This is a genomic window from Escherichia sp. E2562 (assembly GCF_005781075.1).
Lineage (GTDB): Bacteria > Pseudomonadota > Gammaproteobacteria > Enterobacterales > Enterobacteriaceae > Escherichia.
Map to the genome: position 1 here is coordinate 228,638 of NZ_VATM01000006.1, position 56,638 is coordinate 285,275.

57 protein-coding genes (1 of these 57 only partly in view) are annotated in these 56,638 nt (G+C 50.3%); 32 read left to right on the plus strand and 25 right to left on the minus strand.

The window, feature by feature from the left end:
* Positions 1 to 59: 59 nt before the first annotated feature.
* Positions 60 to 914: an aldo/keto reductase gene (locus FEK43_RS12730; protein WP_130259882.1), complete on the plus strand. Its 855-nt coding sequence runs from the start codon at positions 60 to 62 to the stop codon at positions 912 to 914.
* A gap of 48 nt (positions 915 to 962) precedes the next feature.
* Here the strand turns inward: FEK43_RS12730 and FEK43_RS12735 are convergent, their stop codons facing one another.
* Together FEK43_RS12735 and gapA are read right to left on the minus strand one after the other, a co-directional pair.
* Entirely contained in the window at positions 963 to 1,847 is an 885-nt protein-coding gene (locus tag FEK43_RS12735) for a D-hexose-6-phosphate mutarotase (protein WP_135407016.1), read from the minus strand.
* A gap of 83 nt (positions 1,848 to 1,930) precedes the next feature.
* Positions 1,931 to 2,926, minus strand: a complete 996-nt coding sequence (gene gapA, locus FEK43_RS12740; protein WP_000153502.1) for a glyceraldehyde-3-phosphate dehydrogenase — start codon at positions 2,924 to 2,926, stop codon at positions 1,931 to 1,933.
* A gap of 341 nt (positions 2,927 to 3,267) precedes the next feature.
* Here gapA and msrB point away from each other — a divergent pair, with 341 nt between their 5' ends.
* The 10 genes from msrB to FEK43_RS12790 all read left to right on the plus strand — a co-directional run bounded on the left by msrB (position 3,268) and on the right by FEK43_RS12790 (position 13,071).
* Positions 3,268 to 3,681, plus strand: a complete 414-nt coding sequence (gene msrB, locus FEK43_RS12745; protein ID WP_131161147.1) for a peptide-methionine (R)-S-oxide reductase MsrB — start codon at positions 3,268 to 3,270, stop codon at positions 3,679 to 3,681.
* Positions 3,682 to 3,722: 41 nt separating this feature from the next.
* The gene (locus FEK43_RS12750) at positions 3,723 to 3,995 is read left to right on the plus strand and encodes a YeaC family protein (protein WP_130208380.1); all 273 of its coding nucleotides are present in this window, start codon (positions 3,723 to 3,725) and stop codon (positions 3,993 to 3,995) included.
* A 361-nt stretch (positions 3,996 to 4,356) separates the two neighbouring features.
* On the plus strand, positions 4,357 to 5,433 hold the full coding sequence (locus FEK43_RS12755) for a zinc-binding dehydrogenase (protein WP_131161148.1): 1,077 nt from the start codon (positions 4,357 to 4,359) through the stop codon (positions 5,431 to 5,433).
* A 26-nt stretch (positions 5,434 to 5,459) separates the two neighbouring features.
* Entirely contained in the window at positions 5,460 to 6,839 is a 1,380-nt protein-coding gene (locus FEK43_RS12760) for an MFS transporter (RefSeq protein WP_135407014.1), read from the plus strand.
* 16 nt (positions 6,840 to 6,855) lie between these two features.
* Entirely contained in the window at positions 6,856 to 7,899 is a 1,044-nt protein-coding gene (locus tag FEK43_RS12765; protein ID WP_135407011.1) for an NAD(P)-dependent alcohol dehydrogenase, read from the plus strand.
* A gap of 20 nt (positions 7,900 to 7,919) precedes the next feature.
* Positions 7,920 to 8,756, plus strand: coding sequence for a ketose-bisphosphate aldolase (locus FEK43_RS12770; RefSeq protein WP_135407009.1), 837 nt, complete (start codon positions 7,920 to 7,922; stop codon positions 8,754 to 8,756).
* A 4-nt stretch (positions 8,757 to 8,760) separates the two neighbouring features.
* The gene (locus FEK43_RS12775; RefSeq protein WP_130208370.1) at positions 8,761 to 9,708 is read left to right on the plus strand and encodes a sugar kinase; all 948 of its coding nucleotides are present in this window, start codon (positions 8,761 to 8,763) and stop codon (positions 9,706 to 9,708) included.
* Positions 9,709 to 9,717: 9 nt separating this feature from the next.
* The gene (gene ydjG / locus FEK43_RS12780) at positions 9,718 to 10,698 is read left to right on the plus strand and encodes an NADH-dependent methylglyoxal reductase (RefSeq protein ID WP_135407006.1); all 981 of its coding nucleotides are present in this window, start codon (positions 9,718 to 9,720) and stop codon (positions 10,696 to 10,698) included.
* A 136-nt stretch (positions 10,699 to 10,834) separates the two neighbouring features.
* Positions 10,835 to 11,593 carry a DeoR/GlpR family DNA-binding transcription regulator gene (locus tag FEK43_RS12785; RefSeq protein WP_130257697.1) on the plus strand — a complete coding sequence of 253 codons (759 nt, stop codon included), beginning with the start codon at positions 10,835 to 10,837 and terminating at the stop codon, positions 11,591 to 11,593.
* 119 nt (positions 11,594 to 11,712) lie between these two features.
* Positions 11,713 to 13,071, plus strand: coding sequence for an MFS transporter (locus FEK43_RS12790; RefSeq protein WP_130259874.1), 1,359 nt, complete (start codon positions 11,713 to 11,715; stop codon positions 13,069 to 13,071).
* 101 nt (positions 13,072 to 13,172) lie between these two features.
* Here the strand turns inward: FEK43_RS12790 and pncA are convergent, their stop codons facing one another.
* From pncA to sppA, 4 genes are all read right to left on the minus strand, one after another.
* Entirely contained in the window at positions 13,173 to 13,814 is a 642-nt protein-coding gene (pncA, locus tag FEK43_RS12795; RefSeq protein ID WP_135407001.1) for a bifunctional nicotinamidase/pyrazinamidase, read from the minus strand.
* Positions 13,815 to 13,824: 10 nt separating this feature from the next.
* The gene (gene ansA, locus FEK43_RS12800) at positions 13,825 to 14,841 is read right to left on the minus strand and encodes an asparaginase (protein ID WP_130208360.1); all 1,017 of its coding nucleotides are present in this window, start codon (positions 14,839 to 14,841) and stop codon (positions 13,825 to 13,827) included.
* A gap of 131 nt (positions 14,842 to 14,972) precedes the next feature.
* Positions 14,973 to 15,683 carry an SIMPL domain-containing protein gene (locus FEK43_RS12805; protein WP_130208358.1) on the minus strand — a complete coding sequence of 237 codons (711 nt, stop codon included), beginning with the start codon at positions 15,681 to 15,683 and terminating at the stop codon, positions 14,973 to 14,975.
* Positions 15,684 to 15,798: 115 nt separating this feature from the next.
* Positions 15,799 to 17,655, minus strand: a complete 1,857-nt coding sequence (sppA, locus tag FEK43_RS12810; protein WP_135406997.1) for a signal peptide peptidase SppA — start codon at positions 17,653 to 17,655, stop codon at positions 15,799 to 15,801.
* A 161-nt stretch (positions 17,656 to 17,816) separates the two neighbouring features.
* Here sppA and FEK43_RS12815 point away from each other — a divergent pair, with 161 nt between their 5' ends.
* From FEK43_RS12815 to topB, 3 genes are all read left to right on the plus strand, one after another.
* Positions 17,817 to 18,368, plus strand: a complete 552-nt coding sequence (locus tag FEK43_RS12815) for an NAD(P)H nitroreductase (protein ID WP_130218825.1) — start codon at positions 17,817 to 17,819, stop codon at positions 18,366 to 18,368.
* A 116-nt stretch (positions 18,369 to 18,484) separates the two neighbouring features.
* Entirely contained in the window at positions 18,485 to 19,528 is a 1,044-nt protein-coding gene (gene selD / locus FEK43_RS12820; protein ID WP_135406994.1) for a selenide, water dikinase SelD, read from the plus strand.
* A 4-nt stretch (positions 19,529 to 19,532) separates the two neighbouring features.
* Positions 19,533 to 21,494: a DNA topoisomerase III gene (topB, locus tag FEK43_RS12825; protein WP_138158576.1), complete on the plus strand. Its 1,962-nt coding sequence runs from the start codon at positions 19,533 to 19,535 to the stop codon at positions 21,492 to 21,494.
* A 102-nt stretch (positions 21,495 to 21,596) separates the two neighbouring features.
* On the opposite strand, the gene gdhA is transcribed toward topB, so the two are convergent.
* Positions 21,597 to 22,940: an NADP-specific glutamate dehydrogenase gene (gene gdhA, locus FEK43_RS12830; RefSeq protein WP_135406988.1), complete on the minus strand. Its 1,344-nt coding sequence runs from the start codon at positions 22,938 to 22,940 to the stop codon at positions 21,597 to 21,599.
* Between the two features lie 296 nt (positions 22,941 to 23,236).
* On the opposite strand from gdhA, the gene FEK43_RS12835 reads away from it, so the two are divergent.
* Positions 23,237 to 23,509 (plus strand): YnjH family protein, encoded by a 273-nt coding sequence (locus FEK43_RS12835; protein WP_135406983.1) that lies wholly within the window; start codon positions 23,237 to 23,239, stop codon positions 23,507 to 23,509.
* On the opposite strand, the gene FEK43_RS12840 is transcribed toward FEK43_RS12835, so the two are convergent.
* Positions 23,475 to 23,882 (minus strand): pyrimidine (deoxy)nucleoside triphosphate diphosphatase, encoded by a 408-nt coding sequence (locus FEK43_RS12840; RefSeq protein WP_135406979.1) that lies wholly within the window; start codon positions 23,880 to 23,882, stop codon positions 23,475 to 23,477. The two genes, FEK43_RS12835 and FEK43_RS12840, sit on opposite strands and share 35 nt — an antisense overlap.
* An 87-nt stretch (positions 23,883 to 23,969) precedes the next feature.
* Between FEK43_RS12840 and FEK43_RS12845 the strand changes: the two genes are divergently transcribed.
* Entirely contained in the window at positions 23,970 to 24,590 is a 621-nt protein-coding gene (locus FEK43_RS12845; RefSeq protein ID WP_135406977.1) for a CDP-alcohol phosphatidyltransferase family protein, read from the plus strand.
* Positions 24,591 to 24,598: 8 nt separating this feature from the next.
* Here the strand turns inward: FEK43_RS12845 and ynjE are convergent, their stop codons facing one another.
* The 9 genes from ynjE to xthA all read right to left on the minus strand — a co-directional run bounded on the left by ynjE (position 24,599) and on the right by xthA (position 32,946).
* The gene (gene ynjE, locus FEK43_RS12850) at positions 24,599 to 25,906 is read right to left on the minus strand and encodes a thiosulfate sulfurtransferase YnjE (RefSeq protein ID WP_131161158.1); all 1,308 of its coding nucleotides are present in this window, start codon (positions 25,904 to 25,906) and stop codon (positions 24,599 to 24,601) included.
* A 66-nt stretch (positions 25,907 to 25,972) separates the two neighbouring features.
* Positions 25,973 to 26,626, minus strand: coding sequence for an ATP-binding cassette domain-containing protein (locus FEK43_RS12855; RefSeq protein ID WP_130259865.1), 654 nt, complete (start codon positions 26,624 to 26,626; stop codon positions 25,973 to 25,975).
* Positions 26,626 to 28,161, minus strand: coding sequence for an ABC transporter permease subunit (locus tag FEK43_RS12860; RefSeq protein WP_135406974.1), 1,536 nt, complete (start codon positions 28,159 to 28,161; stop codon positions 26,626 to 26,628). Before FEK43_RS12860 ends, FEK43_RS12855 begins: the two co-directional genes overlap by 1 nt.
* Positions 28,134 to 29,300, minus strand: a complete 1,167-nt coding sequence (locus FEK43_RS12865; protein ID WP_135407263.1) for an ABC transporter substrate-binding protein — start codon at positions 29,298 to 29,300, stop codon at positions 28,134 to 28,136. The genes FEK43_RS12860 and FEK43_RS12865 overlap by 28 nt, the downstream gene beginning before the upstream one ends.
* Before the next feature lie 9 nt (positions 29,301 to 29,309).
* Positions 29,310 to 29,858 (minus strand): carboxymuconolactone decarboxylase family protein, encoded by a 549-nt coding sequence (locus FEK43_RS12870; RefSeq protein ID WP_135406970.1) that lies wholly within the window; start codon positions 29,856 to 29,858, stop codon positions 29,310 to 29,312.
* Positions 29,858 to 30,565 (minus strand): TVP38/TMEM64 family protein, encoded by a 708-nt coding sequence (locus tag FEK43_RS12875; RefSeq protein WP_135406967.1) that lies wholly within the window; start codon positions 30,563 to 30,565, stop codon positions 29,858 to 29,860. Before FEK43_RS12875 ends, FEK43_RS12870 begins: the two co-directional genes overlap by 1 nt.
* 14 nt (positions 30,566 to 30,579) lie before the next feature.
* Positions 30,580 to 31,257, minus strand: a complete 678-nt coding sequence (gene ydjY, locus FEK43_RS12880) for a lipoprotein YdjY (RefSeq protein WP_135406964.1) — start codon at positions 31,255 to 31,257, stop codon at positions 30,580 to 30,582.
* Between the two features lie 4 nt (positions 31,258 to 31,261).
* On the minus strand, positions 31,262 to 31,972 hold the full coding sequence (locus tag FEK43_RS12885; RefSeq protein ID WP_131161163.1) for a TVP38/TMEM64 family protein: 711 nt from the start codon (positions 31,970 to 31,972) through the stop codon (positions 31,262 to 31,264).
* Positions 31,973 to 32,139: 167 nt separating this feature from the next.
* Positions 32,140 to 32,946 (minus strand): exodeoxyribonuclease III, encoded by an 807-nt coding sequence (gene xthA / locus FEK43_RS12890; protein WP_135406960.1) that lies wholly within the window; start codon positions 32,944 to 32,946, stop codon positions 32,140 to 32,142.
* 445 nt (positions 32,947 to 33,391) lie between these two features.
* Between xthA and astC the strand changes: the two genes are divergently transcribed.
* The 7 genes from astC (at position 33,392) to ves (ending at position 41,006) form a co-directional block, all read left to right on the plus strand.
* Positions 33,392 to 34,612 carry a succinylornithine/acetylornithine transaminase gene (astC, locus tag FEK43_RS12895; RefSeq protein WP_135406957.1) on the plus strand — a complete coding sequence of 407 codons (1,221 nt, stop codon included), beginning with the start codon at positions 33,392 to 33,394 and terminating at the stop codon, positions 34,610 to 34,612.
* The gene (gene astA / locus FEK43_RS12900) at positions 34,609 to 35,643 is read left to right on the plus strand and encodes an arginine N-succinyltransferase (protein WP_130208322.1); all 1,035 of its coding nucleotides are present in this window, start codon (positions 34,609 to 34,611) and stop codon (positions 35,641 to 35,643) included. The genes astC and astA overlap by 4 nt, the downstream gene beginning before the upstream one ends.
* Positions 35,640 to 37,118 (plus strand): succinylglutamate-semialdehyde dehydrogenase, encoded by a 1,479-nt coding sequence (gene astD, locus FEK43_RS12905; protein WP_135406954.1) that lies wholly within the window; start codon positions 35,640 to 35,642, stop codon positions 37,116 to 37,118. Before astA ends, astD begins: the two co-directional genes overlap by 4 nt.
* Positions 37,115 to 38,458, plus strand: coding sequence for an N-succinylarginine dihydrolase (astB, locus tag FEK43_RS12910; protein WP_135406950.1), 1,344 nt, complete (start codon positions 37,115 to 37,117; stop codon positions 38,456 to 38,458). Before astD ends, astB begins: the two co-directional genes overlap by 4 nt.
* Positions 38,451 to 39,419, plus strand: coding sequence for a succinylglutamate desuccinylase (gene astE, locus FEK43_RS12915; protein WP_135406946.1), 969 nt, complete (start codon positions 38,451 to 38,453; stop codon positions 39,417 to 39,419). The genes astB and astE overlap by 8 nt, the downstream gene beginning before the upstream one ends.
* 328 nt (positions 39,420 to 39,747) lie before the next feature.
* Entirely contained in the window at positions 39,748 to 40,233 is a 486-nt protein-coding gene (gene spy / locus FEK43_RS12920) for an ATP-independent periplasmic protein-refolding chaperone Spy (RefSeq protein ID WP_130208314.1), read from the plus strand.
* A gap of 197 nt (positions 40,234 to 40,430) precedes the next feature.
* Positions 40,431 to 41,006 (plus strand): environmental stress-induced protein Ves, encoded by a 576-nt coding sequence (ves, locus tag FEK43_RS12925; protein ID WP_131161167.1) that lies wholly within the window; start codon positions 40,431 to 40,433, stop codon positions 41,004 to 41,006.
* Here the strand turns inward: ves and cho are convergent.
* Together cho and nadE are read right to left on the minus strand one after the other, a co-directional pair.
* Positions 40,966 to 41,853: an excinuclease Cho gene (gene cho, locus FEK43_RS12930; RefSeq protein ID WP_135406943.1), complete on the minus strand. Its 888-nt coding sequence runs from the start codon at positions 41,851 to 41,853 to the stop codon at positions 40,966 to 40,968. The genes ves and cho overlap by 41 nt on opposite strands.
* A gap of 235 nt (positions 41,854 to 42,088) precedes the next feature.
* Complete coding sequence (gene nadE / locus FEK43_RS12935) at positions 42,089 to 42,916, minus strand: ammonia-dependent NAD(+) synthetase (RefSeq protein ID WP_064529168.1); 828 nt, start codon at positions 42,914 to 42,916, stop codon at positions 42,089 to 42,091.
* 200 nt (positions 42,917 to 43,116) lie between these two features.
* On the opposite strand from nadE, the gene osmE reads away from it, so the two are divergent.
* The 7 genes from osmE to chbG all read left to right on the plus strand — a co-directional run bounded on the left by osmE (position 43,117) and on the right by chbG (position 49,012).
* Positions 43,117 to 43,455, plus strand: coding sequence for an osmotically-inducible lipoprotein OsmE (gene osmE / locus FEK43_RS12940; protein WP_064529167.1), 339 nt, complete (start codon positions 43,117 to 43,119; stop codon positions 43,453 to 43,455).
* Between the two features lie 299 nt (positions 43,456 to 43,754).
* On the plus strand, positions 43,755 to 44,075 hold the full coding sequence (gene chbB, locus FEK43_RS12945; RefSeq protein ID WP_000412160.1) for a PTS N,N'-diacetylchitobiose transporter subunit IIB: 321 nt from the start codon (positions 43,755 to 43,757) through the stop codon (positions 44,073 to 44,075).
* An 81-nt stretch (positions 44,076 to 44,156) separates the two neighbouring features.
* Positions 44,157 to 45,515 carry a PTS N,N'-diacetylchitobiose transporter subunit IIC gene (gene chbC, locus FEK43_RS12950; RefSeq protein WP_130208308.1) on the plus strand — a complete coding sequence of 453 codons (1,359 nt, stop codon included), beginning with the start codon at positions 44,157 to 44,159 and terminating at the stop codon, positions 45,513 to 45,515.
* A 53-nt stretch (positions 45,516 to 45,568) separates the two neighbouring features.
* Positions 45,569 to 45,919 carry a PTS N,N'-diacetylchitobiose transporter subunit IIA gene (gene chbA, locus FEK43_RS12955; protein WP_064529165.1) on the plus strand — a complete coding sequence of 117 codons (351 nt, stop codon included), beginning with the start codon at positions 45,569 to 45,571 and terminating at the stop codon, positions 45,917 to 45,919.
* Positions 45,920 to 45,926: 7 nt separating this feature from the next.
* A complete protein-coding gene (gene chbR, locus FEK43_RS12960; protein ID WP_171020817.1) occupies positions 45,927 to 46,769 on the plus strand; it encodes a transcriptional regulator ChbR in 843 nt (280 codons plus the stop codon).
* 119 nt (positions 46,770 to 46,888) lie between these two features.
* A complete protein-coding gene (gene celF, locus FEK43_RS12965) occupies positions 46,889 to 48,241 on the plus strand; it encodes a 6-phospho-beta-glucosidase (protein ID WP_135406939.1) in 1,353 nt (450 codons plus the stop codon).
* A 12-nt stretch (positions 48,242 to 48,253) separates the two neighbouring features.
* Complete coding sequence (chbG, locus tag FEK43_RS12970) at positions 48,254 to 49,012, plus strand: chitin disaccharide deacetylase (protein WP_135406936.1); 759 nt, start codon at positions 48,254 to 48,256, stop codon at positions 49,010 to 49,012.
* Positions 49,013 to 49,151: 139 nt separating this feature from the next.
* Here the strand turns inward: chbG and katE are convergent, their stop codons facing one another.
* On the minus strand, positions 49,152 to 51,413 hold the full coding sequence (gene katE, locus FEK43_RS12975) for a catalase HPII (RefSeq protein WP_135406932.1): 2,262 nt from the start codon (positions 51,411 to 51,413) through the stop codon (positions 49,152 to 49,154).
* A gap of 182 nt (positions 51,414 to 51,595) precedes the next feature.
* Here katE and cedA point away from each other — a divergent pair, with 182 nt between their 5' ends.
* Positions 51,596 to 51,859: a cell division activator CedA gene (gene cedA / locus FEK43_RS12980; protein ID WP_130208300.1), complete on the plus strand. Its 264-nt coding sequence runs from the start codon at positions 51,596 to 51,598 to the stop codon at positions 51,857 to 51,859.
* A gap of 46 nt (positions 51,860 to 51,905) precedes the next feature.
* On the opposite strand, the gene tcyP is transcribed toward cedA, so the two are convergent.
* The 3 genes from tcyP to hxpB all read right to left on the minus strand — a co-directional run bounded on the left by tcyP (position 51,906) and on the right by hxpB (position 54,850).
* On the minus strand, positions 51,906 to 53,297 hold the full coding sequence (tcyP, locus tag FEK43_RS12985; protein WP_064529160.1) for a cystine/sulfocysteine:cation symporter: 1,392 nt from the start codon (positions 53,295 to 53,297) through the stop codon (positions 51,906 to 51,908).
* A 132-nt stretch (positions 53,298 to 53,429) separates the two neighbouring features.
* Positions 53,430 to 54,020 (minus strand): metal-dependent hydrolase, encoded by a 591-nt coding sequence (locus tag FEK43_RS12990; protein ID WP_064529159.1) that lies wholly within the window; start codon positions 54,018 to 54,020, stop codon positions 53,430 to 53,432.
* Positions 54,021 to 54,181: 161 nt separating this feature from the next.
* Complete coding sequence (gene hxpB / locus FEK43_RS12995) at positions 54,182 to 54,850, minus strand: hexitol phosphatase HxpB (RefSeq protein WP_135406929.1); 669 nt, start codon at positions 54,848 to 54,850, stop codon at positions 54,182 to 54,184.
* 146 nt (positions 54,851 to 54,996) lie between these two features.
* Between hxpB and FEK43_RS13000 the strand changes: the two genes are divergently transcribed.
* Positions 54,997 to 55,533: a YniB family protein gene (locus tag FEK43_RS13000; protein ID WP_130208294.1), complete on the plus strand. Its 537-nt coding sequence runs from the start codon at positions 54,997 to 54,999 to the stop codon at positions 55,531 to 55,533.
* Between the two features lie 40 nt (positions 55,534 to 55,573).
* Here FEK43_RS13000 and FEK43_RS13005 read toward each other — a convergent pair whose 3' ends face one another.
* Positions 55,574 to 56,434, minus strand: coding sequence for a fructosamine kinase family protein (locus FEK43_RS13005; RefSeq protein ID WP_130257723.1), 861 nt, complete (start codon positions 56,432 to 56,434; stop codon positions 55,574 to 55,576).
* 104 nt (positions 56,435 to 56,538) lie between these two features.
* A protein-coding gene (gene ghoS, locus FEK43_RS13010) for a type V toxin-antitoxin system endoribonuclease antitoxin GhoS (RefSeq protein WP_130218889.1) crosses the window boundary here: on the minus strand, positions 56,539 to 56,638 show its 3' end. Its footprint extends 188 nt past the window's final position; only the last 100 of its 288 coding nucleotides appear in the window; its start codon lies beyond the right edge, outside the window — the gene reads right to left on this strand; the stop codon is at positions 56,539 to 56,541.

Below are 56,638 nucleotides of genomic sequence, written 5' to 3' on the forward strand. Positions count from 1 at the left end.
AAAAACAGGGCGTAATGCCCTGTTTTGCATTACGGTGGTGCAAAAACTGGGAGGAAGCGATGCAACAGAAAACGATTCAATTTAGTGGCGATGTCTCACTGCCAGCCATAGGGCAGGGAACATGGTATATGGGCGAAGAGGTCAGTCAGCGTAAAACCGAAGTTGATGCACTGCGTGCGGGCATTGATCTTGGTTTAACTCTCATTGATACCGCTGAAATGTATGCCGAAGGCGGTGCCGAAAAGGTGGTTGGTGAAGCATTATCCGGCCTGCGTGATAAGGTTTTCCTCGTCTCCAAAGTCTATCCGTGGAATGCCGGCGGGCAAAAAGCCATTAACGCTTGCGAAGCCAGTTTACGTCGTCTCAATACCGATTATCTCGATCTCTACTTATTGCACTGGTCTGGCAGTTTCGCTTTTGAAGAGACTGTTGCGGCGATGGAAAAACTGATCGCCCAGGGCAAAATTCGTCGCTGGGGCGTTTCTAATCTTGATTATGCCGACATGCAGGAACTCTGGCAGGTGCCAGGGGGAAATCAATGCGCTACCAATCAGGTGCTTTATCATCTCGGCTCGCGCGGTATTGAATATGATCTGCTACCCTGGTGTCAGCAACAACATATGCCAGTGATGGCATACAGTCCATTGGCGCAGGCCGGGCGCTTACGTAATGGCTTGCTAAAAAACGCAGTGGTCAACGAAATTGCTCATGCTCACAATGTCACTGCGGCGCAAGTTCTGCTGGCGTGGGTGATCAGCCATCAGGGCGTGATGGCGATTCCGAAAGCGGCAACTGTCGCACATGTCCAACAAAATGCGGCAGTGTTGGAATTGACGCTTTCAGGGGAAGAACTGGCGATGCTGGAAAAAGCGTACCCGGCACCAAAAGGAAAAACTGCGCTGGATATGGTGTGATTTGCTGCAAGGCCGGATGCATGCATCCGGCACAGTGACTAACGCAAATTAACGTTTGGCAACGCGAATGGATTGCGCCAGATGTGAAGGTTTCTCTTTGGTGACTTTTTGAGTTTCTGAAGCGTAAGCTGTTTCCACACAAACAAATGTTTTGTAGCCATCATCCGGCATATCGCCCATGCTGACAGAAAGCGCCGGTCCTGGGTTCCAGCCAACGACGTTCAGATGATGCTGGTGGCCTACGGCGATAATACGATTTAACGCCTCGTCATTAATCACACTGCAATCCTGGGCATTCAGATACACGCGGTCGGTACGATCCGGGAATGTCTGGACCCCGTCAGTTAGTGCACCTTCTTTTGCATCATTCACTTTATCAATGTAGCGATCGCCCAGACCACTGACGCTCACCCCGGCAATATCGCCAACATTAAAGTAGGTATGCAGGGCAGAGGTGGTTTCAAATTCGCCATGTGATTCAAGATCGATTTCACAGGTTTTACCCACGCGGAAATGCGCTAATAGCGTAAAGTCGTGTGGCCAGTATTTTTTCGTCTCTTCGCTTTGTGTCAATTCGAAAGTCAGCGCCACGCCATCGGCATCTTCACTATGTGATTTCAGCGTCCACGGCAGGTTACGGGCAAAACCGTGCGCAGGCAGACCTTGTTGTGCAGCCGGACCAAACCACGGCCAGCAAACCGGTACGCCGCCGCGAATGGCGACACCATTTTTAAACGGGGTATTGTTGCTCAACCACAGAACTTCTTCCTCAGCCGCAGGTTTCCACGAGAGAAGATGAGCGCCCTGTACTGCAAAAGAGGCTTTTACCTGGGGATGATCGACCACAATAAGGTCCAGTTCATCCAGTTTACGACGGGAGAGGACAGGGGTAATTTGTTCGATGACCGGAAGGGCAAAAATTTTCTTAATCATGACGCAGTCCTTTAACTTCATTTCATCAGGTAAAAAAAAGAGCGACCGAAGTCGCTCTTTATAGATCACAGTATCATCTCAACTTATTTGGAGATGTGAGCGATCAGGTCCAGAACTTTGTTGGAGTAACCGGTTTCGTTGTCGTACCAGGATACCAGTTTCACGAAGTTGTCGTTCAGAGCGATACCTGCTTTAGCATCGAACACGGAAGTGCAAACTTCGCCGTTGAAATCGGTAGATACTACGTCATCTTCGGTGTAGCCCAGAACGCCTTTCATTTCGCCTTCAGCAGCAGCTTTAACGGCAGCTTTGATCTGCTCGTAAGTTGCAGCTTTTTCCAGACGAACGGTCAGGTCAACTACGGATACGTTCGGAGTCGGAACGCGGAACGCCATACCAGTCAGTTTGCCATTCAGTTCTGGCAGTACTTTACCTACAGCTTTAGCAGCACCGGTAGAGGACGGGATGATGTTCTGAGAAGCGCCACGGCCGCCGCGCCAGTCTTTGTGAGACGGGCCGTCAACGGTTTTCTGAGTAGCGGTGGTAGCGTGAACGGTGGTCATCAGACCTTCGATGATTCCGAAGTTATCGTTGATAACTTTAGCCAGCGGAGCCAGGCAGTTGGTGGTGCAGGAAGCGTTGGAAACGATGTCCTGGCCAGCATATTTGTCGAAGTTAGCGCCTTTAACGAACATCGGAGTGTTGTCTTTAGACGGACCAGTCATAACCACTTTTTTCGCACCAGCGGTGATGTGTTTACGAGCAGTTTCGTCAGTCAGGAACAGACCAGTTGCTTCAGCGACAACGTCAACACCAACTTCGTCCCATTTCAGGTTAGCCGGATCACGTTCAGCGGTAACACGGATTTTTTTACCGTTAACGATCAGATGACCGTCTTTCACTTCAACGGTGCCGTCGAAACGACCGTGAGTGGAGTCATATTTCAGCATGTATGCCATGTAATCAGCGTCTAACAGGTCGTTGATTGCAACGATCTCGATGTCAGAACGTTTCTGAGCAGCACGGAAAACAATGCGACCGATACGGCCAAAACCGTTGATACCTACTTTGATAGTCATATATTCCACCAGCTATTTGTTAGTGAATAAAAGGTTGCCTGTAAAATTACAAAAACCTTACGCAGCGTCAAGCGGAATCGTGTCAATCATTGCGACAAATCAATCCTCTGCCTAAGCATTACGCGACTGACTTGCCCCACTCTTCCTTTGTGCCTGAAACCACATGAGGGCGGCGCCGAGAATTTTAAAGGGCAATTATGATAAAAATGTGATTTTCATCACGATTTAGGCGCTGCCATTTCGCTGAGATCAAGTTTAGGACAAATTTTTGCCAGTTGGTGTTAATGTTTTGTTAGAATTGGTCGCGTAATGTGAGCGTGATTAAAGTGAGATGTGAGCAAATGGCTAACAAACCTTCGGCAGACGAACTGAAAAACAAATTGTCCGAGATGCAGTTTTACGTGACACAGAATCACGGGACCGAGCCGCCATTTACTGGCCGTTTACTGCACAATAAGCGTGACGGCCTTTACCACTGTTTGATCTGCGATGCCCCTCTGTTTCACTCCCAGTCTAAATATGATTCAGGTTGTGGCTGGCCGAGCTTTTACGAACCGGTGAGTGAAGATTCAATTCGTTATATCAAAGACTTGTCACATGGAATGCAGCGCATCGAGATTCGTTGCGGTAACTGTGATGCCCATCTTGGACATGTCTTTCCTGATGGGCCGCAGCCCACAGGCGAACGTTATTGTGTTAACTCAGCCTCTTTACGTTTCACTGATGGTGAAAATGGCGAAGAAATCAACGGTTGAAAAAACGATTCAGCAACTTATTCCACAGGAGCGGAAAAATCATGAATCTTGATGAAATGATCAACAGCATGACGCCTGAGGTTTATCAGCGTTTATCGACCGCTGTTGAACTGGGAAAATGGCCAGATGGCGTTGCGCTGACCGAACAACAAAAAGAGAACTGCCTGCAACTGGTCATGCTTTGGCAAGCTCGAAACAATACCGACGCGCAGCATATGACCATCGACACCAACGGTCAGATGGTGATGAAGAGCAAGCAGCAACTGAAAGAAGATTTTGGTATTACGGCGAAGCCGATTGCTATGTTTAAGTGATGGAGTTATCCCCTTTACAGGTAATTAATAAAGGGGATTGCCTGAAATTAATTGACCAATCCCTCGTCGATTTCGTTTGTAGCTTTAAACCTTTCCGGAGCTTCACGTCTGTATTAACCCCCCTGAATTTTTCATCCCTGCATCCTTTCTTTCGTTAAGTAGGGATCACTGCTGAATTTCCCTCTTTTGCGTACCGCCTTCCATCAATCTGTAACCCATTCTCAGGTTTTCTGCGTATTTGTGATCTAAGTTGTAAATCGCAGATCAATATCTGTGTTTTAAAGATTTAATGTTGACCTCAAAAATTATGTGGGTAAGTATGATGGTCATCTAAGCAAAACAAAACACAAAGGATGACGCAATGAAAGCACTGGCTCGGTTTGGCAAGGCCTTTGGCGGCTACAAGATGATTGATGTCCCACAGCCCATTTGTGGTCCGGAAGATGTGGTGATTGAAATTAAAGCCGCAGCTATCTGTGGCGCAGACATGAAACACTACAACGTTGATAGCGGTTCTGATGAGTTTAACTCTATCCGCGGCCATGAGTTCGCAGGTTGTATTGCGCAGGTTGGTGAAAAAGTCAAAGACTGGAAAGTGGGGCAACGCGTCGTGTCGGATAACAGCGGTCACGTTTGCGGCGTTTGTCCGGCCTGTGAACAAGGTGATTTTCTGTGTTGTACAGAAAAAGTAAACCTTGGTCTGGATAACAATACCTGGGGCGGTGGTTTTTCCAAATATTGTCTGGTTCCTGGTGAAATTCTCAAAATTCATCGTCATGCGTTGTGGGAAATCCCTGATGGTGTTGATTATGAGGACGCAGCCGTACTTGACCCTATTTGTAATGCCTACAAATCCATCGCGCAGCAATCGAAATTCCTTCCTGGTCAGGATGTGGTCGTCATCGGCACTGGCCCACTCGGGCTGTTCTCCGTACAAATGGCACGGATTATGGGGGCGGTAAATATCGTCGTCGTTGGTCTGCAAGAAGATGTGGCGGTCCGCTTCCCGGTTGCAAAAGAACTGGGGGCAACGGCAGTAGTAAATGGTTCTACCGAAGATGTGGTTGCGCGCTGCCAGCAAATTTGTGGCAAAGACAATTTGGGACTGGTGATTGAATGCTCCGGTGCCAATATCGCATTGAAACAAGCCATCGAAATGCTCCGCCCGAATGGGGAAGTGGTACGCGTTGGAATGGGCTTCAAACCTCTTGATTTCTCGATTAATGACATTACCGCATGGAACAAAAGCATCATTGGGCATATGGCCTATGACTCCACCTCCTGGCGTAACGCTATCCGGCTATTAGCCAGCGGCGCTATCAACGTCAAACCGATGATCACGCATCGTATTGGCCTTTCGCAATGGCGCGAAGGGTTTGATGCGATGGTCGATAAAACCGCAATCAAAGTGATCATGACTTACGACTTTGATGAATAACTACTCTCCTGAAGGAACGTTATCGCATGGAACAGATAACCAAACCGCATTGTGGTGCACGGCTGGATCGCTTACCGGATTGCCGCTGGCATTCGTCAATGTTTGCCATCGTCGCGTTTGGCTTGCTTGTCTGCTGGAGTAATGCCGTTGGTGGCTTGATCCTCGCTCAGCTGAAAGAGTTGGGCTGGACAGATAATTCCACCACCGCCACATTCTCGGCAATCACGACCGCCGGAATGTTTCTCGGTGCGCTGGTGGGCGGCATCATCGGTGACAAAACCGGTCGCAGAAACGCGTTCATCCTCTATGAGGCCATTCATATTGTCTCTATGGTCATTGGTGCTTTCTCGCCGAATATGGATTTCTTGATTGCCTGCCGCTTTGTGATGGGTGTCGGGCTGGGGGCTTTACTGGTTACTCTGTTTGCCGGCTTCACCGAATATATGCCCGGTAGAAATCGTGGAACGTGGTCCAGTCGGGTTTCCTTTATTGGCAACTGGTCATATCCGCTCTGTTCATTGATAGCGATGGGACTCACGCCGTTGATTAGCGCAGAGTGGAACTGGCGGGTACAACTGCTTATTCCTGCAATATTGTCGCTTATCGCTACGGCGCTGGCCTGGCGCTACTTTCCTGAATCCCCGCGCTGGCTGGAATCGCGCGGACGGTATCAGGAAGCCGAGAAAGTCATGCGGAGTATAGAAGAAGGCGTCATACGCCAGACGGGTAAACCCTTACCGCCAGTGGTTATTGCTGATGACGGTAAAGCGCCACAAGCGGTGCCGTATTCTGCCTTACTGACAGGAGTATTACTAAGACGCGTTATTTTAGGTTCTTGTGTACTTATTGCCATGAACGTTGTGCAGTACACGTTAATTAACTGGTTGCCAACGATATTCATGACCCAGGGAATTAATTTAAAAGACTCCATTGTCTTAAATACTATGAGTATGTTTGGCGCGCCGTTTGGCATTTTTATTGCTATGTTGGTGATGGATAAAATTCCGCGCAAAACAATGGGTGTTGGGCTATTAATTCTGATTGCGGTGCTCGGATATATCTATTCACTGCAAACCAGTATGTTGCTCATAACGTTGATTGGTTTCTTCCTGATTACTTTCGTCTATATGTACGTTTGCTATGCCTCAGCAGTGTATGTCCCTGAGATCTGGCCGACAGAGGCCAAACTCCGTGGCTCCGGTCTGGCGAATGCGGTAGGGCGAATCAGTGGTATTGCCGCGCCTTATGCCGTTGCAGTGCTGCTCAGTAGTTATGGCGTAACGGGTGTCTTTATTCTTCTGGGGGCGGTTTCAATTATTGTCGCAATTGCTATCGCCACCATTGGAATTGAAACCAAAGGTGTCTCCGTTGAAAGTTTAAGTATTGATGCAGTAGCCAATAAATAATACTGGTGGATTCAAAATGAAAAATTCAAAAGCAATATTACAGGTACCGGGCACAATGAAAATTATTTCAGCGGAAATACCTGTGCCTAAAGAAGATGAAGTTTTGATTAAAGTAGAATATGTCGGTATTTGTGGTTCAGATGTACATGGTTTTGAATCAGGCCCGTTTATTCCGGCTAAAGACCCAAATCAAGAAATTGGCCTTGGTCATGAATGCGCCGGGACGGTTGTGGCTGTGGGAAGCCGCGTGCGCAAATTTAAACCGGGGGATCGGGTAAATATTGAACCTGGCGTTCCTTGCGGTCACTGTCGTTACTGTCTGGAAGGCAAATATAACATCTGCCCGGACGTTGATTTTATGGCGACACAACCCAACTACCGCGGCGCATTAACGCACTATCTGTGTCATCCGGAGAGCTTTACTTACAAACTGCCCGACAATATGGACACGATGGAAGGGGCGCTGGTGGAGCCTGCGGCGGTCGGGATGCACGCCGCCATGCTGGCAGATGTTAAACCGGGTAAGAAGATAATTATTCTGGGAGCAGGTTGTATTGGTTTGATGACGTTGCAAGCGTGCAAATGCCTCGGGGCAACAGAAATTGCCGTCGTTGATGTGCTGGAAAAACGTCTGGCAATGGCGGAACAGCTTGGCGCGGCAATGGTCATCAATGGCGCTAAACAAGACACTATTGCGTGCTGTCAGCAATTTACCGAAGACATGGGCGCAGATATTGTTTTTGAAACTGCGGGTTCTGCGGTAACGGTAAAACAAGCTCCCTATCTGGTGATGCGCGGTGGAAAAATTATGATTGTCGGCACAGTACCCGGCGATTCGGCCATCAACTTTCTCAAAATCAATCGGGAAGTCACCATCCAGACGGTTTTCCGCTATGCCAACCGTTATCCGGTCACGATTGAAGCTATTTCATCAGGGCGATTCGATGTGAAATCGATGGTAACGCATATTTACGATTACCAGGATGTACAACAGGCATTTGAAGAGTCGGTTAACAACAAATGCGACATTATTAAAGGCGTTATTAAACTTAGCGATTAATTACTACGGGAGAACGGAATATGCTAGCAGATATCAGATTTTGGGAAAATGATGCCACCAATAAACATTATGCTATTGCCCATTTTAATGTATGGAATGCTGAAATGTTAATGGGGGTTATCGACGCAGCAGAAGAAGCAAAATCACCGGTTATTATTTCTTTTGGTACGGGATTTGTCGGAAATACCTCATTCGAAGATTTCTCGCATATGATGGTATCAATGGCACAAAAAGCAACGGTACCGGTAATTACCCACTGGGATCATGGCCGGAGTATGGAAATTATCCATAACGCCTGGACTCATGGAATGAACTCCTTAATGCGCGATGCATCCGCGTTTGATTTCGAAGAAAATATTCGTTTAACCAAAGAGGCTGTTGATTTCTTCCATCCGCTGGGTATTCCGGTAGAGGCGGAATTAGGACATGTCGGTAATGAAACCGTTTATGAGGAAGCGCTGGCGGGCTATCACTATACCGATCCTGACCAGGCCGCAGAATTTGTTGAACGCACGGGCTGTGACTCACTGGCTGTCGCCATTGGCAACCAGCATGGGGTTTATACGTCAGAGCCACAATTGAACTTTGAGGTCGTCAAACGCGTGCGCGATGCCGTTTCTGTTCCGCTGGTTTTACATGGCGCATCGGGGATCAGTGATGCTGATATTAAAACCGCGATTTCATTGGGTATAGCGAAAATCAATATTCATACTGAACTGTGCCAGGCCGCAATGGTGGCAGTGAAAGAAAATCAGGATCAGCCTTTCTTGCACCTGGAGCGAGAAGTCCGTAAATCAGTTAAAGAAAGGGCATTAGAAAAAATCAAATTATTTGGTTCAGACGGCAAGGCGGAATAATGTAATGGACAATCTTGAAGTTATATGTATAGGTGGCGCTATCGTTGATATTCCATTACAGCCGGTCAGTAAAAAAATTTTTGACGTAGATTCTTATCCGCTTGAAAGAATAGCAATGACCACGGGAGGCGACGCAATCAATGAAGCAACGATTATTTCTCGCCTGGGGCATCGCACGGCATTAATGAGCCGCATTGGTAAAGATGCCGCAGGACAATTTATTCTCGACCATTGTTGCAAAGAGAATATTGATATTCAAAGCCTGAAACAGGACGTCAGCGTAGATACCTCTATTAACGTTGGACTTGTAACGGAGGATGGCGAGCGGACATTTGTCACTAATCGCAACGGCAGTTTGTGGAAATTGAATATTAATGATGTCGACTTTGTACGGTTTTCTCAGGCAAAGTTATTATCGCTAGCAAGTATATTCAACAGTCCACTATTGGATGGTAAAGCGCTAACTGAAATTTTTACGCAAGCGAAAGCCCGGCAGATGATCATTTGTGCCGATATGATCAAGCCTCGTCTGAATGAAACACTGGATGATATTCGCGAAGCATTGAGTTATGTCGATTATCTGTTTCCAAATTTTGCCGAGGCAAAATTACTCACCGGAAAAGAGACGTTGGATGAAATTGCTGACTGCTTTCTTGAGTGCGGTGTAAAAACGGTAGTAATTAAGACGGGTAAAAACGGCTGCTTTATCAAGCGTGGTGAAATGACGATGACGGTACCAGCAGTAGCGGGAATTACGGCCATCGACACCATTGGCGCGGGCGATAACTTTGCTTCTGGTTTTATTGCGGCACTGCTGGAAGGTAAAGAGCTGCGTGAATGCGCGCGCTTTGCCAATGCAACGGCAGCTATATCGGTACTGAGTGTTGGTGCCACCACCGGTGTGAAAAACAGAAAGCTGGTCGAACAATTGCTGGAAGAATATGAAGGGTAATGAAGGCAAATGAAAATGATACCTTTAGGCACAACGGATATAACGCTTTCACGGATGGGGTTGGGGACATGGGCCATTGGCGGTGGTCCTGCATGGAATGGCGATCTCGATCGGCAAATTTGTATTGATACGATTATTGAAGCTCATCGTTGCGGCATTAACCTGATTGATACTGCGCCAGGATATAACTTTGGCAATAGTGAAGTTATTGTCGGCCAGGCGTTAAAACAATTGCCTCGCGAACAAATTGTCGTCGAAACGAAATGCGGTATTGTCTGGGAACGAGAAGGCAGTTTATTCAACAAAGTCGGCGATCGTCAGTTGTACAAAAACCTCTCTCCTGAATCTATCCGCGAAGAAGTCGATGCCAGCTTGCAACGTCTCGGCATTGACTACATCGATATTTACATGACGCACTGGCAGTCGGTGCCGCCTTGTTTTACGCCGATTGCAGAAACCGTAGCTGTACTTAATGAGCGGAAGGCTGAGGGGAAGATTCGTTCGATAGGCGCTGCTAATGTCGAAGCTGATCATATACGCGAATATCTGCGATATGGTGAGCTGGATATTATTCAGGCGAAATATAGCATCCTCGATCGGGCAATGGAAAACGAATTGCTGCCGCTATGTCGGGATAACGGCATTGTGGTTCAGGTCTATTCACCGTTAGAGCAGGGGCTGCTGACAGGTACCATCACTCGCGATTATATTCCAGGCGGCGCACGGGCAAATAAAGTTTGGTTCCAGCGTGAAAATATGCTCAAAGTGATTGATATGCTTGAACAGTGGCGGCCACTTTGTGCGCGTTATCAGTGCACAATTCCTACTCTGGCGCTGGCGTGGATATTAAAACAGAGCGATTTAATCTCCATTCTTAGCGGAGCAACTGCGCCTGAACAGGTACGTGAAAATGTGGCGGCGCTGAATATCAACTTATCGGATGCAGACGCAACATTGATGAGGGAAATGGCAGAGGCCCTGGAGCGTTAACTACCCCACACGATCCACCTCTGTTTCTGTGAAAACTGTGATGAAAATCTGTGATTCAAACAGGTTATTTTGAAAGTAAACATCGCTTATGCGATAATCGCGCTAATGTGATGTAAAAAGAGACAGGGGTGTAATCGTGGCGGCAAAAGACAGGATTCAGGCAATTAAACAGATGGTTGCCAACGATAAAAAAGTAACGGTTTCGAATTTGAGCTCGATTTTTCAGGTAACCGAAGAAACTATTCGCCGCGATCTTGAGAAGCTGGAAGATGAAGGCTTTTTGACCAGAACTTATGGTGGCGCTGTTTTAAATACAGCGATGCTGACGGAAAATATCCATTTCTATAAGCGAGCTTCGTCGTTTTATGAAGAGAAGCAGCTTATTGCTCGCAAGGCGCTGCCGTTTATCGACAATAAAACCACCATGGCGGCAGATTCCAGTAGTACCGTTATGGAATTGCTCAAACTGTTGCAAGACCGTAGTGATCTGACGTTGCTAACCAACTCGGCAGAAGCTATTCATGTTCTGGCTCAGTCAGAAATTAAAGTTGTTTCAACCGGTGGGGAACTGAACAAAAACACGCTTTCTCTGCAAGGACGAATTACTAAAGAGATCATCAGTCGTTATCACGTCGATATTATGGTAATGAGTTGTAAAGGTCTTGATATTAACAGCGGCGCACTGGACTCGAACGAAGCTGAGGCGGAGATCAAAAAGACAATGATCCGCCAGGCGACAGAAGTTGCGTTATTAGTCGATCACTCCAAGTTTGATCGCAAAGCTTTTGTTCAGTTAGCTGACTTTAGTCATATTAATTACATAATAACTGATAAATCACCGGGTGCAGAATGGGAAGAGTTTTGCAAAGACAATAATATCCAGCTTGTGTGGTAGCTTAAACACACGTTGTCAATGTTATTTGTTCCAGCGCCCGTGAAATAAAATGATGATAAAAATGCGGCAAGTGAGTTTGCCGCAATTGCTACCTTTTTTAGCAAAATTCGAGGCACCAAATGGAACAATATGATCAAATTGGCGCAAGACTGGACCGCTTGCCTTTGGCCCGGTTTCATTATCGTATATTTGGCATAATCAGCTTTAGTCTGTTATTAACGGGGTTTTTAAGTTATTCAGGCAATGTTGTTTTAGCAAAGCTGGTAAGCAATGGATGGTCAAATAATTTCCTCAATGCTGCTTTTACGTCGGCATTGATGTTTGGTTATTTCATCGGTTCGCTTGCTGGTGGATTCATTGGTGATTACTGTGGACGGCGCCGGGCATTCCGCATGAACCTTCTGATTGTCGGTATTGCGGCGACAGGCGCTTCTTTCGTCCCTGATATGTACTGGCTCATCTTCTTTCGCTTCCTGATGGGGACAGGAATGGGGGCGCTGATTATGGTTGGCTATGCTTCATTTACTGAGTTTATTCCCGCTCTGGTTCGTGGAAAATGGTCCGCGCGACTCTCATTTGTCGGCAACTGGTCGCCCATGTTGTCAGCGGCGATTGGCGTTGTCGTTATCGCTTTCTTCAGTTGGCGCATAATGTTTCTGCTGGGCGGTATTGGGATAATATTAGCATGGTTACTCTCTGGTAAATATTTTATTGAGTCGCCTCGTTGGCTGGCGGGTATTGGACAATTACCGGGAGCAGAAAGGCAACTTCGTGAAGTAGAGCAGCAAATCGAAAAAGAGAAGGGTATTCATCTACCACCACTTGCTTTGAGGCAAAGCGAAAGTCGGAGTCATGAAATCAGTGGTACTTTTTGGTTGCTATTTAAAGGCGAGATGTTGCGGCGCACGTTAGTCGCGATTACGGTTTTAATTGCAATGAATATTTCGCTTTATACTATCACCGTATGGATACCTACCATATTTGTTAATTCTGGTATTGATGTTGATAAATCGATATTAATGACCGCTGTTATTATGATTGGTGCTCCGGTTGGAATATTTATAGCTGCATTAGTTATTGATCACTTTCCTCGCCGATTATTTGGCTCGTCTTTGCTTATAATTATTGCTGTGTTGGGATATATATATTCAATACAAACTACAGAATGGGCTATTTTAGGCTATGGCCTGGTGATGATCTTCTTTCTTTATATGTATGTTTGTTTCGCGTCGGCGGTGTATATCCCGGAACTTTGGCCAACCCATTTACGTCTGCGCGGCTCGGGATTTGTTAATGCAGTAGGACGAATCGTCGCGGTCTTCACTCCGTATGGCGTCGCGGCGTTATTAACGCATTATGGTTCGATAACGGTCTTTATGGTGCTTGGTGTCATGTTGGTGTTATGTGCGCTGGTCCTCTCCATTTTTGGCATCGAAACGCGGAAGGTGTCGCTGGAACGAATTTCTGGTGTGAATTGAATTTTCGCTGATTGTGTCAATTGTCAGATGCAACGCTGGCGTGTTTATCTGGCCTACGATGTAATTAAGGAATTGTAGGCCAGAGATGGATCTGACTAATTTTATCTCTGCGTCTCTTCCCAGTCTGCCAGCGTGTACAATGTTGCCCCAGCGGCTGACATCTCCATAAACGCGTGCGCACTGTCCTGTGGCTGGATATTCACACCGCGACAGCCATCGGTAATCACGTTCACCTTATAACCTAACTGTAACGCGTCCAGGACGGTAAACTTCACGCAATAGTCCGTAGCCAGCCCCATAATGATCAGTTCATTGATTTCATGGTCGCGCAACCAGCCATCGAGCTCGGTTTTCTGCCGCCGCCCGTTATCAAAAAAGGCACTGTAACTGTCGACTAAAGGATTTTCGCCTTTGTGAAACACGGCATCAATCGACTTTTGCGCCAGCAGAGGGTGCAACGCTGCACCTTCGCTGTGTTGCACACAGTGATCGGGCCAGAAGGTTTGCGGTAGGCCATCAAGCTGACCCTGTGTATAAGGCTCTACACCTTGCTGGCTGGCGAAGCTGCCGTGATTGGCCGGATGCCAGTCCTGACTGGCGACGACCGCTTCACCGCGTGCTTTGCACCAACTTATCAGGGCATTAGCAACATCAACCGTGCTATCGCCTTCGGCAACAGCCAGCGCACCGCCAGCGCAGAAATCATTTTGTAAATCGACCAGTAACAGAGCGCGTTGGGGCATTACAGTCTCCTTAATCATCCGGCGTCAGTTCGCCGCGCAGGTTTTGGCTCATGGCCTTGCGAATGGTTTCGGTATCCAGTCCCTGGCTGAGCAGGTAGTGCAGTTTGGTTAGCGTGGCTTCTACGGTCATATCCGCACCGCCAATAACACCGGCATGGGCGAGGGCGTTACCGGTGGCATAACCGCCCATATTGACTTTACCGGACATGCATTGTGTCAGGTTAACCACCACAATTCCGCGATCGCTGGCTTCTTGTAATTCTTGCAGGAATGCTTTGTTTTGCGGCGCATTACCCACGCCATAAGAGCGCAGAATCAACGCTTTAACCGGTTGACGCAGGAAGTTACGTACGACGTCGGCAGAAATCCCCGGATAAATCGTCACTACGCCGATCGGCTGTGGTGTAATCGGATGAACGATCAGCTCACCAGTGCCGTGTGGGGCGGGCGGTGTATTTAAACGGCGAATATGAATACCCGCTTCCAGTAACGGTGGAAGGTTTGGTGACGCGAAGGCATCAAAACCATCGGCATGGGCTTTGGTGGTGCGGTTGCCGCGATACAGGCGATTATTAAAAAAGAGTGTGACTTCGTTGATGGGATAGTTCGCCGCAACGTACAACGCATTCAGCAAATTGATTTGTCCGTCAGAGCGTAACTCGGCTAATGGGATTTGTGACCCTGTCACAATAACCGGTTTTCCGAGGTTCTCCAGCATGAACGACAGCGCAGAGGCGGTATACGCCATCGTGTCGGTGCCGTGCAGAATGACAAAACCATCGTACTCGTCATAGTGCGCTTTAATATCTTCAGCAATATGCTGCCAGTCCTCTGGCGTCATATCAGAAGAATCCATCAGCGGCGTGTATTCATGAATGGTGAAATCCGGCATCTCCGGGCGATGGAACTCTGGCATCAGCGCCAGCTGGCGTTGTAGATGGCCCGACACCGGAATATATCCCTGCTCGGAACGCTGCATCCCGATGGTCCCGCCCGTGTAGGCAACGTAAATTGATTTCTTTTGCATGATATTGATATGAATGATACCGAAAGAGCAAAAGTATATACGTGAGGGGCAGCAAGCGCACCTGGATACTCTGTGGATATGAGAAAAGCCCGGCGCAACAGAGGGATTAGCGTTCCGCCGGAGAAAAATGGTTAATCCTGCAACGCATAGGTTACGGTCGTGACTACACGCACCGTTTTGTTAATCGCCGAGGGATCATCTTCGTCACTGCCACTGGCGAAAATCTGGAACACGCCTTGTGACGCATCGCTAATGGACCCCACCTGACTACCTGAATCCGTCGCAAACTGTAATGCTGCGTTGCGTGCATCTTTCGTTGCGGCAGCAATCATCTCCGCGCGAACTGCGCCAATACCATTAAAGCGATAGGCGATTTTGCTATCAGCGATCGCGCCATCTGTGGCGATTTGCAGGTCGTTTAGTTTCGCGACGACTTTTTCGACGGCAGCAACGTTATGCGTTTTTATCGTAACAGACCCGTCAGCGTTATAGCGTGGCATCGTCGGATCATCTTTGAGGTAAAAGGCATCCGTTCGCTTACTTGTCCATTGACCCACGTTGATCTCTTTGTCGTTAATCCCCTGAGCGTGGAATTCGGCAACAATCTTTTTCTGCGCATCTTCAAGTTTCGGGAACAGCTCGCCAGGAACATTACCCTTAAAGTTGATAGCAATTGTTAATTCAGCCGTATCTGCGCGAACTTCTTTTTCTGAAAGCCCCCGCACGTTCACATAACGGTTGTTGGTTTTTAGATGTTTAACACCATCGCCAACAAAATAACCACAGGCGCTGATCCCCAGTCCGAGGACAATAGCGGCAATTAAAGAGGGTGCCTTATTCACTGATGACTCCATGACAGATGCTAAATGAGCAAGGGAATGTAGTGGAGAGAGGGAGTGAAAGACAGTCCGGTTCAGGAGTGTGGCCGACAACATATCGGCCACATATTTGCAGGAATTAACGCACGTTGGCGCAGGTCAGGCAAAACGCGTAACGGTTTTGCGGATCGTTAAAGGCCGCCAGCTTGTCGCTTTCGCTTTTAACGGTTGAAGCGACCGAGGCCAGCGGCGCAGGCAGCATGGCCTGGAGCGTATCTGGCAGCATTGTCCGTACTGAACCTGACATGTTGTCCATCACCTTGTCGAAGAAGGTCGGTTCATCAACGTAATATTCCAGATGCCATTGTTTCAGTTTTGCCAGTTCAGCCGCTTTGGCAACTGCATCATCGAAATCACCGAGACTATCGACTAGCCCATTCGCTTTTGCATCCTGACCGGTCCAGACATGGCCCTGGGCGATTTTATCAATCTGCTCTGGCGTCGAATTACGCGAATCAGCAACCAGCGTGATAAAGCGTTTATAGCCGTTCTCAATGCTCAATTGCATCATCTGCTGCACTTCGGGTGGCAGTGATTTAGTGATGGAAACATCTGCCAGTGGTGATGTAGACACGCCATCGGTATGTACACCAATCGAATCCAGGCTGTTTTCTACAGTGGTGATCACGCCGAAGATCCCGATAGAACCGGTCAGGGTGCTCGGGTTAGCCACAATGTAATTGGCCGGCGTGGAGATCCAGTAACCACCGGATGCCGCCATACCGCCCATTGACACAACCACAGGCTTGCCAGCGGCTCTGGCAGCTGCCAGCTCAGAGCGAATCACTTCAGAAGCCGTTACGCTTCCGCCAGGGCTGTTTACGCGCAGAACGATCGCTTTCACTTTCGGATCAAGGCGAGCGTCACGGATTTGTGCCGCAGTCGTATCGCCGCCAACATTCCCCTGAGTTTCTTCGCCATCCATAATCGCGCCATTAGCGAAGACGACACCGATGCTGTCGCCGGTATCTGCCGGAGTTTTCAGGGCGTAATCGTAATAACTGATGGCGCGATAATTTTTATCAGCCTTGCTCCAGCCAAACTCTTTGGTCAGGGCTTTTTCAATTTCGGCATTCGTTGCCAGCGCGTCGACCAGTTTGTTGTCCAGCGCGTACTTCGCAGTATCGCCGCCCGTTTTGGTTAAGCCAGCAAGTAGCCCTTGCGCCCCAGGGAATACCTGCTGGGCAGGGATCTGGCGGTTAGCGGCAACGGTGTTGAGATAGTTTTGCCACAGTTCGCCAATCCAACGGCTATCGGCTTCGCGAGCCGCCGGGGACATATCATCACGAATAAACGGTTCAACGGCAGATTTATACGTACCCACGCGGAACACATGGGTAGATACTTTCAGCTTATCCAGCAACGATTTGTAGTACAGACCGTTGGTGGCAAAACCGTGCAGATCAACCACGCCTTGCGGGGACAGCCAAATTTTGTTGGCGAAACTGGCGAGGTAATATTGCCCCTGGCTGTAGTTCTCGCCAATGGCATAAACCGGTTTACCGCTGTCACGAAACTCTTTCAGAGCCTTACCAATATATTGCATGGAAGGTTGATCGCCGCCCGCAAAGTTTTTCAGATCCATCACGATACCGGTAATATTCCTGTCATCTTTAGCCTGGCGAATCGTGTTCACGATATCAAACAGCGAATTTTCCTGCAGGCGATCGGAACTGGCGCCAAGCAGCTGGCGGCTTAACTTACTAAACCGCTGGGAACTGTCGGGCTTATCGACGATCACGCCTGAAATATCGAGCAGTAATGCGCCACGACCGGCGGTTTCTTTGGTATCGCTACTACTGACCTGCATCCAGATCCCCACGCCAACCAGCACGAGGAAAATAAAGAACAGGTTAAGTACCATTTCACGGACAAAATTGAGCAGACGCCACGTCCATTTAAAAAATCCGGCAATAAATCGCCAAAGGGTTCGCATGTATTCTCCCAGACTAAAGGTCACACCTGTTGCAGGTGCAATAGATGTGGTTATCGTAATGACCCAACCGGCACTTGTCAGCAGGAATCGCGGACTGTGCTGTAACAAAATCCACTCTCGTGTTAATTTTGTGAATAAACATCATGACAGGAGTTAATCAAATGGATGCACTCGAACTATTGATCAACCGCCGAAGCGCCTCACGTCTGGCTGAACCTGCGCCGACTGGCGAACAACTGCAAAATATCCTGCGTGCCGGAATGCGTGCACCGGACCATAAGTCCATGCAACCGTGGCATTTTTTTGTGATTGAAGGGGAAGGCCGCGAACGTTTCAGTACCGTGCTGCAACAGGGTGCAATTGCTGCGGGTAGTGATGATAAAGCTATCGACAAAGCCCGTAATGCCCCGTTCCGTGCGCCGCTCATCATCACCGTGGTGGCGAAATGTGAAGAAAATCATAAAGTCCCGCGTTGGGAGCAGGAGATGTCAGCAGGTTGCGCGGTTATGGCGATGCAAATGGCGGCGGTTGCCCAGGGCTTTGGCGGCATCTGGCGTAGTGGCGGGTTAACCGAAAGTCCGGTGGTGCGCGAGGCGTTCGGTTGCCGGGAGCAGGATAAAATTGTCGGCTTTCTCTATCTCGGCACGCCGCAATTGAAAGCGTCAACGTCGATTAACGTTCCGGATCCGACGCCGTTTGTTACTTATTTTTGATAATTTTCGCAAAACTGTCTGGATTATGAGCAAAGGCGCAGGAATTCAGACACTCTCACTTATCACTTCACGGAATGAAGGTTACCATACCCGGATTGCATTGACAGGAGATGTCCATGAGCGAGAACTCGATTCGTTTGACCCAATACAGCCACGGAGCAGGTTGCGGCTGTAAAATTTCCCCAAAAGTGTTGGAAACCATTCTGCACAGCGAGCAGGCGAAGTTTGTTGATCCGAATTTGCTCGTGGGAAACGAAACCCGCGACGATGCGGCAGTATACGATCTTGGTAATGGCACCAGTGTCATCAGCACCACCGATTTCTTTATGCCGATCGTTGATAATCCTTTCGATTTTGGTCGCATTGCGGCGACTAACGCCATCAGCGATATCTTCGCGATGGGCGGCAAACCGATTATGGCCATTGCGATCCTTGGCTGGCCGATTAATAAACTTTCCCCGGAAATTGCCCGCGAAGTGACTGAAGGTGGACGCTATGCATGTCGTCAGGCGGGTATTGCGCTGGCTGGCGGTCACTCCATCGATGCGCCGGAGCCGATTTTTGGTCTGGCGGTTACGGGGATCGTACCGACCGAGCGAGTGAAGAAAAACAGCACCGCACAAGCCGGATGCAAACTGTTCCTGACGAAACCGTTGGGGATTGGCGTTCTCACCACGGCTGAGAAAAAATCACTGCTGAAACCGGAACATCAAGGACTGGCGACGGAAGTGATGTGCCGGATGAATATCGCAGGTGCGTCATTTGCCAACATTGAAGGCGTAAAAGCGATGACCGACGTCACCGGTTTTGGTCTGCTGGGCCATTTGAGCGAAATGTGCCAGGGGGCAGGCGTGCAGGCTCGCGTCGATTATGAAGTGATCCCGAAACTGCCGGGCGTGGAAGAGTACATTAAACTGGGCGCTGTGCCGGGTGGCACCGAACGCAACTTTGCCAGTTACGGCCATTTGATGGGCGAAATGCCGCGTGAAGTACGCGATCTGTTGTGCGATCCGCAAACTTCTGGTGGTCTGCTGCTGGCGGTTATGCCGGAAGCTGAAAATGAAGTCAAAGCTACCGCAGCCGAGTTTGGCATTGAACTGACGGCGATTGGCGAGCTGGTGCCTGCGCGTGGCGGTCGTGCCATGGTTGAGATCCGTTAATTCAATGCGGTTGTTTATAGCCGAAAAACCGAGTCTGGCACGCGCTATTGCTGATGTCCTGCCCAAACCGCACCGTAAAGGCGATGGCTTTATCGAGTGCGGCAATGGTCAGGTGGTGACCTGGTGTATCGGTCACCTGCTTGAGCAGGCGCAGCCAGACGTCTACGACAGCCGCTATGCGCGCTGGAATCTGGCGGATTTGCCGATTGTCCCGGAAAAGTGGCAACTGCAACCGCGCCCCTCCGTAACCAAACAACTTAACGTCATTAAACGCTTTCTGCATGAAGCCAGCGAAATTGTTCATGCCGGTGACCCGGATCGTGAAGGGCAATTGCTGGTGGATGAAGTGCTGGACTACCTGCAACTGGCACCGGAAAAGCGCCAGCAAGTTCAGCGTTGCTTGATCAACGACCTGAACCCGCAGGCGGTTGAGCGGGCGATCGATCGTCTTCGCTCCAATAGCGAGTTTGTACCGCTATGCGTTTCTGCACTGGCGCGAGCGCGTGCCGATTGGCTATACGGTATCAATATGACCCGCGCGTATACCATTCTCGGTCGCAATGCTGGCTATCAGGGTGTGCTTTCTGTTGGGCGCGTACAGACTCCCGTTCTTGGGCTGGTGGTGCGGCGCGATGAAGAAATAGAAAACTTCGTGGCAAAAGATTTCTTTGAAGTCAAAGCGCACATTGTGACGCCTGCCGATGAACGATTTACCGCCATCTGGCAGCCGAGCGAAGCGTGCGAGCCGTACCAGGATGAAGAAGGGCGCTTATTGCATCGCCCGCTGGCGGAGCATGTGGTTAACCGCATCAGCGGTCAACCGGCTATTGTCACCAGCTATAACGATAAACGGGAATCAGAATCCGCGCCGCTGCCGTTTTCGCTTTCGGCGTTGCAGATTGAAGCGGCAAAACGCTTTGGTCTGAGTGCGCAGAACGTGCTTGATATCTGCCAGAAGCTATACGAAACGCACAAGCTAATCACTTATCCGCGTTCCGATTGTCGTTATTTGCCAGAAGAACATTTTGCCGGACGCCACGCGGTGATGAATGCCATCAGCGTTCATGCGCCGGGACTATTGCCGCAGCCGGCGGTTGACCCGAATTTACGCAACCGCTGCTGGGATGACAAAAAGGTCGATGCTCACCACGCCATTATCCCGACCGCGCGTAGTTCTGCCATCAACCTGACGGAGAACGAATCGAAGGTCTATAACCTGATTGCTCGTCAATACCTGATGCAGTTCTGCCCGGATGCGGTGTTCCGCAAGTGTGTTATCGAACTGGAAATAGCCAAAGGCAAATTTGTCGCTAAAGCCCGTTTTCTTGCCGAAGCAGGCTGGCGCACGCTGTTAGGCAGCAAAGAGCGCGATGAAGAAAACGACGGCACACCACTGCCTGTAGTCGCGAAAGGCGATGAGTTGCTGTGTGAAAAAGGTGAAGTGGTAGAGCGGCAAACCCAGCCGCCACGTCATTTCACCGATGCGACCTTGCTCTCCGCGATGACCGGGATCGCGCGCTTTGTGCAGGACAAAGATCTGAAAAAGATCCTTCGTGCGACCGATGGTCTGGGGACAGAAGCAACGCGTGCCGGGATTATTGAACTGTTGTTCAAGCGTGGTTTCCTGAGCAAAAAAGGGCGCTATATCCACTCCACCGACGCCGGAAAAGCGTTATTCCATTCGCTGCCAGAAATGGCTACGCGACCGGACATGACCGCGCACTGGGAATCGGTGCTGACGCAAATCAGCGAAAAGCAGTGTCGCTACCAGGACTTTATGCAGCCGCTGGTGGGGACGCTATATCAGCTAATTGATCAAGCCAAACGTACGCCGGTGCGGCAGTTTCGCGGCATAGTGGCTCCGGGCAGTGGTGGCAGTGCTGATAAGAAAAAGGCTGCTCCGCGTAAACGTAGTGCGAAAAAAAGTCCGCCAGCAGATGAAGCGGGCAGTGGAGTGATAACATAAAGGTCGGATGCCTGAATCCCAACTCACTGATACAGCACCTTTCGTAGGCCGGATAAGGCGTTCACGCCGCATCCGGCAGATGCCTGATGCGGCGCTAATGATTTAAATCACACCCTGCGCCAGCATCGCATCGGCAACCTTCACAAAACCGGCAATGTTTGCGCCCTGTACGTAGTTGGTTTGCTCACCTTTACCGCCGTGTTCAACACAAGCGTGGTGGATATCCAGCATAATGTGATGCAAACTGGCGTCGACTTTCTCGGCTTTCCAGCCCAGACGCGCAGCGTTTTGCGCCATTTCCAGGCCCGATGTTGCTACACCGCCAGCATTAGCCGCTTTACCCGGAGCAAACAGTACGCCTGCCTGCTGGAACAGTTCAGTCGCTTCGATGGTGGTTGGCATATTTGCCCCTTCGGCGACGGCTTTAACGCCATTGGCGATAAGCTGATGCGCAGCGTCTACATCCAGTTCGTTCTGGGTGGCGCAAGGCAGGGCGATATCAACCGGTACGGACCACGGCTGTTGGCCTTCGAGATAGACCAGGCCAAATTCTTTGGCGTAATCGGCAACGCGACCATCGCGGCTGGCTTTGATTTCGATAAGACGCGCCAGTTTCTCTTTTGTGAATCCGCTTTCATCAACCACTGTGCCGCTGGAGTCTGATGCCGTGACCACGCGAGCGCCAAATTCCATCGCTTTTTCGATAGCATACTGGGCAACGTTGCCGGAGCCAGAAACGGAAACCCGCATTCCTTCAAAACCCATACCGTGGCGTTTCAGCATCGCTTCTGTGAAATAAACCAGACCGTAACCGGTGGCTTCCGGGCGAATAAGACTGCCGCCAAAAGAAAGACCCTTACCGGTGAAGACGCAGGCGGTATTGTTAGACAGCTTTTTCATCATCCCTGCCATAAAGCCCACTTCACGACCACCAACGCCGATATCACCTGCCGGAACGTCGGTATCCGCGCCCAGGTGGCGATACAGTTCGGTCATCAGTGCCTGGCAGAAACGCATCACTTCGCCTTCGCTTTTCCCTTTCGGGTCGAAATCGCTGCCGCCTTTACCACCGCCCATCGGCAGGGTAGTCAGGGCATTTTTGAAGGTTTGCTCGAAGCCAAGGAATTTAAGAATGGAGAGGTTAACTGAGGGATGGAATCGCATACCGCCTTTGTACGGGCCGATGGCGGAGCTGAACTGCACGCGCCATGCGCGGTTGACCTGCACCTGGTTGCGATCGTCAACCCATACCACGCGAAACTGGATCACGCGCTCCGGTTCAACCAGGCGCTCCAGTAACGACATCTGGCGATATTGGGGATTTTGTTCAAGAAAAGGCCAGAGTGTGGTCATTACTTCACGAACGGCCTGCGCGAACTCGGTTTGATTCGGGTCGCGCTTTTGTACATGGTTGAGGAATGACTCCAGAGAATATGTCTGATCCATAGATATAAAACCCTTATATATTAAGACGATTGTGCGTATGTTGTTTGTTTTGCAGTTTTCGACTATACCATCAAGAATGTGACGGTAAGCAAGTAAAAAATGGCACCGGAAAGCAAATTAATAATGTGAGGAATTTATAAACGCCGCCTAATGCCGGATACATCTTCTTCGGCCTACCAAAATGGGGACATTTGGTGGATAAGGCATTCACGTCGCATCCGGCAACCAGACGCTAAAGTTTTCCCGCCAGGTTACCGTTATCAGTAGCAGAGACAACGAAATATAAGGAGTTTCTTGTGAATCGAGCATTGCTCGCCCCAGCGTTGGTATTCCCGTTTTTTGCGCTGGCTAATCAGCATTATCGTCCGGATGTGCAGGTAAATGTGCCGCCGGAAGTGTTTAGTTCTGGTGGGCAGTCAGCGCAGCCCTGTAACCAGTGCTGCGTTTATCAGGATCAAAACTATTCCGAAGGGGCAGTGATTAAAGCAGAGGGAATACTGCTGCAATGCCAGCGGGATGATAAAACCATTAGCACTAATCCGCTGGTCTGGCGGCGCGTAAAGCCATAAACGCCTTTAATAGTGGAATGTCAGCAGGGGCCAGCGGATATTGCATCGCCTCTTCAGGTGAGCACCAGACCAACGCCTGATGCTCATGTGCCTGTGACGTCCCGTGGAAGTCGGGTACGTGCCAGGCATGAAGATTGATAATACGCCCTGAAACTTCCCGCTGGTGGCTGGCTACATATTTCCCGATGATAGCATCGATACCGAGCTCTTCACGCAGCTCGCGTATCAGCGCCTGCGGCTGGCTTTCCCCAGGTTCGACTTTACCACCAGCAAATTCCCATAATCCCGCTTGATCGCTATGCGCAGGGCGTTGCGCGATTAAAATTTTGCCATCCCGTTCGATAATGGCGGCAACAACATCAATCATTTCCATAAATTACACACGGTCGAATACAGGAAAAATGCCATAATATCCGCAGTGTTGCCCGAGCTGAAGGGTTTTATTTCTTAAGGAGTACCCGTGTTAGACCGCCATCTTCATCCCCGAATTAAGCCTTTGTTGCATCAGTGCGTGCGGGTTCTGGATAAACCTGGCATTACACCTGATGGTTTAACGTTAGTGGGATTTGCTATCGGCGTGCTGGCGCTGCCGTTTCTGGCACTGGGCTGGTATTTGGCGGCGCTGATTGCCATTTTACTGAACAGGTTGCTTGATGGTCTGGACGGTGCGCTGGCGCGGCGCAGAGGGTTAACCGACGCGGGGGGCTTTCTCGATATTTCGTTGGATTTTCTTTTTTACGCGCTGGTACCGTTCGGGTTTATTCTCGCCGCACCGGAACAAAATGCGCTGGCGGGCGGCTGGCTGCTGTTTGCGTTTATCGGCACGGGCAGCAGTTTTCTCGCATTTGCTGCACTGGCGGCGAAACATCAGATTGATAATCCCGGTTATGCGCACAAATCGTTTTACTATCTGGGCGGGTTAACAGAAGGCAGCGAGACGATTTTGCTGTTTGTTTTAAGTTGTCTCTTTCCGGAATATTTCCCGTGGTTTGCATGGATATTTGGCGCGCTTTGTTGGATGACAACATTTACGCGGATTTGGAGTGGATATCTGACGCTGAAGTCGCTTCAGCGTCAGTGATTGCCGTGTTATTTGCTGCTGTCCGGGCCGCGTTCACCGGTTGCTACCGGATTTTTTGGATCGCTGCTCCATTCGTACCAGCCACCGTCATAAACGGAGACGTTATTCCAGCCCATGGCGCGTGCGTACATAAAGGTTTCAGACGCGCGCCAGCCGGTGCCGCAGTAGAATGAAACTTGCTGATCTGGTTTGATATTCCACGCTTTCCACATAGCGGCAATATCATCGGCGCTGCGCATGGTGCCATCCGGGTTATGGAAATCTTCCATATGGGTCGAGTCGCTGCCTGCGTGTCCCCAACGTGCCCCGGCTATTTCACCTTTTGGTTTAATGTAGCTGTAACCGCTGGTCGTACCGATAAATTCTGGCCACGAACGAATGCTCACCAGCGATGCATCCTGGCGATGCAGCAGCCCGCGAGCCTGCTCCATATCAAGCATCAGTTGTGGTTGCGCAGGGATCTTCACGCCGAAGTCTGGTTCCGCTTTCACTTTCGGTGGCGTACCGCGCTCAACGGGCAGACCTGCGTCGGACCAGGTTTGCCAACCGCCGTCCAGAAGGCGGACATCTTTCACGCCAGCGTAGAGCATAATTTGCGCCACGCGCGCTGCGGCGTAAACATCACGCCCGTACAGAATGACCGTGGTGTCATGACGAATGCCGTGCTTCGCCAGCATTGCTTTAAGCTGTTCATCAGAAACTTTGTTCCACAGCGGTTCGCTTTCCACTTCGTTGGTATCGATGTAGTCAGCGCCGGGAATATGGCTGATAAGGTAAAGCTTAGGTGCGCCCCAGGCCGCTTCGATCACTTTCCAGTCACCCGCAGGTTTCGCCGTAACTTCTTTACCTTGTTGCAGGTCATGCAGCCACTGCGGATATACCAGCTGTTCAAAGTGAGGCAGTTTTTGCAGTCGGGAAGGTTCGCTTAGTGCATCACTCAAGATAGAGATATGCGTAAAGCCTGCTTTTTGTAGTCGCGTTTTGACGGCATCGACATCTTTGTCATTACCGTACAGCGCCACCGGGGCATCCGTTTTCAGGTTATGTAGCTTGATCCACTCGTTGAGCTGCTCAGTGCTCATTTTGTCGAGCCAGCTTGCAGAAAGGTTTAAGGCGGCAGGTTCATGACCGGAAGGGCCATTTAGGGTTTGTGGCCAGCCGTTATAAAACGCGCTGGGGCGAGTATCAATCGCTTTGCCATTTTGTTGTTGAAGCTGGTCAAGTGTAAGAGGCTTCGCCAGTTCAGCGGCCCACGAAGAAGCGCAAGCCAGCCCTAAAGCCATTGCCAGCGCGGTCATTTGAGAAACACGTTTCATCGAAAATCCCGACATTGTAGTTTTGAGTGCGCCATTCTGAACTGACACATCGGGAAAAACTTTGCGTTATCGCAGTTTGTTGTAATTTTCTGACCACTGCGTCATATCCAGAACGGGACTATCGGCAGGAACATCCTGAAGATCGTGGGTTACCTGAACGACGGGGATCGCCAGCTCGCGAACTTCATTGAATACCCACTGACGAAAATTATCGCGCAGAGCTACGTCAAGACGGCTGAACGGTTCATCAAGCAATAATGCCTTTGGCTGTGCGAGAAGGGCGCGCAGCAGGGCCACCCGCGCTCGCTGACCGCCTGATAATGTCGCAGGATCCTGGTGATAAGTTTCAGCCAGTCCCGCTCGCTCAAGCGCGTCTTTCACGGCATTGCGCCTGTCAGTCCCCTTGAGCGTCGACGGTAGCGCCAGCAGTAAATTTTGTCCGACGCTGAACTGGTCAAATAACAGTGCATCCTGGAAAAGAATGCCAATCTGACGCCGGGCGGTGGGCAGGGTATCGATACGTTGATCATTGAGCCATAGCTCACCTGTACAAGAAAATTGCCCGGCCAGCGCACCAATCATCCATGAAAACAGCGTAGATTTACCGCAGCCTGAGGGACCCATTAACGTGACAATGTCACCTTTATTGACTGTAAAGTTAACGTTTGTCAGCAAGCGGCTTTCTGGTAAACGCAGCGAAACATTTTTCACGCAGAGCATTAGCGGAGTCCTTGTCTGACATAACCTACCCATTTTGCGACTAACGCGGTCAGGGCAAAAATAATAAGCGGCAATAGCAGTTGCCATAAAGCCTGGGCGGCGAGAATACCGTTGCTGCCGCCGCTGCTTAGTGCCACCGCTTCGGTGGTGAGCGTCGAGAAACGTCCGGCTCCCAGCCACAGCGTTGGCATATACTGCGCAATACTGACTGAAAATCCGACAGCTAAGGCAATCAGCGCAGGGCGTAACATCAGCGGACATTTCACGTAAAAGAAGATTTTGACACGCGACCAGCCCAGTGTTTGCGCAATCAAAATTAACCGTGAATCAATGCGCTGCCAGGCGGGTTGCAGGATAAACAACATCCACGGAATTACCCACAGCAGATGCCCCCACACCACCGCCGTCCAGCTACCATCCAGGTTGAGCCATAGCACCAGCGTGTACTGGCCTGCCACCAGTGGCAAGGCGGGTAATAATATGGGCAACCATAGCCACAACTGGCGACGTTTTGGCCCCCATTCCAGCCATAGCAGCAACAGAACCAAAGCGATGAGTGTCGCCACCAGTCCCATTGTCAGGCTATTGAGCAGCGCCTCGTGATTGATCGTTGATTGATCCGCGAGGATCGCCAGCAGAATCACACACAGCACGCCAGTTAAGGGTAACAACTTCGCCAGCATCTTCCCTGGCAATAAAGGCGTGGATGGCATGCGAATGCCGTCTTCCCGGGGGAGCGTGCATCGCCAGGCGCGCCATAACAGATAACCAAGCAAAACGTAGGCGGCGAGTAACAGCATCAGCAGCAGGCTGGCAAGTGCGCCTTTCGTTTGTTGATCGGCGTCGCCCTGGGTTAACCACTGCCAGCTAATTACCGCCAGCGTCGGTGGATTACCAGGCCCAAGAATAATCGCTACATCCACGACCGAAAGCGACCAGGCGACAATCGCCAGCATCGCCATTGCCAGCGCAGGCGCGACGGAGGGCAACAACAACCAGTTCAGACATTGCCAGCGGCTGTAGCCCAGCGAATCCAGTACAATAACTTGCTGCACCAGGCGTTTTTCACTCAGTGCTGCCGATAAGATCCACAGCAGAAATGCGCTTTCTTTCACCGCAAGGGTGAGGCCCAGACCGATACCCAATTTGTCCATCGGCGGAATGAGAAAAGGGAAAAACTGATAAACCAGGCCGCCGTCAGCAAACAGCAGCAGGGCGCTGGTGGCAAAAGCCACGTGGGGGATGGCGAGTAGCCACGGCAGACGGGCGCACATACGCTGCCATTTCGGCCCAGGCCATAGCGCTACTATCACCAGCAGGGCAATAAACAGAGCGCCGACCGCCGCGATGGTTGTCGACACCAGCGTTGCCAGTAATGCCTGTGGTAGCTGCGGATCGGCAAATAACATCTGCCAGTGCGTCAGCGACATGGCAGGTGTTATCAGCGTGAAAGCCGACGGAACCAGCGGTGCGTAAATCACCGCCATCACCACCCACAGCAAAAAAATTAATGCGTACCGTAACGGCGTAGCCATTCTTGTTCCAGCGCATTTACCCAACCAGCATGCGGTTCCGCCAGTACCGGCGGCAGATTCTGCGGCATTCTTGATTGCAATGTTTCACGCTGCCCGGCAGGTAGTTTTTGAGGATCGAGAACCGAAGGATCGCCCCAGACAGCGGGATCCGCTTTACGCAGTTGTGCTTCAGGTGACAACAGGAAGTTGGCGACGACTTTTGCCGCAGCACTGGCAGTTGCGTTGGCTGGAATGGTGACGAAATGCACGTTGCCAATCATTCCCTCGCTAAAGCCAAAGCTGTAACTGCTGGTGGGTAAATCGCCGCTGGATATTTTTTGCTGCGCATGTGCGGGGTTAAAGGTCAGCGACAGGCGCAATGTGCCGGCTTTCAGCAGAGCATCCATCCGCGCGGGCGAAGGCGGGAAATCCTTTCCTTCGTGCCACAAATACGGATGCAGTGCATCAAGATATTGCCACAATGGCGCAGTGACGCGGGCGAAAGTGGCATCGTCCGGCGCTTTTTTTAATGCAGCGGGATCGGGCGTCAGCATAATCAGCAGCTGTTCAAGAAACGCGGTGCCGGTAAAGTCCGGTGGGCGCGGATAGGTAACCGTACCAGGGGTGGCTTTGGCAAATTCCAGCAAGGATTGTGGCGTTTTCGGTGGCTGTGGTGTCTGATCGCGTCGGGCGATAAATGTCAGCTGTGCGCCGCCCCAAGGCGATTCCGCACCTTGTGTCGGCACAGAAAAATCTTCCCGCACTGGCAGCTGTGTGTCGATATAGCGCCAGTTGGGTAGCGTTTCCGCCCAGTCAGTTTGCAGTAAATTAGCCTCTTTTAAGGTACGGAAGTTTTCGCCGTTCACCCAGAGCAGATCCACCGAGCCGCCCGTTTTACGTCCGGCAGCAGCTTCGGTCTGAATGCGCTTCACCGCGTCTGCGGCATCCGCCAGACGAACAATCTTCAGGTTTATAGCGTAATGCGTTTTCATCTCGCCGCTAACCCAGTCGAGATAGCGATTAATCGCGGTGTCGCCGCCCCAGGCGTCAAACCAGACGGTTTGCCCTTTGGCCTCATTTTTAATTTCCTGCCAGTCACTGGCATGTGTTGCCAAAGAAAACAGCGATAACAATCCCAGCAACCATACACAATGGCGCATCATCTCTCCTTAAGAACGTTTGTCAGGAATACGGCACAGCCCCTGAGCGGGAATGTCCATGGCAGAATTAAAACGGGCTGACAGATTTTGCAAGCCGATCAATGCCGTCAGCTCGGTGAGCGCCTGGGCGTCAAAATGCCTAGTCAGTCGGGTGCGCAGGGCATCATCGACCGTTGGCGGCGTAACGCTTGCCGCTTCGGCGTATTCCAGCGCCAGCCGTTCTTCGTCGCTGAAGAGCGGGCTTTGTCGCCAGTCAGCTACCGCCAGCAATTTATCGGTGCTGCCGGTACGCTCGGCGACTTTCATACTGGTGATATCCACGCAAAACTCACACAGACACATTTGCGCGATACGCGCGCTGACAAGCGATCGCACTACTGGATCGAGCGGTGAGCGTTTGCGCTCCAGCCAGCCAACAAACATCGACACCAGATAAAAGATAAACGGGATCCGCCCCCACCAGCGGATGGGGCTTAGCACCTCGCCGTAATGGCGACGATGCAGCCACGCCTGTGGACGTAAAATTAAAGGGATTTTGCTAAGCGGTGGTAACCCCATCAGGCATTCCTCTTCTGGCGCTCAAGCCATATTTTTTTCGCCATAAAAATCACCACGGTCAGGGCAAACAGAATAAACAGTCCGGTGACAAACCAGAAAGTACCGCCTGTTAACATGCTGCCCGCCCAGGAATAAACAATAGTCGCTGGTAACTGACCGAGCCCGGTGGCGATAAAAAACGAGCGAAAACGTATTGAAGTCAAACCGGCAGCATAGCTGATTGGATCGAAAGGGACAAAAGGCAATAACCGACATACCAGGATGGTGTGTTTGCCGTAGCGAGTGAAAAAGCCGTCCATGCTGTCGAGTACCGTTGTACCGGTTAACTTTTCCACCACTTCGCGGCCCATCACTCTGGCGATAAAAAAGCACAGCGCCGCGCCTACCATCGAACTGGTCCACGACAGCAAGCCGCCCCAGAACGCGCCAAACAGCGACGCATTGGCAAAGGTGATCAAAAACGCAGGTAGCGGTGCAGCAATGGCCTGTAAAATCATCAACAAGAACGAGACAACTGCCGCTAGTGCGCCGTAAGACTGAATAAAGCGTTCTATACCCTGTTGGTCCACGGCGGCAAACGCCGCAACGCTGCGATTGATAAAATCATGGACGCCGGGAAGCAGCGCCCATGCCAGCAGCATCGCGAACAACAGGATGATGAGGGTTATGCGGTAGTACCAGATTTTACGCGATTGCATTTTCATCATCCTTTATCCTGGTTTTATTCGGCGATTTTAAAGGTAACCGTTGCCAGCGTGTTATCTGCCGGGAGAACCGAGGCATTGCCTTTGAATTTCACTTCGCTGCGTTTTTCCACCGCACCATAAGTGTATGTCGCATTGCTGACAATACCGACCGGGCAACTATCCAGACATACCAGGCAGCCCGTTTTTTTCTCTTCAGCTGCCGTTAAATTACCGCCAAAGCGCATGTCCAGTTTCTTGCCATTACTGTCAACAATCACGTCATCGAAGGAATACGCTTTTGCCGCCCCTTGCCAGTTAACTGAAATATCCAGTTTGCTGCCTGTGACATGAGTCGTTTCTTTATTATCCATCGTCATGTTTTCGCCCGGCGTACCTCCGGCCTCTTTCAGGGCTTCATAAAATGCTTTCGGCGTGGCATAACCCATAAACAGCGATTTATGTCCGTTGGAGCCATCTTTAAACACAATACCGTGGCGGGTATCGTCGGTGAGGAAACGCCCATTAATTTGCACCAGCATGGTTACCGTATGGTTATTTGCATCGACACGCAGCGGCTGGCTGTCCGAAAGCCCGTCGTATTCCACTTTTGCCGCCGTATTCTCTTTTTGATCGCAGCCACTAAGCCCCGCAACGGCCAGTAAACACAGTGCAGCCAGTCCTTTTTTCCATGACACTGAATAATGTTGCAACATCGTTCTATCCTTCATTTTTTGTGTGAGTAAGTGGGCTGCGGCGCGAAGCAGACAGATCCACATGTTTGTGTCGGGCGTAGAGTTTGGCGAGCTGGACGAGAATAAACAGCGCCAGGCCCGCCAGACAGAGTTGTAAAATAAAGCGCAGCGTAATGCCTTCACTGGCAAGATCGCTGGCCATCACGGTATAAATCACTATTCCAGGCAGAGTGGTTAATGCCGAAATAAGGGTATAAGGCCAGAAGGCGATGGCGGTTAATCCGTAAGCGTAATTTTGAATATTGTATGGAAATAGCGGGATTAAGCGGGTCAGAATAAGAAAATCGATACCGTTACGCGTAATGCCTTTTTCAATAGCCTGAAAAGTGTGGCAATGACCGACGTATTTCAACAGTAAATCACGCCCCAGAAAGCGCGCCAACAGGAATGAGCACGACGAGGCCAGCGTGGCGGCAATTAACGAAAGTAGCGTTCCTGTTAGCGGGCCAAAAACTATTCCTCCAGCGATCACCAGTACGCTGCCCGGTAGCAGAAAGAGGGTGGCGATGATGAATAACAGAATATAGAGGCTATAACCGAACAATCCGCTCTGGCGAATGAGTGTCTGTAAGTGGGGTAAATCGGTGAGTAGATCGAATAAACCGAAAGCATGGATAGCGTAAATTATCAGCGCAAAAAACAGACAGGCAAAAAGAAATTTACGCTCAGCGTTCATCGTGGAGTTTCCTATATCAAACTTGATAATAGAGAAGTGGTCAGACAACTAAAAAACGCAGTGACGGTATAACAAAGGACGGCGGGCAACAAATCATTACTGACAGTTTGTTGATTTTTCTCAAGGTTAATTCTCCTGACCCAGTGCGAGCCAGGAGAACGGAGAAATTAGCGGCGGAAGGTGGCCCAGACAGGTGCGTGATCTGACGGTTTTTCCATACTGCGGATTTCATAGTCGATGCCGGTTTCTACGCAGCATTCGGCCAGTGGCTGGCTGGCAAGCAGCAGGTCGATACGCAGACCACGGTTATCGTCAAAACCTTTTGAGCGGTAATCAAACCACGAGAAGCGATCTGCCGTTTCTGGGTTCGCATGGCGGAAGGTATCGACCAGCCCCCAACTTATCAGCCTGTCCATCCATTCGCGTTCTTCCGGCAGGAAAGAACATTTACCAGTACGCAGCCAGCGTTTACGGTTCTCTTCGCCAATGCCGATATCCAGGTCGGTGGGGCTGATATTCATATCGCCCATAATCAGCACCGGATTATCACGTTTGAGTTCGGTTTCCAGGTAGTTTTGCAGGTTCTGGTAAAACTGTGCTTTAGCCGGGAATTTTATGGGATGGTCGCGGCTTTCGCCCTGCGGGAAGTAGCCGTTGATCACGGTGACATTGCCTAGCGGTGAGGGGATTTCCGCCATAATAATCCGCCGTTGTGCCTCTTCGCCGTCGCTTGGGAAGCCACGACGCACGGCAATCGGCGTCTCTTTGGTCAACAGCGCCACGCCGTAATGGCCTTTCTGCCCGTGATAAAACACGTTGTAGCCGAGCTTTGCCACATCTTCGAGCGGAAACATATCATCATGAACTTTTGTCTCCTGCAGGCCAATCACATCAGGCTGGTGCTTGTCGACGATCGCTTCAAGCTGGTGTGGTCTGGCGCGCAGGCCGTTGATATTAAAAGAGACAAATTTCATAGTCGCTGCCATTTATTCTGATAATGAGTGCGTGGATGTTAGCAGAAATTCGTCTGACTTACTGCCTGTTGTTAAGTGATTTGATCGATGGTTGTTAATGATGTCAACGATGGCGCAGAAAATGCCCGCTTTTGGTGCGGGTTGCGTCAGAATGGCGCAGTAATTTCCAGTAAATTTCGCCAATGATCACAATTCCAGAATTATATTTTACTTCTGCATAACATTGCGTTTTTTATTCTATTTATTCATCCACATGGCAAACATATTCACTTTATATGCACTTAAGGTGCATATCGTTCGGTTGTAACTCATTGATTTACAGTTAGTGACCGTCATTTATGCACTTTTCCCCCTGGCTGGCATGAACCCTGCAATCTACATTTACAGCTCAAACATTACTTATTATTAACATATAAATAACGAATTATTTACTGTAGAGGTCGCTATGTCTCAGCCAATTACGCGTGAAAACTTTGATGAATGGATGATACCTGTTTACGCTCCGGCACCGTTTATACCGGTACGTGGCGAAGGTTCGCGCTTGTGGGATCAGCAGGGGAAAGAGTATATCGACTTCGCAGGTGGCATTGCGGTGAACGCGCTGGGCAATGCGCATCCGGAACTGCGCGAGGCGCTGAACGAACAGGCGAGTAAGTTCTGGCATACCGGCAACGGTTACACCAACGAACCGGTACTGCGACTGGCGAAAAAATTGATCGACGCCACGTTTGCCGATCGCGTCTTCTTTTGTAACTCCGGTGCGGAAGCCAACGAAGCGGCGCTAAAACTGGCGCGTAAATTCGCCCACGACCGCTACGGCAGCCATAAGAGCGGCATCGTGGCGTTTAAAAATGCGTTTCACGGGCGCACGCTGTTTACCGTCAGCGCAGGCGGGCAGCCAGCCTATTCACAGGATTTTGCGCCACTGCCGCCGGATATCCGTCATGCTGCGTATAACGATATTAACTCTGCCAGCGCGCGGATTGATGACTCCACCTGTGCGGTGATTGTCGAGCCCATCCAGGGGGAAGGCGGTGTGGTACCCGCCAGCAACGCGTTTTTACAAGGTCTGCGTGAATTGTGTGACCGCCACAATGCTTTGCTGATTTTTGATGAAGTACAAACGGGCGTCGGGCGCACCGGGGAACTGTATGCCTATATGCACTACGGCGTGACGCCCGATCTGTTAACCACCGCCAAAGCGCTGGGCGGCGGTTTCCCGGTCGGTGCGTTGTTGGCAACCGAAGAATGCGCCAGCGTGATGACCGTTGGCACCCACGGCACCACCTATGGCGGCAATCCACTGGCCTCGACGGTAGCAGGCAAAGTGCTGGATCTCATCAACACGCCAGAAATGCTTAACGGGGTTAAACAGCGTCACGACTGGTTTGTTGAGCGTCTTCATACCATTAATCACCGCTGCGGTTTGTTCAGTGAAATTCGCGGCTTAGGTCTGCTGATTGGCTGTGTGCTGAATGCCGATTACGCCGGGCAAGCGAAACAGATCTCTCAGGAAGCGGCGAAAGCGGGCGTGATGGTACTGATTGCGGGTGGCAACGTGGTGCGTTTTGCGCCTGCGCTCAATGTCAGCGAAGAAGAGGTGACGACCGGACTGGATCGCTTTGCAGCTGCTTGCGAACACTTTGTTAGCCGAGGTTCATCATGATGGTCATCCGTCCCGTTGAGCGATCAGATGTCTCAGCGCTGATGCAGCTTGCCAGCAAAACGGGCGGCGGCCTGACGTCGCTTCCCGCCAATGAAGCCACGCTTTCGGCACGTATCGAAAGGGCAATCAAAACCTGGCAGGGCGAACTGCCCAAAAGCGAGCAGGGCTATGTGTTTGTGCTGGAAGAGAGTGAAACAGGTACTGTGGCGGGAATTTGCGCCATAGAGGTGGCAGTTGGGCTGAACGATCCCTGGTACAACTATCGCGTCGGCACGCTGGTCCACGCCTCAAAAGAGCTGAATGTCTATAACGCGTTGCCGACGCTGTTTCTCAGTAACGATCACACCGGCAGCAGCGAGCTGTGCACGCTGTTTCTCGACCCGGACTGGCGCAAAGAGGGCAACGGCTATTTGTTGTCGAAATCGCGCTTTATGTTTATGGCGGCTTTTCGCGACAAGTTTAATGACAAAGTGGTCGCGGAAATGCGCGGGGTGATTGACGAACACGGCTATTCACCGTTCTGGCAAAGCCTCGGTAAACGCTTCTTTTCGATGGATTTTAGCCGCGCCGATTTTCTCTGCGGCACCGGGCAAAAGGCATTTATTGCAGAACTGATGCCGAAACATCCGATCTATACGGACTTTTTATCCCAGGAAGCCCAGGACGTCATCGGTCAGGTTCATCCGCAAACTGCGCCCGCGCGGGCGGTGCTGGAAAAAGAGGGCTTTCGCTACCGCAACTATATCGACATTTTCGACGGCGGGCCGACGCTGGAGTGTGACATTGACCGCGTTCGCGCTATCCGCAAAAGTCGGCTGGTGGAAGTAGCGGAAGGACAACCTGCACAGGGCGATTTTCCGGCTTGCCTGGTCGCCAATGAAAATTATCACCATTTCCGCGTGTTGCTGGTGCGAGCCGATCCGGCGACCGAACGTTTGATTTTAACCGCCGCACAACTGGATGCCCTCAAATGCCACGCCGGGGATCGCGTTCGTCTGGTGCGCCTGTGTGCAGAGGAGAAAACAGCATGACTTTATGGATCAACGGTGACTGGGTGACGGGCCAGGGCGCACTGCGCGTGAAGCGTAATCCGGTATCGGGCGAGGTGTTATGGCAGGGCAACGATGCCGATGCTGCTCAGGTTGAGCAGGCTTGTCGGGCCGCTCGTGCAGCGTTTCCGCGTTGGGCGCGGCTCTCTTTTGGCGATCGTCAGGTAAGAGTTGAACGATTTGCTGCACTGCTGGAAAGCAACAAAGCCGAATTAACGGCGATTATTGCCAGAGAAACCGGCAAACCGCGTTGGGAAGCGGCAACCGAAGTGACGGCGATGATCAATAAGATCGCGATATCAATCAAGGCGTATCACGCTCGCACGGGAGAGCAGCGTAGTGAAATGCCGGATGGAGCGGCGAGCTTGCGCCATCGTCCACATGGCGTGCTGGCGGTGTTTGGACCGTACAATTTCCCCGGGCATCTGCCTAACGGGCATATCGTTCCGGCGCTGCTGGCAGGTAACACGATAATCTTTAAACCCAGCGAACTAACCCCCTGGAGCGGCGAGGCAGTCATGCGTTTATGGCAGCAGGCAGGCTTGCCGTCGGGCGTGCTGAACCTGGTGCAAGGTGGGCGCGAAACCGGTCAGGCACTCAGTGCGCTGGAGGATCTCGACGGCTTGCTGTTTACCGGCAGCGCCAATACCGGCTACCAGTTACATCGCCAGCTTTCCGGTCAGCCGGAAAAAATTCTTGCCCTCGAAATGGGCGGCAATAACCCGCTGATTATTGATGACGTGGTGGATATTGACGCCGCTGTCCATCTGACTATCCAGTCGGCATTTGTCACTGTCGGGCAACGCTGCACCTGCGCCCGCCGTTTATTGGTGAAAAGCGGGGCGCAGGGCGATGCGTTTCTTGCTCGCCTTGTTGCCGTCAGCCAGCGGTTAACGCCGGGGAAATGGGATGACGAACCGCAGCCGTTTATTGGTGGGCTGATTTCTGAACAGGCCGCACAGCAGGTTGTTACTGCCTGGCAGGAACTGGAAGCATTGGGCGGGCAAACGCTGCTTGCGCCACGTTTGCTACAAGCGGGAACATCGCTGCTGACGCCGGGGATCGTTGAAATGACAGGCGTTTCAGGCGTGCCGGATGAAGAAGTGTTTGGGCCGCTACTTCGCGTATGGCGTTATGACACTTTTGATGGGGCGATAAAGATGGCGAATAACACCCGCTTTGGCCTCTCTTGTGGGCTGGTTTCCCCAAAACGGGAAAAGTTCGAGCAACTATTACTGGAAGCGCGGGCAGGAATTGTTAACTGGAACAAACCGCTTACCGGAGCCGCCAGTACAGCACCATTCGGCGGCATTGGCGCTTCCGGCAACCATCGCCCCAGCGCCTGGTATGCGGCGGATTATTGTGCCTGGCCGATGGCGAGCCTGGAGTCGGACTCGTTAACGTTGCCCGCAACGCTTAACCCCGGGCTGGATTTTTCCGAAGAGGTGGTGCGATGAATACCTGGGAAGTCAATTTCGATGGATTGGTGGGGCTGACGCACCATTACGCTGGTCTGTCGTTTGGTAATGAAGCCTCCACCAGTCATCGTTTTCAGGTATCGAATCCACGACTGGCGGCGAAGCAAGGCTTACTGAAAATGAAAGCCCTTGCCGATGCGGGATTTCCCCAGGCGGTGATCCCGCCGCACGAGCGACCGTTTATTCCGGTGCTGCGTCAGTTGGGATTTAGCGGCAGCGATGAGCAGGTACTGGAAAAGGTTGCCCGCCAGGCACCACACTGGCTTTCCAGCGTCAGTTCAGCATCGCCAATGTGGGTAGCTAATGCGGCCACGGTAGCGCCATCCGCCGATACGCTGGATGGCAAAGTACATTTCACGGTCGCCAACCTGAACAATAAATTTCACCGTTCGCTGGAAGCCCCCGTCACCGAATCGCTGTTAAACGCCATTTTTAACGATAAAGAGAAATTCACCATCCATTCGGCGTTGCCACAGGTGGCGATGCTCGGTGACGAAGGGGCGGCAAACCACAATCGCCTCGGCGGTCATTACGGCGAACCGGGCATGCAGATTTTTGTTTACGGGCGAGAAGAGGGTCACGGTACGCGGCCTTCCCGATATCCGGCGCGGCAGACCCGCGAAGCCAGCGAGGCGGTAGCCAGGCTGAATCAGGTTAATCCGCAGCAGGTGATTTTCGCCCAGCAAAACCCGGACGTTATCGACCAGGGCGTTTTTCATAATGACGTGATTGCCGTGAGTAACCGTCAGGTGCTGTTTTGCCATCAACAGGCGTTCGCTCGCCAGGCGCAATTACTGGCAAACCTGCGTTCGCGGGTCAACGGCTTTATGGCGATAGAAGTACCGACGTCGCAGGTTTCCGTTCCGGATGCTGTCTCGACCTATCTGTTTAACAGCCAGTTGTTGAGTCGCGATGATGGTTCGATGATGCTGGTGCTGCCACAGGAGTGTCGGGAACACGCCGGAGTATGGCGTTATCTCAATGAACTCCTTGCTGCGGATAACCCGATAAGCTCACTAAAAGTTTTTGATTTGCGCGAAAGCATGGCGAACGGCGGAGGCCCTGCGTGCCTGCGTTTGCGCGTTGTGTTGACGGATGAAGAACGTCAGGCGGTGAATCCGGCGGTGATGATGAACGATACGCTGTTTAATGCGCTCAATGACTGGGTGGATCGTTACTACCGCGATCGTCTGAGTGCTGCCGATCTGGCCGACCCGCAATTGCTGCGCGAAGGGCGGGAAGCACTGGATGCGTTGACTCAATTATTGAATCTCGGTTCGGTTTATCCGTTCCAGCGTGAGGGAGGGGAGAATGGATAATTTTCTCACTCTGACATTAGAGGGTAAAAAACCTGTCATCACCGAGAGAGAAATCAACGGTATTCGCTGGCGCTGGCTGGGGGATGGCGTGCTGGAACTGACGCCATTAATCCCACCGCAAGGCGCGTTGGTAATTTCGGCGGGGATCCACGGTAATGAAACGGCGCCTGTAGAAATGCTGGACGCCTTACTTGGCGCAATTTATCACGGTGAAATTAAGTTACGCTGGCGCTTGTTGGCAATCCTCGGAAATCCCCCTGCGCTCAAGCAAGGAAAGCGCTATTGCCATAGCGATATGAACCGGATGTTTGGCGGACGCTGGCAGCAATTTGCCGAAAGCAGCGAAACCTGCCGCGCCCGCGAGCTGGAACAGTGCCTGGAAGATTTTTATCAGCAGGGGAAGGAGTCATTTCGCTGGCATCTTGATCTGCATACAGCCATCCGCGGCTCGTACCACCAGCGGTTTGGTATTTTACCGCAACGAGAAATTCCCTGGGACGAAAGTTTTCTGACATGGCTGGGCGCGGCAGGGCTAGAGGCGTTGGTATTTCATCAGGCGCCCGGCGGCACGTTTACCCATTTCAGCTGCCAACATTTTGGCGCACTGGCGTGTACGCTGGAGCTAGGCAAAGCACTGCCGTTTGGGCAAAACGATCTTCGTCAGTTTGCGCCAACCACCAATGCAATTGCTGCGCTGTTAGCAGGGGCAAGTGTCGGTATAGAGAGAAAACTGCCCCAGCGTTACCGGGTGGTTTCGCAGATTACCCGTCACACTGCTGCCTTCGAGTTGCATATGGCGAGCGAGACGCTGAATTTCACGCCGTTTAAGAAAGGAACGTTATTGGCGCAGGATGATGAGGAACGTTTTACCGTGACTCATGATATTGAATATGTGCTATTCCCCAATCCATTGGTGGCGTTGGGATTACGCGCGGGATTAATGCTGGAAAAAATAACCTAGCACTTGCCCGCAGAAAGGTTTCTGCGGGTATTTAATAACGACTTTCGGAATAATACGGATTAATCCTGGATGTTTGCTTTATTTATCGCCATTTATCAGGTATAGTCCTTCATAATTTCTGCAAAATCATTGTCTTGTAATATTTATTCATCACTTTCCTTCAATTTTTCTTTTTTTCTCCATAATTGGCGAAAAAATGTTTTTTATACTTTCATTGATTTACCGTTGCTCTGATTAATTGACGCTAAACTCAGTAAAGTTAATCTCGTCAACACGGCACGTTACTTAAGAAAGCCGTAACAAATAACTGAAAGGAAGGATATAGAATATGCGTAAATTAACTGCACTGTTTGTTGCCTCTACCCTGGCTCTTGGCGCGGCTAACCTGGCCCACGCCGCTGACACCACTACCGCAGCACCGGCTGACGCGAAGCCGATGATGCACCATAAAGGCAAGTTCGGTCCGCATCAGGACATGATGTTCAAAGACCTGAACCTGACCGACGCGCAGAAACAGCAGATTCGTGAAATTATGAAAGGCCAGCGTGACCAGATGAAACGTCCGCCGCTGGAAGAACGCCGCGCAATGCATGACATCATCGCCAGCGATACTTTCGACAAAGCAAAAGCTGAAGCGCAGATTGCTAAAATGGAAGAACAGCGCAAAGCTAACATGCTGGCGCATATGGAAACCCAGAACAAGATTTACAACATCCTGACGCCGGAGCAGAAAAAGCAATTTAATGCTAATTTTGAGAAGCGTCTGACAGAACGCCCAGCGGGAAAAGGTAAAATGCCTGCAACTGCTGAATAATCTTTCAGCCAAAAAACTTAAGACCGCCGGTCTTGTCCACTACCTTGCAGTAAGGCGGTGGACAGGATCGGCGGTTTTCTTTTATGCGCCTGTGCCTGTCATTTTTGCGAAAACGTTAAGGTAAATCATACGAGTTGCCGATAACAATCCACGGTTGCCTGAGCGATAACAATGAAAAGAGCATGCCCGGAGCGAGTATGGAATACTTTGATATGCGTAAAATGTCGGTGAACCTGTGGCGAAACGCTGCCGGTGAAACTCGTGAGATCTGTAGTTTTCCCCCTGCGAAACGTGATTTTTACTGGCGTGCCAGCATTGCGTCCATTGCGGCCAATGGTGAATTTTCTTTATTTCCTGGGATGGAAAGAAGTGTGACGCTGCTGGAAGGCGGTGAGATGCTTCTTGAAAGCGCAGACCGTTTTAGCCATACCTTAAAGCCGTTACAGCCTTTTGCTTTTGCGGCGGACCAGGTGGTAAAAGCGAAACTGACGGAAGGGCTGATGTCGATGGATTTCAACATTATGACGCGCCTGGATGCCTGTAAGGCGAAAGTCAGAATTGCCGATCGCACGTTCACCACTTTTGGCTCACGCGGCGGGGTGGTGTTTGTGATTAGCGGGGCATGGCAACTGGGCGAAAAATTGTTAACCACCGACCAGGGCGCGTGCTGGTACGATGGCAAACACACCCTGCGGCTTTTGCAACCGCAAGGCAAACTGCTGTTCAGTGAAATTAACTGGCTTGCAGGCCATTCACCGGATCAAGTTCAGTAATTTCATAGCGACTGGAAAGTAGTGGTTTACAAAGAATTTTATAACCATCGTGATCGAATCCGGCAGGCGTACGGATCAACGTTGCCGCCTCTTCCAGCGAATTAACTGCCCCCAGCCACAGCCAGTTATGAATAATATGGTATTGGGTCATTTCCGGGTGCTGTTCTTTCAACGCAACCGCCCCTTGCCACGGCCAGCAGATCACCCGCAAACGTTCCAGCGACTGGAGCAGACGTTGAGCATGATCTTCATGGCTCTCTTTTCCGCAGCACGCTCCGGCGCAACGTTTTAGCGCTGAACGAAAGCAAGCACGACCGCGGCTTAGCGGTTCCAGCCCGAGCAGGCCATAACAGAGCTTTTGTTCATCGGCGATTGTCTGTAATGCCTGTAATGCCGAGCGGCGGTTGGCAAACAGGCCAAACAGGTTTGGCGCAGTAGAAAAATCCACGTCTTTGGCGTACACCACATCCACGCGTTTTTCATTCAGTTGCAGGGCGCAGAGCTGACGATTGCGGCGCAACCGTTTATTAAACAAAGGCTGTTGCTCTTTGATTAGACGCGCTTCAAGGAGCAGGGCGCCGATTTCGCCCGCGGTACATATCCAGCTAATGCGTCGGGATTGTCGCAGCATGGCCGCTTCATCCGGGGTACGTAAATGGGAAAGGACGCGGCTACGGATGTTAACGCTTTTGCCGATATAGAGCGGCATAGTGTTACTTTCGCCATGAAACAGATACACACCGGGCCGGGTGGGTAAGTCATTAAGAAATGAACGTAAATGTTCGGGATATTCATAAATTGCCGCCGCTTCAAATTCGAGCCGCGGGGAAGTTAAACGCCGTACCACTGTTTACTCCGAATGCTGGTCATTTATCCAGTATAGCGGGTGGGTGGCGATTAAAAAAGTGGCAAGGCCGATGACAAAGCTAACAGTGCCTGATGCGCTACGCTTATCATGCCTACTCGACTCATGCAATGTATTGAATTTGCAAAGTTTTGTAGGCCGGATAAGACGTTTACGCCACATCCGGCATGAATAAAGTGTTTGGTGTCGACAATCTCAGGCGGGGAGGCCGCACTGTTTATTTTTTCCAGAAATCATCGAAAACAGTAATGGGTGGGCGGCGTTTATGCTCGGTTTTCAGATACCAGTTCTCAATCGTTCTGGCGACCTGTTCCGGGACATTTTTCCCTTCCAGATAGTCATCGATATTTTCATACGTTACGCCGAGCGCGACTTCATCTGGCAGTGACGGGCGGTCATCTTCCAGGTCGGCTGTTGGGGCCTTCTTATAGAGATGCTCAGGGCAACCTAACGCCGCCAGTAACTGTTTACCCTGACGTTTGTTCAGACGATACAGAGGGTTAATGTCTGTGCCACCATCACCATATTTAGTGAAGAATCCAGTAATGGCTTCTGCCGCATGATCGGTGCCAACTACGACGCCATTAGTCATACCCGCAATGCTGTATTGCGCTTTCATCCGCTCACGTGCTTTTTCATTGCCACGCACAAAATCGCTCAGTTCGATACCCGCTTCCCGCAATGCCTGTTCACTGGCGAGTACCGCGCCCTTGATATTGACGGTTAATACGCGATCCGGCTGAATAAAGGCAATGGCGTCCTGGCAATCTTGTTCGTCGGCCTGAACACCGTAGGGCAGGCGCACGGCGATAAATTGCAGTGATTCATTACCGGTTTCCTGGCGCAGTTCATTAATTGCCATCTGACACAACTTACCGGCAAGGGTAGAGTCCTGACCACCGCTAATGCCGAGTACCAGTGATTTAATGAACGGGTAGGTTTGTAGATAGCTTTTCAGAAAATCGACGCTACGACGAATTTCCTCTTCAGCATTAATCTGCGGTTTTGCGCCCAGCGCCTTTATTATTTGTTGCTGCAATGTCATTGAACCCCTCCAGACAGAAAAATAAAACTTCCTTAAAGCTAACCCGTTGCTACAGAAACGACAAGCGACAGCAGGTTGAATGGTGGTTAAAACGTCATACAGGAATCCTCTGAAAGCGAAACCGTTTCGCTCTCAGGCTTGAAAAAGCCCCCGATGTATTCCAGGCTTATCTAACACGCTGATAAACAAGAGGACGGAATATGAACAAGAATATGGCAGGAATTCTGGGTGCAGCGGCGGTATTAACCATGCTGGCAGGTTGTACGGCGTATGATCGTACCAAAGACCAGTTTGTACAGCCTGTGGTGAAAGACGTCAAAAAAGGCATGAGCCGGGCGCAGGTTGCACAAATTGCGGGTAAACCTTCGTCTGAAGTGAGCATGATCCATGCTCGTGGTACTTGCCAGACCTACATTCTGGGTCAACGTGATGGTAAAGCAGAAACCTATTTTGTCGCGTTAGATGATACCGGGCATGTGATCAATACCGGCTATCAGACCTGTGCCGAATACGACACTGATCCGCAGGCTGCGAAGTAATTCCTTCATCTGAAAGCTTGAGTCACCACGAAAACCGGCCATTGTGCCGGTTTTTTTATGCTCGTGTTCTTATTTGTTGACGCGAATTATTTAACCGAAATGTGAAGGTGGTCATAACAGCAGGTCAAGGAGAGACAATTTGTATAGTCAAAGAAATACTATTGCTCAGGTCAATACCGTATACTCTTTTCAGCCACCAAAAAAAGTCATGTTGGTTTCGCAAGTTACCCAGAGCATGGAAGCAGGTGAAGGCTTGCGGAGTGTCTGGCTGACAGATAATCGTTGATGAGGGCAGTTTTATGGAAAAGAAACACATTTATCTGTTTTGTTCTGCGGGCATGTCTACCTCTTTACTGGTATCAAAAATGCGCGCTCAGGCAGAAAAATATGAAGTTCCGGTCATTATTGAAGCATTTCCGGAAACGCTGGCTGGTGAAAAAGGGCTGAATGCCGATGTCGTTTTATTAGGGCCGCAGATTGCTTATATGTTGCCCGAAATTCAGCGTTTGTTACCCAACAAACCGGTGGAAGTAATTGACTCGTTGTTATATGGCAAAGTCGATGGTTTAGGCGTGCTTAAGGCTGCAGTTGCAGCAATTAAAAAAGCCGCAGCAAATTAATTTTTAAATTTTCCCGTCAAAGAGTTATTTCATAAATCTATACCGCAATATTTGAATTGCGGTTTTTAAGGGTATTTTTCTATGAGTAATGTTATTGCATCGCTTGAAAAGGTACTCCTCCCTTTTGCAGTTAAAATAGGAAAGCAACCGCACGTTAATGCAATCAAAAACGGTTTTATTCGCTTAATGCCGTTAACCCTCGCAGGGGCTATGTTTGTATTAATTAATAACGTTTTCCTTAGCTTTGGGGAGGGGTCGTTTTTTTATTCCTTAGGTATTCGCCTCGACGCCTCGACCATTGAAACACTCAATGGTCTGAAAGGTATTGGCGGAAATGTTTATAACGGAACATTGGGGATTATGTCTTTAATGGCACCGTTCTTTATCGGCATGGCGCTGGCAGAAGAGCGTAAAGTCGATGCGCTGGCAGCAGGATTGTTATCCGTTGCGGCGTTTATGACCGTCACGCCTTATAGCGTCGGCGAGGCCTATGCCGTCGGCGCTAATTGGTTAGGCGGCGCGAATATCATCTCCGGGATTATTATCGGCCTGGTGGTGGCAGAAATGTTTACCTTTATTGTCCGCCGCAACTGGGTAATTCGACTGCCCGATAGCGTACCTGCGTCGGTATCGCGTTCTTTCTCTGCATTGATTCCCGGCTTTATTATTCTTTCCGTGATGGGGATTATTGCCTGGGCGCTGACGACCTGGGGCACAAACTTCCATCAGATCATCATGGATACCATCTCGACGCCGCTGGCATCGTTGGGTAGCGTGGTCGGCTGGGCGTATGTGATTTTTGTTCCACTGCTGTGGTTCTTCGGTATTCACGGCGCACTGGCGCTGACTGCACTGGACAACGGCATCATGACGCCGTGGGCGTTGGAAAACATCGCGACCTACCAGCAATATGGTTCCGTCGAAGCGGCATTAGCTGCCGGTAAGACCTTCCATATCTGGGCCAAGCCGATGCTGGACTCCTTTATTTTCCTCGGTGGTAGTGGCGCGACCCTGGGCCTGATTTTGGCTATCTTTATTGCTTCTCGCCGTGCTGATTATCGTCAGGTGGCAAAACTGGCTCTGCCGTCCGGCATCTTCCAGATTAACGAACCGATTCTGTTTGGTCTGCCGATTATTATGAACCCGGTGATGTTTATCCCGTTTGTGCTGGTACAACCGATTCTGGCGGCAATTACCCTGGCGGCATATTACATGGGCATTATTCCACCAGTGACCAACATTGCGCCGTGGACCATGCCAACCGGTCTGGGAGCCTTCTTTAACACCAACGGTAGCGTCGCCGCCTTACTGGTCGCACTCTTCAACCTCGGTATCGCCACGCTGATTTATCTGCCATTTGTTGTGGTGGCTAACAAAGCACAAAACGTGATTGATAAAGAAGAGAGTGAAGAAGATATTGCTAACGCGCTGAAATTTTAATCGATATCGGCACAGGTAACGCTGTGCCGGGTAAGGAAAGTGAGGAACTGAGTATGATGGATCTCGACAATATCCCGGATACGCAAACCGAAGCCGAAGAACTGGAAGAAGTGGTGATGGGGCTTATCATCAATTCCGGGCAGGCGCGCAGTCTGGCGTATGCGGCGCTGAAACAGGCAAAGCAGGGCGATTTTGCGGCAGCAAAAGCGATGATGGATCAGTCACGAATGGCGTTGAATGAAGCGCATCTGGTACAGACGAAACTGATTGAAGGCGATGCGGGCGAAGGTAAGATGAAAGTGAGTCTGGTGCTGGTCCACGCTCAGGATCATTTAATGACCTCAATGCTTGCACGTGAACTAATTAGCGAATTAATTGAGCTTCATGAAAAATTGAAGGCATAAGGAGTTGATGATGCAGTCAGTGATTAACGCGCCGGAAATTGCCACAGCCCGTGAACAACAACTGTTTAATGGCAAAAACTTCCATGTGTTTATCTACAACAAAACTGAGAGTATCAGTGGGCTGCATCAACACGACTATTATGAATTCACCCTGGTGTTAACTGGTCGTTATTACCAGGAGATAAACGGTAAACGCGTGTTGCTGGAGCGGGGCGATTTTGTCTTTATTCCGTTGGGCTCGCACCATCAAAGTTTTTATGAGTTTGGCGCCACGCGTATATTAAATGTTGGGATCAGCAAACGTTTTTTTGAGCAGCATTATCTGCCGTTGTTGCCTTATTGCTTTGTCGCATCACAGGTATACCGGACCAATAGCACTTTTCTCACCTATGTGGAAACGGTCATCTCTTCACTGAATTTCCGTGAAACCGGGCTGGAAGAGTTTGTTGAGACAGTGACTTTTTATGTTATCAACCGCTTACGTCATTACCGTGAAGAACAGGTAATTGATGATGTGCCTCAGTGGCTGAAAAGCACGGTTGAAAAGATGCATGATAAAGAGCAGTTTAGTGAAAATGCGTTGGAAAATATGGTGATACTGTCGGCGAAATCGCAGGAATATTTGACGCGTGCGACCCAGCGATATTATGGCAAAACGCCAATGCAAATTATTAATGAAATTCGCATTAATTTTGCCAAAAAACAACTAGAAATGACCAACTATTCGGTAACGGATATTGCATTTGAAGCCGGTTATAGTAGCCCCAGTCTGTTTATTAAAACGTTTAAGAAATTGACCTCGTTTACACCCAATAGCTATCGTAAAAAATTGACTGAATTTAATCAGTAGCCATTGTATCAGAACACTAAATTTACATGCTTGCTCTGTATAACCTGGTGTTTCCGGGTTATTCCTGACTTAACGGCAGGCACGACGAATATCAGTATTTCCTAATGAAGGGAGAAATTATGAGCCAGAAATTAAAAGTCGTCACTATTGGTGGCGGGAGCAGCTATACCCCGGAATTACTGGAAGGGTTTATTAAACGTTATCACGAATTGCCGGTGAGTGAATTATGGCTGGTGGACATCGAAGAGGGTAAAGCGAAGCTGGATATTATTTTCGATCTCTGCCAGCGGATGATTGATAACGCTGGTGTACCAATGAAGCTTTATAAAACGCTTGATCGCCGCGAAGCATTGAAAGCTGCCGATTTCGTCACCACCCAGCTGCGCGTAGGTCAATTACCAGCACGCGAACTCGATGAACGTATTCCGTTAAGTCATGGTTATCTCGGCCAGGAAACCAACGGTGCAGGTGGCCTGTTTAAAGGTCTGCGTACTATTCCGGTGATTTTTGACATAGTCAAAGATGTTGAAGAACTCTGCTCCAATGCCTGGGTGATTAACTTTACGAACCCAGCGGGAATGGTCACCGAAGCCGTTTATCGTCATACCGGATTTAAACGCTTTATCGGCGTGTGTAATATTCCGATTGGCATGAAGATGTTTATCAGCGATGTTTTAGCGTTGAATGAGAACGATGATTTATCTATCGATCTGTTCGGGCTGAACCACATGGTGTTTATTAAAGATGTTCTGGTAAATGGCAAGTCTCGCTTTGCCGAATTGCTTGATGGTGTGGCATCCGGGCAGTTAAAAGCGTCTGGCGTAAAAAATATTTTCGATCTGCCGTTTAGCGAAGGCTTAATTCGCTCACTGAATCTGTTGCCGTGCTCGTATCTGCTTTATTACTTCAAGCAAAAAGAGATGCTGGCGATTGAAATGGGTGAGTATTATAAAGGCGGCGCACGTGCACAGGTGGTACAGAAAGTCGAGAAACAACTCTTTGACCTGTATAAAAATCCGGACCTGAAAGTTAAGCCGAAAGAACTGGAACAGCGCGGCGGGGCATATTACTCAGATGCGGCGTGTGAAGTGATTAATGCTATCTACAACGACAAGCAAGCGGAACATTACGTTAATATCCCGCATCATGGGCATATTGATAATATTCCGGCAGACTGGGCGGTAGAAATGACCTGTACACTGGGGCGCGATGGCGCGACGCCACATCCACGCATTACACACTTCGATGACAAAGTGATGGGCTTGATTCATACCATCAAAGGTTTTGAGATTGCCGCCAGTCACGCAGCCCTTAGCGGTGAATTTAACGATGTGTTACTGGCGCTCAACCTTAGCCCGCTGGTGCATTCCGATCGTGACGCGGAACTGCTGGCAAGAGAGATGATTCTGGCGCATGAGAAGTGGTTGCCAAACTTTGCTGACTGCATTGCAGAACTCAAAAAAGCACATTAACTGAGGCTGATTATGGAACGCTTACTGATTGTTAATGCCGATGACTTTGGCTTAAGTAAAGGCCAGAACTATGGCATTATCGAGGCCTGTCGTAATGGTATTGTCACCTCAACGACGGCGCTGGTGAATGGGGAAGCTATCGACCATGCGGTGCGGTTAAGTCGTGATGAGCCGAGTCTGGCAGTTGGGATGCACTTTGTCCTTACACTGGGTAAGCCGCTGACTGAGATGCCTGGGCTGACCCGGCAAGGTGTGTTGGGGAAATGGATCTGGCAGCTGGCAGAAGATGATGCCTTACCACTGGAAGAAATTTCCCAGGAACTCGCCAGCCAGTATCTGCGATTCATTGAATTGTTTGGCCGCAAGCCAACACATCTTGATAGTCATCATCATGTGCATATGTTCCCGCAGATTTTCCCTATTGTGGAGAAGTTTGCGGCTGAAGAGGGGATTGCGTTGCGTATTGATCGCCAGCCAGTATTTAACGACGGTGATTTACCCGCTAATCTGCGCAGTTCACAGGGCTTCAGTAGTGCATTCTATGGTGAAGAGATCAGTGAATCACTGTTCCTGCAAGTGCTGGATGATTCCAGTCATCGCGGTGAACGCTCGCTGGAAGTGATGTGCCATCCGGCGTTTGTCGATAATACAATTCGCCAGAGTGCTTACTGTTTCCCGCGGTTAGCGGAACTGGATGTGTTAACGTCGGCGTCGTTGAAGTATGCCATTGCCGAGCGTGGTTATCGGTTGGGTAGTTATCTGGATGTGTAGGTAAGGCTGTTTTGCCGGATGCGGCGTAAATGCCTTATTCGGCATACAATATATTGAAATTTCATAGCATTATGAACATCCGGTAGGCCTGATAAGCGCAGCGCATCAGGCAAAGGTGGCGCAGTTGCGCCACCCATATTTACGCCGGAATTTTGTCAATCTTAGGCATACGTGACCAGACGCGGTGCGCCGCCATTAGCGTTAACAGTTCATCCATAAAACTACCGTCGGCGCTGTCGGCTTCCACAACCCCTTCTTCACCTTTGTCATCCACCTTAATTGTCGCTTTGAACTTGCGGGCGTCTCCCGCCAGCGCAATCGGTTTAAGGTGTTTGTAGGCTTCCATCAGGTAATAGTTCGCATCGCCGTTGTCTGCGATATCCGCAATATTACCGCAAGGGACAATGACCGCATCCACCGTCAGCGAAGGCGCTCCGGCAAAGGTAGCAGCAATTGGCAATACTGTGCCGTCATCGGTGGTCACTTCGCCCATCCGTGAATAAAGCAGTTTGGCATGAACGCCTTTGGCTTTCAGCGCCTTGAGAATGGCCAGCAGGTCTGCCGATCTCACTTCATCATTAAGCAAAATCGCTACCACACGGCCTTTGACATCACCGTCAGGAATGGCATACAGGCTTAATGTTGGGGCATTTTTCAGACCGTTGATGTCTGGTGGTGGGGTAATATTCAGTTGTTCATCAGTCAGTTCGATACCGAGATTTTCAGCCACAGCCTGCGCCAGAGTGAGATCGATATGTGCCAGTTGATCAACGACGCGTTCACGAATATACGGACGAGCAACTTTGCTCAATTCAAAGCTGAAAGCGTCGATAATGTGGCGCTGTTCAAACGGCGTCTGGCTTAGCCAGAACAGACGCGGATGGGAATAATATTCACCAAACGATGGGCTACGCTCGCGGACTTTGTTGCCTTCAACACGTTCCTGGTATGATTCAAATCCGCCGCGTTTCGGCCCCGGCGGTGTTTCGCGCGGCCAGTTGTCGTTGATCGAGTTTGGTTCGTAGTTTGCCGGATTGGTGTCGATTCCCATGCGGTGCATGCCGTCACGCTGGAAATTATGGTAAGGGCAGATCGGGCGGTTAATCGGAATTTCATGGAAATTTGGCCCACCAAGACGACTAATTTGTGTATCGGTATAAGAGAACAAACGCCCCTGCAATAACGGGTCGTTGGTGAAATCCAGACCGGGGACAATATGCCCTGGATGGAAAGCTACCTGTTCGTTTTCGGCAAAGAAGTTATCCGGGTTGCGGTTAAGCACCATTTTGCCGACGCGCTGTACTGGCACCAGTTCTTCCGGAATAAGTTTGGTTGGATCGAGAAGGTCGAAATCAAACTTGAATTCGTCTTCTTCCGGGATTAACTGGAAGCCCAGTTCGTATTCCGGGAAATCGCCTGCTTCAATGGCTTCCCACAGCTCACGGCGGTGGAAGTCCGGGTCACGTCCGGTGAGTTTCTGCGCTTCATCCCATACCAGCGAGGCTTTACCTGCCAGTGGTTTCCAGTGGAAACGCACAAACGTCGCTTTCCCTTCGGCGTTAATCAGGCGGAAAGTGTGGATGCCGAAACCTTCCATCGTACGGTAGCTGCGCGGGATCCCGCGATCCGACATCGCCCATATCACGTTATGCAGCGTTTCCGGTTGCAGGGAAACATAATCCCAGAATGTGTCGTGGGCGCTACCTCCCTGTGGGATCGCCCAGTGCGGTTCCGGTTTTACCGCATGAACAAAATCGGGGAATTTATGCGCATCCTGAATAAAGAAGATCGGCGTGTTGTTGCCGACAAGGTCAAAAATACCCTCTTCAGTATAGAATTTGGTGGCAAAACCGCGGATATCACGCACGGTATCTGCCGAGCCAGCACCACCCTGAACGGTAGAGAAACGGACAAATACTGGGGTGATTTTGTTCGGGTCAGACAGGAAGTCGGCTTTGGTAATATCGCTTAAGTTTTTATACGGCTGGAAATAACCATGAGCCGCAGATCCTCGCGCATGAACAATACGCTCCGGGATACGCTCATGGTCAAAGTGAGTGATCTTCTCGCGCAGAATAAAATCTTCCAGCAGCGTTGGACCACGGCTACCGGCACGCAGTGAGTTTTGATCGTCAGCGATGCGCACGCCCTGATTGGTGGTCAGCGCATAATTTTCACTACCTTTACGTACATCTTGCAGGGAATTGAGTTTTTCATTACGCGTATCAGGGGCTTTCAGACTGCCTGGCGCGGTCGGCTGCGCGCCTGGCGGGGTCGGTTCAGCCGCTGGGCGATGAGAGCCGTCCTCAGGTGCCAGTGAGTCCATTCCTGGTTTCGCTTCGTTCGAGTCGTGCAGGGGGGACTGGTGCTGATGTGGGGTCTTTTCGTTATGTTGCGACATTGAACTCGTCTCCTTATTTCATTGCTGAAAGGGCCGCTTTTTTGGTCAAAAAACCCTCTAACTATAGACCATCGGGGATGTCTCGCTCTGGAGGTGGTGTCGGCGAAAGTATTTGAAGATGTACGCAAAGCAGGACGGACGTGGGCTAAATCGGCTAAACTACATTTTTTCTGATTTTTAATATGCGTTTAGTGAAGCCAGTAATGAAGAAACCGCTACGTCAGCAAAACCGCCCGATTATTAGCTATGTCCCGCGCACGGAACCTGCGCCGCCGGAGCATGCAATTAAAATGGATTCGTTTCGTGATGTCTGGATATTACGTGGCAAATATGTAGCGTTTGTTCTGGTGGGGGAGTCATTCTTGCGCTCACCGGCGTTTAGTGTGCCGGAGGCGGCCCAGCGCTGGGCGAATCAGATTCGACAAGAGAATGAGGTCGAAGAGTAAAAAAACGCCTGTCGGGATGACAGGCGTTTTGCGTTATAAGCCAGGGTTAACGGTGAGCCAGTTCGGCGTCATCTTCGCTATCCAGAATGGATTTATCGGTCTGCTTCAGCCACTGGCTGGTCAGTGTACCTGCGGTCATAGAACCGCTGACGTTCAGTGCCGTACGGCCCATATCGATAAGTGGTTCAACGGAAATTAACAATGCCACCAGCGTTACCGGCAAGCCCATTGCAGGGAGTACAATCAGTGCGGCGAATGTTGCACCGCCACCAACGCCTGCAACACCTGCTGAACTCACAGTGACGATACCAACGAGTGTCGCAATCCACATTGGGTCTAGCGGATTAATGCCAACAGTAGGCGCAACCATCACTGCCAGCATTGCCGGATACAGCCCGGCACAGCCGTTTTGACCAATGGTCGCGCCGAAAGAGGCGGCGAAACTGGCGATGGATTCAGGAACACCCAGACGACGCGTTTGTGCTTCTACATTCAGCGGAATAGACGCAGCACTGGAGCGGCTGGTGAAGGCAAACGTCAGCACTGGCCATACTTTACGGAAGTATTTCAGCGGGCTTACGCCATTAATGCCCAGCAGAATGCCATGCACTGCAAACATAATGATAAGACCGAGGTAGGACGCGACAACGAAGCTACCCAGTTTAATGATGTCTTGCAGGTTGGAGCCAGCAACGACTTTGGTCATCAGTGCCAGAACGCCGTATGGCGTCAGTTGCATGACCAGGCGAACCAGTTTCATCACCCAGCTTTGCAGCGTATCGATAGCGGTTAAGACTCGTTCACCTTTCGGCGCATCATCTTTCAGCAGTTTCAGTGCTGCAACGCCCAGGAAAGCCGCAAAAATTACCACGCTGATAATTGACGTCGGATTGGCACCGGTCAGATCGGCAAACGGGTTTTTCGGGATAAAGGACAAGACAAGCTGCGGAACGCTCAGGTCAGAGACTTTACCGACATAGTTGCTTTCGATAGCGTTCAGACGCGCAGTTTCAGCGCCACCCTGAACCAGCCCCTCAGCTGTCAGACCAAACAGATTAGTGACCAGTACACCGACCAGCGCCGCAATCAGCGTGGTAAACAGTAGCGTACCAATAGTCAGAAAACTGATTTTGCCTAGTTGAGACGCGTTATGCAGACGGGCAACCGCACTTAAAATGGAGGCAAATACCAGCGGCATGACGATCATTTGCAGTAGCTGAACATAGCCGTTACCGACAATGTTAAACCACTGAACAGAATCTTTAAGTACCTGGCTGTCAGAACCATAAATGGTATGCAGGGCAAGGCCAAAAACCACCCCCATCACCAGACCTACCAGCACTTTTTTGGCCAGACTCCACTGTTTGTGGCGGGTTTGGGCCAGCGCAAACAGCAGCACAACGAACACTATGATGTTCGCAATTAATGGAAAGTTCATCCCCGTTCTCCTGATCTTATTATTTCTATCGCTACGCAGTAGCCATAGTGTTGAAGCAAGATTAACAGAACTGTGAGCTGGCTCTTATATTCAAATGGAATGGCTTATTCCAGAAAAGCGATTTTTGTTTTTTTAGTATTCAACCTGATGCTTAATAAGGCGATGAAACTCGATCTGCAAGGTATTAATCATTTGCGATGACCAACGCACGGCACTGTTTTCGGGCAGTGAATGGGGCATCCACACTGACCAGACAAACAACGCCATGCAGAGAAAACGTTCTAACTGGTTGCCTTTTTGTGGAACCAGAATTGGTAGACGGAAACGCCATCGGCACGGCCAGAGTAGGGGAACGCCAGCAGGGGTCAGCATATCAGCAAGGATATGACTCAAATAACCGAGAACCATACCTTGCAGAGCATCAGCTGGAATAAACCAGCTTTCCGGAACTTTCAGATAAAAGGTCGCCAGTAGAGCAAACACCGCCAGCAGACTGTGGGTGAAGCCACGGTGACCAAAAGCGCGGGCAATGGGTTTTGATATCCACTTTAATCGCTGCCCAAGAAACGACTTTGGATGGTCAATATCCGGTAACAGACAAGTTAATATTGCGGAAGGGACAATATGCCACCAGTCACCCTGTGCCAGCACGGGTGTAAGCTCGGCATTTTTAGCAAACACCGCACAAGCAATAGAAAAGAGGAGGTGACCTTCCGCCGTCATGATAAAACTCACTAAACTGTCGATACGTACAGTATAGGGTTTTTGTACAGTGCGCGGAAGTGGTGACGGTGTAACTCTTCATCATAATATGATGATAAAATCATCAGTTGAACGTGATTTCAGATAAGCAACCAGGGGCCGTGTCACCACGCCCCTTTTTATTAGCCGAGGAGGTCTTTCGCGGTGAGTTCTGTCAAGGATGAAAGTTTTACATTCGCCAACACAAAACGTGGATCATTTTGCGCTTCTGGTGCAGGAACGACGATGGAGCGCATTCGTGCTGCCTTCGAGGCGATCATGCCATTAACAGAGTCTTCCAGCGCCACGCAGGCGATTGGGTCAACGCCCAGTTTTGCTGCGCAGTCGAGATAAACCTGCGGATGTGGCTTGCTATAAGGCAATTTTTCGGCGGAGGCGAGGGCATCGAAACTGTCACGTAGGTCAAACATGGCCAGCACTTTTTCAAGCATATGCAGCGGTGACGCTGAAGCCAGGCCAACCAATAAGCCCTGCGCTTTACATAAAGCAACGGCTTCACGCACGCCAGGCAGTAATGGACGCGTCTCTTCAACCACCGAAATGGCACGGGCAATTACCCGATCGACCACTTCCTGACGACTCGGCCCATTCCACGGTTGCCGGGCATACCACAGATCAACCACCATATCGATGCGTAAACCTAAGGTGTCCGGTAGCTCATTACGACGGGAGATGTCCACCCCCAGGCTTGCCATCACATCCAGTTCGGCCCGATCCCATAATGGTTCGGAATCGATAAGTAATCCATCCATATCAAAAATTGCAGCAAGAATCTGTCGTGGGGTTGACATTACAACCTCTCCTTTAGAGCATTATGTGTAAGGTATTAAGCAGTGCTTATGATTAAGCGCCTATCATATCGCCTTTAAAGAATGGGCGAAAACAGATATCTACAGGTAAACTAAGTGAATCGACGCGTCTTAATCAAGGAGAACTCATGACGTATCAACAAGCTGGACGCATTGCTATTTTGAAAAGGATTTTCGGTTGGGTGATTTTTATACCAACACTTGTTTCCACGTTGATTTCCTTGCTGAAGTTTATGAATATCCGGCAAGAAACCCAGGAAGGCATTAATGCGGTAATGCTCGACTTTGCCCATGTCATGATCGATATGATGCAAGCGAATACGCCTTTTTTGAATCTGTTCTGGTATAACTCGCCGACGCCCAATTTTAATGGTGGTGTGAACGTTATGTTCTGGGTGATCTTTATCCTGATTTTTGTCGGTCTGGCGTTGCAAGACTCTGGAGCACGCATGAGTCGTCAGGTGCGCTTCTTGCGCGAAGGCGTTGAAGATCAACTCATTCTGGAGAAGGCTAAAGGGGAAGAGGGGTTAACGCGTGAACAGATCGAGTCGCGCATTGTCGTTCCACGCCATACTATCTTCACGCAGTTTTTTTCACTCTATATCCTGCCGGTAATTTGTATTGCTGCGGGATACGTGTTCTTTTCTCTGCTCGGTTTCATTTAATACAAAGGCCGCGCGGTGCGGCCATTATCATCGACTCCCGTCACGCGGCTAACAATCTATCCAATGATTGTTGAGCAATAACCAGATGTTGACCACCAAACAACCTTGCACGGTTTAGCAAAGTGTAAAGCTGGTAAATCGGTTGGCGTTCGAGGAAATCGATCGGTAGCGGTGACACTGATTGATAACCATCATAGATTTGCGGAGGCTGTTCGGTATGTAGCGGCAACATCGCCAGATCGCACTCTCTGTCGCCCCAGTAACAAGCAGGGTCGAAAATATACGGACCATTCGGACCTAGCGCACAATTCCCTGACCATAGATCGCCGTGTAACAGTGATGGTTGCGGCTGATGTGAGGCCAGGCGCTGCTGGATATGCTCGACGATGGCGTCGATATTGCCGAAGGCGATCCCTTTTTCTGCTGCCAGCTCCAGTTGCCAACCAATCCGTTGTTCAGCAAAAAACGTTGACCAACGGCGTTGCCAGGTATTGGGTTGAGGGGTAGTAGAAAGGGCGTTATCGAAATCGAGGCCAAATTGTGGCTGGTCGCTCCATTGATGTAGATGCGCAATTTGCTGCCCTAAAATAAAGGCGTTATGTGCATCCAACGGCCGAGGAGGGAGATAATCCATCACTAGAAAACTGTAGTCACGGTCAGCGCCAACTGCCCACACCCGGGGTACGGTGACGGTTTTACTGCGAGACAATAACTCCAGTTGGTCGGCTTCGGCGGTAAAACCGGGAAGCAATTCTCTTTCATCACATTTGACGAAAAAGTCACGTCCTGCATAGCGCAAATGCCATGCGGCATGGACTTCCCCGCCAGGCAGTTCATTACGCAGTTCGATTTCGCCTTCACCTAACTGCTCGCTCAAAAGACGACTGATTACCTGCCACATGATGTCTCTCCCATGCTGTCTGCCAGATCATAAGGTTAGCGCAAGAATAAGGTGTAAAAACACGAGCTAACGCACACCACAGACTGATTATTGCCCAAAAATCTTTATTTGTTGCTATTCCATTCCTCCCAGGTTGTGATCCTTATCTCGGGGTCTTTGCCTGTAGCACTCTGGGCGAGTCCGGCAACGAGTTCTCTTATCTCA

What these genes read in the sequence shown, in the direction of transcription:
- FEK43_RS12730 (WP_130259882.1), top strand. Translation starts at nt 60, where the DNA reads ATGCAACAGAAAACGATTCAATTTAGTGGCGATGTCTCACTGCCAGCC.
- FEK43_RS12735 (WP_135407016.1), bottom strand. Translation starts at nt 1,847, where the DNA reads ATGATTAAGAAAATTTTTGCCCTTCCGGTCATCGAACAAATTACCCCT.
- gapA (WP_000153502.1), bottom strand. Translation starts at nt 2,926, where the DNA reads ATGACTATCAAAGTAGGTATCAACGGTTTTGGCCGTATCGGTCGCATT.
- msrB (WP_131161147.1), top strand. Translation starts at nt 3,268, where the DNA reads ATGGCTAACAAACCTTCGGCAGACGAACTGAAAAACAAATTGTCCGAG.
- FEK43_RS12750 (WP_130208380.1), top strand. Translation starts at nt 3,723, where the DNA reads ATGAATCTTGATGAAATGATCAACAGCATGACGCCTGAGGTTTATCAG.
- FEK43_RS12755 (WP_131161148.1), top strand. Translation starts at nt 4,357, where the DNA reads ATGAAAGCACTGGCTCGGTTTGGCAAGGCCTTTGGCGGCTACAAGATG.
- FEK43_RS12760 (WP_135407014.1), top strand. Translation starts at nt 5,460, where the DNA reads ATGGAACAGATAACCAAACCGCATTGTGGTGCACGGCTGGATCGCTTA.
- FEK43_RS12765 (WP_135407011.1), top strand. Translation starts at nt 6,856, where the DNA reads ATGAAAAATTCAAAAGCAATATTACAGGTACCGGGCACAATGAAAATT.
- FEK43_RS12770 (WP_135407009.1), top strand. Translation starts at nt 7,920, where the DNA reads ATGCTAGCAGATATCAGATTTTGGGAAAATGATGCCACCAATAAACAT.
- FEK43_RS12775 (WP_130208370.1), top strand. Translation starts at nt 8,761, where the DNA reads ATGGACAATCTTGAAGTTATATGTATAGGTGGCGCTATCGTTGATATT.
- ydjG (WP_135407006.1), top strand. Translation starts at nt 9,718, where the DNA reads ATGAAAATGATACCTTTAGGCACAACGGATATAACGCTTTCACGGATG.
- FEK43_RS12790 (WP_130259874.1), top strand. Translation starts at nt 11,713, where the DNA reads ATGGAACAATATGATCAAATTGGCGCAAGACTGGACCGCTTGCCTTTG.
- pncA (WP_135407001.1), bottom strand. Translation starts at nt 13,814, where the DNA reads ATGCCCCAACGCGCTCTGTTACTGGTCGATTTACAAAATGATTTCTGC.
- ansA (WP_130208360.1), bottom strand. Translation starts at nt 14,841, where the DNA reads ATGCAAAAGAAATCAATTTACGTTGCCTACACGGGCGGGACCATCGGG.
- sppA (WP_135406997.1), bottom strand. Translation starts at nt 17,655, where the DNA reads ATGCGAACCCTTTGGCGATTTATTGCCGGATTTTTTAAATGGACGTGG.
- FEK43_RS12815 (WP_130218825.1), top strand. Translation starts at nt 17,817, where the DNA reads ATGGATGCACTCGAACTATTGATCAACCGCCGAAGCGCCTCACGTCTG.
- selD (WP_135406994.1), top strand. Translation starts at nt 18,485, where the DNA reads ATGAGCGAGAACTCGATTCGTTTGACCCAATACAGCCACGGAGCAGGT.
- topB (WP_138158576.1), top strand. Translation starts at nt 19,533, where the DNA reads ATGCGGTTGTTTATAGCCGAAAAACCGAGTCTGGCACGCGCTATTGCT.
- gdhA (WP_135406988.1), bottom strand. Translation starts at nt 22,940, where the DNA reads ATGGATCAGACATATTCTCTGGAGTCATTCCTCAACCATGTACAAAAG.
- FEK43_RS12840 (WP_135406979.1), bottom strand. Translation starts at nt 23,882, where the DNA reads ATGGAAATGATTGATGTTGTTGCCGCCATTATCGAACGGGATGGCAAA.
- ynjE (WP_131161158.1), bottom strand. Translation starts at nt 25,906, where the DNA reads ATGAAACGTGTTTCTCAAATGACCGCGCTGGCAATGGCTTTAGGGCTG.
- FEK43_RS12855 (WP_130259865.1), bottom strand. Translation starts at nt 26,626, where the DNA reads ATGCTCTGCGTGAAAAATGTTTCGCTGCGTTTACCAGAAAGCCGCTTG.
- FEK43_RS12860 (WP_135406974.1), bottom strand. Translation starts at nt 28,161, where the DNA reads ATGGCTACGCCGTTACGGTACGCATTAATTTTTTTGCTGTGGGTGGTG.
- FEK43_RS12865 (WP_135407263.1), bottom strand. Translation starts at nt 29,300, where the DNA reads ATGCGCCATTGTGTATGGTTGCTGGGATTGTTATCGCTGTTTTCTTTG.
- FEK43_RS12870 (WP_135406970.1), bottom strand. Translation starts at nt 29,858, where the DNA reads ATGGGGTTACCACCGCTTAGCAAAATCCCTTTAATTTTACGTCCACAG.
- FEK43_RS12875 (WP_135406967.1), bottom strand. Translation starts at nt 30,565, where the DNA reads ATGATGAAAATGCAATCGCGTAAAATCTGGTACTACCGCATAACCCTC.
- ydjY (WP_135406964.1), bottom strand. Translation starts at nt 31,257, where the DNA reads ATGTTGCAACATTATTCAGTGTCATGGAAAAAAGGACTGGCTGCACTG.
- FEK43_RS12885 (WP_131161163.1), bottom strand. Translation starts at nt 31,972, where the DNA reads ATGAACGCTGAGCGTAAATTTCTTTTTGCCTGTCTGTTTTTTGCGCTG.
- xthA (WP_135406960.1), bottom strand. Translation starts at nt 32,946, where the DNA reads ATGAAATTTGTCTCTTTTAATATCAACGGCCTGCGCGCCAGACCACAC.
- astC (WP_135406957.1), top strand. Translation starts at nt 33,392, where the DNA reads ATGTCTCAGCCAATTACGCGTGAAAACTTTGATGAATGGATGATACCT.
- astA (WP_130208322.1), top strand. Translation starts at nt 34,609, where the DNA reads ATGATGGTCATCCGTCCCGTTGAGCGATCAGATGTCTCAGCGCTGATG.
- astD (WP_135406954.1), top strand. Translation starts at nt 35,640, where the DNA reads ATGACTTTATGGATCAACGGTGACTGGGTGACGGGCCAGGGCGCACTG.
- astB (WP_135406950.1), top strand. Translation starts at nt 37,115, where the DNA reads ATGAATACCTGGGAAGTCAATTTCGATGGATTGGTGGGGCTGACGCAC.
- astE (WP_135406946.1), top strand. Translation starts at nt 38,451, where the DNA reads ATGGATAATTTTCTCACTCTGACATTAGAGGGTAAAAAACCTGTCATC.
- spy (WP_130208314.1), top strand. Translation starts at nt 39,748, where the DNA reads ATGCGTAAATTAACTGCACTGTTTGTTGCCTCTACCCTGGCTCTTGGC.
- ves (WP_131161167.1), top strand. Translation starts at nt 40,431, where the DNA reads ATGGAATACTTTGATATGCGTAAAATGTCGGTGAACCTGTGGCGAAAC.
- nadE (WP_064529168.1), bottom strand. Translation starts at nt 42,916, where the DNA reads ATGACATTGCAGCAACAAATAATAAAGGCGCTGGGCGCAAAACCGCAG.
- osmE (WP_064529167.1), top strand. Translation starts at nt 43,117, where the DNA reads ATGAACAAGAATATGGCAGGAATTCTGGGTGCAGCGGCGGTATTAACC.
- chbB (WP_000412160.1), top strand. Translation starts at nt 43,755, where the DNA reads ATGGAAAAGAAACACATTTATCTGTTTTGTTCTGCGGGCATGTCTACC.
- chbC (WP_130208308.1), top strand. Translation starts at nt 44,157, where the DNA reads ATGAGTAATGTTATTGCATCGCTTGAAAAGGTACTCCTCCCTTTTGCA.
- chbA (WP_064529165.1), top strand. Translation starts at nt 45,569, where the DNA reads ATGATGGATCTCGACAATATCCCGGATACGCAAACCGAAGCCGAAGAA.
- chbR (WP_171020817.1), top strand. Translation starts at nt 45,927, where the DNA reads ATGATGCAGTCAGTGATTAACGCGCCGGAAATTGCCACAGCCCGTGAA.
- celF (WP_135406939.1), top strand. Translation starts at nt 46,889, where the DNA reads ATGAGCCAGAAATTAAAAGTCGTCACTATTGGTGGCGGGAGCAGCTAT.
- chbG (WP_135406936.1), top strand. Translation starts at nt 48,254, where the DNA reads ATGGAACGCTTACTGATTGTTAATGCCGATGACTTTGGCTTAAGTAAA.
- katE (WP_135406932.1), bottom strand. Translation starts at nt 51,413, where the DNA reads ATGTCGCAACATAACGAAAAGACCCCACATCAGCACCAGTCCCCCCTG.
- cedA (WP_130208300.1), top strand. Translation starts at nt 51,596, where the DNA reads ATGCGTTTAGTGAAGCCAGTAATGAAGAAACCGCTACGTCAGCAAAAC.
- tcyP (WP_064529160.1), bottom strand. Translation starts at nt 53,297, where the DNA reads ATGAACTTTCCATTAATTGCGAACATCATAGTGTTCGTTGTGCTGCTG.
- FEK43_RS12990 (WP_064529159.1), bottom strand. Translation starts at nt 54,020, where the DNA reads ATGACGGCGGAAGGTCACCTCCTCTTTTCTATTGCTTGTGCGGTGTTT.
- hxpB (WP_135406929.1), bottom strand. Translation starts at nt 54,850, where the DNA reads ATGTCAACCCCACGACAGATTCTTGCTGCAATTTTTGATATGGATGGA.
- FEK43_RS13000 (WP_130208294.1), top strand. Translation starts at nt 54,997, where the DNA reads ATGACGTATCAACAAGCTGGACGCATTGCTATTTTGAAAAGGATTTTC.
- FEK43_RS13005 (WP_130257723.1), bottom strand. Translation starts at nt 56,434, where the DNA reads ATGTGGCAGGTAATCAGTCGTCTTTTGAGCGAGCAGTTAGGTGAAGGC.